We start from the raw sequence: 55,970 nt of genomic DNA, 5'->3' as shown, positions 1-55,970 counted from the left end.
GCCGGCGAGGCGACGACATGATCGAACGACAGGCCGATCGTACGCAGATACCGGCCCATCATAGCAGCGGCGCGCTTGCCCTTGCCGTTGAGCGGCCGGTCGAAATCGCGCGCGACCGGATCGTCCCACCCGGACTTGGCGTGGCGGAGCAGCGTTAGGGATTTCAAAGGGCCGTCTCCGTCAGGCGTCGATCACCTCTTGCCCCGATTCGATGACGGAAGGAAGACGCCGCGCACGCGCGATCGCCTCGTCCAGCGTGACGCGCGCGACCGGCACGCCCGGCGGGAAGGCGGACAACAGCCGCGACGGCATCGCCGACGAGAGCAGCACGAACAGCCCGCGATCATCGGCCCGGCGGATCAACCGCCCGAACGCCTGCGCCAGCCGCGCGCGCACGATCCGGTCGTCATAGGCCGAACCGCCGTTCGCGAGCCGCCGCGCCGCGTGAAGCACGCTCGGCTTGGGCCAGGGCACACCCTCCATCGCAACCAGGCGGAGCGAGCGGCCCGGCACATCGACTCCGTCGCGAAGCGCATCAGTGCCGAGCAGCGAGGCGGAGAGATCGTCGCGGAAGATATCGACCAGCGTGCCGGTATCGATCGGATCGACATGCTGCGCGTAGAGCGGCAGCCCTTCGCGCGCGAGCCGGTCGGCGATGCGGGCGTGAACCGCGCGCAGCCGCCGGATCGCGGTGAACAGCCCAAGCATGCCGCCCCCGCTCGCCAGCGCGAGCCGCGCATAGGCGTTGGCGAGCGCACCGAGATCGCCACGCTTCACGTCGGTGACGATCAACACCTGCGCATGATTGGCGTAGTCGAACGGGCTCGTTGCCGAGAACCGCGCGCCGGGGCGGATGAGGTGCTGCGCGCCGGTGCGTGCCTCGGCGACGCTCCAGCCTTCGTTCGGGTCCGCGCCACCGCCGCGCAGCGTTGCCGAGGTGACGAGCGCGCCGTGCGCCGGGCGCAGCACGATCTCGGCGAACGGCTTGCTGGGATCGAGCCAGTGCCGCAGTAGCCCGATATCATAATCGCGCCCCTCGATGCGGTTGACGATCAGCCAATCGACGAACTGTTCGGCGGCCGGCCCGCCGACGCGCGCGAGCAACGCCAGCCACGACGCGACCGTTTCGGCGCGCCAACCGAGCGAGGCGATCGCGCCTTCGATCCGCGCGCGCGCGGGCGCGTCCATCCAGTCGGGCGCGTCGGCCAGCACCGCCTCGAGCCGACGCCCGAGCGCGACCAGCGGCCGCACCAGCGCATCGAGCGCGTGCGCCGCCTGCCCGGCCGCTTCGACCAGCGCCGCATCGGGTTCGACGAGTTCGGTCTCGAGCCCATAGCCGGCGTCGCCATCGCTTTCGGCGCGCGCGTAGGTGAGCCCGCGCACCGCAGCGAGCAGATGCTCGATCGGCCCGAACGGCGCCCCTTCCGCGATCCGTTGCAGCCAGCCGTCGGCGGCGAGCGCCCCCGCCGCCTTGACCGCATCGGCAATGGCAAGCGCGCCCGCTTCGTCATAGCTCGCGACATCGGACAGCCGTGCGGCGAGTCCGCGCCGGCGGCCCCGCCCGCCCGATTCCGGGCCGAGCAGCCAGCGCCTGAGTTCGATCGTCTCCTGACCGGTCAGCGCGGTCGAGAACATCATGTCGGCGGCGTCGAACAAATGATGGCCTTCGTCGAACACATAGCGTGTCGGGCGGGTGGTCAGTTCGCGGCCGCGCACCGCGTTGACCATCACCAGCGCATGGTTGGCGATGACGATATCGGCCTCGACACTAGCGCGTGCGGCGCGTTCGATGAAGCATTTGCGATAATGCGGGCAGCCGGCATAGACACACTCGCCGCGCCGGTCGGTCAGCGCAGTGTGGCCGGCACGCCGGAACAAGGTGGTGAGCCAGCCGGGCAGATCGCCGCCGACCATATCGCCATCGGCGGTATAGGCCGCCCAGCGCGCGACGAGTTGCGCCAGCACCGCCGCGCGCCCCGCGAACCCGCCTTGCAGCGCATCCTCGAGGTTGAGCAGGCACAGATAGTTCTCGCGGCCCTTGCGGGTGACGACCTTGACCCGGCGCTCGGCCGGATCGGGGAACAGCCGCGCGGTCTCCTGCGCGAGCTGGCGTTGCAGCGCCTTGGTATAGGTCGAGACCCACACCGCGCCGCCTGCCCGCTCCGCCCACAGCGAGGCGGGCGCGAGGTAGCCGAGCGTCTTGCCGATCCCGGTGCCCGCCTCGGCGAGCACGAGATTGGGCGCGTCGCGCACCATGCGCGGCGCGAACGCCTCGGTCGCGGCCTGCGCGAATGCGCGCTGGCCGGGGCGTTCCTCGGCACCCGATCCGGTCAGGCTGGCGAGCCGCGCGGCGGTCTCCTCCGCGCCCAGGCTGATCGTGCGCGGCGCCGGGCGCGGCGCCGCTTCCGACCATTCGGGCAGCTTGGTAAACAGCCAACGTTCGGCGATGGCGGGACGATGCAGCCGGGCGGCGAGAATCGGCGCCCACGGCCAACGCAGCCGCCCGAGATTTTGTGTCGCGCTCCACGCGCCCTCGCGCTCGGGCCAATCGCCGTCGGTGATGTCGAGCAACGCCGATGCCGCGCGGCGCAGGAAGCTGGCGACGTCCGCATCGCTGGCGGGCGCATCGATCCCGGCGGCGCGGGCCAGCCCCTTGGGGGTCGGCACCATGAAGCGTGCGGGAAACAGCACGGCGAACAGTTCGAGCACATCGAGCCCCGACAGCTCGGCATAGCCGAGCCGTTGCGCCACCAGCGGCGCGTTGAGCAGGATGACCGGCGTATCCGCCGCGATGCGGATCGCCTCGCCCCGCCCGATCGGCCGGGTGCCATCGGCATCGGCGAACCAGATGCCGCCGTGGCTGGCGTGAAGGGCGGGATGCGGCAACACGCTATCGAAATAGCGCCTCGGAACAGATTGGCAACTCGTTCAGCGGGCCGCCGCATCGGCGCGGCGGCCCGCTGAACGTGGAATCAGCAGCCGTTGCGGCGGTTCTGCGCGGCGTCGTGCTTCTTGTCGAGGTGGCGCCCGAGCAATGCGCCGCCGACACCGCCGGCGACGGTGCCGAGCGTGCCGCCGCCGAGTGCATTGCCCGCGAGCGCGCCGCCCGCGCCGCCCGCGATCGTGCCGGTGGTGCCGCTGCTGCGCTTGCAATCCTGACGATAGGTGCGGCTGTGGTGCTTGCGATCGCCACGGTGGCTGTCGCGCTGCGCCACGGCCGGCGCGGTCGCGACGATGGCGAGCATGGCGAATCCGATGATGGTCTTCATGATATACTCCCGATACGTAACCCGTCTGCGGACCGGTCGCGTACAAAACGCATGGGAGCCGATTTGTTCAGCGCCCGGTTGCGATCCGCCGGCGTCAGCCGTGTGAATCCTCATCGACGGGCGGTGTCTCGATATCTTCGAACACCTCAAGCGCGACGTTCACGAACTGCTTCGCCTCGAGCTGGATCAGCGGGATGGGAGCGTGATCCGAATCGATCCGCTCGACCCGCGCGCTGGTGATGCGGACGAGGAAACGGTCGCAACTGCTGAGCACCAGCATCGCGATCGCCTTGTTGTCGTCGAGCGCGATGTTCTCGACGATCCCCTCATAAGCGACATTGGCGCCCTGATGTTCGAGCGTGGTGACGACGTACGCGATGATGAAGCTGTTGGACGGTCGCGCGAGATCGACCCAGCGCTTGAGCCACCCGAAGGTCGCGGCTTCGCGCATGTCGCGCACCATTTTCCAGCCGCTGGCCAGATAGGCGAGCGCACCGGTGATCAACGCGGGCGTCGCCAGCGACACGAACCAGCACAGGAACGCCCAGTCGGACGGAACGCCCGCCGACCGCCCGTTGGTGAGGATGACGCGATACACGTTCGGATCGAAGCTCAGCCGCACACACGGCGCGATGAACCGGCACGCCCCGGATTGCAGCGCGAACAGACCCGACAGGATGATGTGGCCGGCGAGCGCGCCGAACACGATGACGAGCAGCGAAAAGGTCGATCCCGGCTTCTCGGGCGCCTGCGAGATCAGTTCGGATCGCTCACCCGCGCGCAAGCCCGCCCATACCGCCAGACCGGGCGCGAGCAGAAGCAGCGCCAGGAACAGCGTGTAGCTGAAACTCACTTCGTCCCGGACGCGCCCTGATCGCCGCGCATGGCCATGCTGCGAACGACGTATTTGCCGTCCTTGAAGCTCGACGATTCCTTCGCCGCCTTCCAACTGCCGAAGCGGTTGTGAACGCTCTTGGCGGTCTTGATCGACTGGCTGGTGTTGACGCGCATGCTGACCTCCGATCCGACAATAGGTACGCGCGCGGCGGCTTGCAATCGGCGCGCCGCCCGCGCGCGCGCGCGGTTAGCGGCGGCGGAACTTATAGACGAACTGGTCGGTATGGCCCCGGATCGCGGGATCGAACACCTTGAGCGTATGATCGTCGGCCGGGTTGGCGAGCGCCCTGGATTCGCCGACGAAGACGAAGCCGGCGTTCACCACCTGCCGCTTGACGACGGCAGGGTCGATGCGGTGGAGCGTCTCGGTATCGGCGAGGCCCGAGCCGGCGGGCGCGGCATGGTCGATCACAACATAGGTGCCGCCCGGCTTGAGCGCCTTGAACACCGCCGCGTTGAACGCGCTCAGCGCCGATTCGCCGCCGCCCTTGTTGGCGATGTCGTGATAATTCTCGACCGTCCAGACGAGATCGACCGGCTTGGGCACGGTGATGATCGCGGGATCGACCGCCGCCGTCACATTGGCGAGGCCGCGCGCCTGCAGCGCCGCGACGCCCTTGGCGCCGTAGGCCGCCGCGGCATTGGGCCACAGCGCATAGACATGGCCGCCCGGCCCGACGATGCCGGTGAAGATCCGCGTCCAATAGCCGCCGCCCGGCAACAGATCGACGACCTGCTGGCCCGGCTTCACGCCCGCGAACGCGAGCACCTCCGCCGGCTTGCGGCGCGCATCGTCGCCCTGCTGGTCAGCGCGCGCGGGGTCGGCGAGCGCCTTTTCGATGGCGGGCGTCACCGCCGGCGCGGCGATGATCGCGCCGGGAACGACGAGCGCGGCGACGGCGACAGCGGCAAGGTAACGCATCGGCTGGTCCTCTTGTGGATTTGCGCGTACTTTACGCCTGCCGCGCGACTCCGCAATGACGGCTTCGCCGAAATTCGCGCCGCCCGGCCGTCCGCTCAGATGCGAGAGCTTCAGCCGGATACGGGCCCGGCCGATGCCACGTAGATCGGATTGCCGATGAGGATAAGGCGGCCTTGCGCGTCGCGGACTTGGGCGCTGATCCAGTGCGGGCGGCCGTCGGCGCGCCACGGCGCGAACGTCGGAGAACGCCCGCCGCCAAACGCCGCGCGATATGCGGTATCGGCCGCGCCATCGATCACGAGTTGCACCGCGCCGTCGGCCACGCCCTTGAGATCGACCGCGAAGCGGATCGAGCCGCCGCGCGGCAGGTGCAGCGTCTCGCCCATCACCGCGTGCCGCTTCCCGGACACCGCCGACAGATCGAGGAGGCGATCGCGCGTGCCGTCGACGTCGACGAACACGCGGCCGGAGCGGATGCCCGCCAGCAGGCCGTGTACCGACAGTTCGGGCATATAGACGACGGTGGTGGGGCTGCCCACCGCGCCGGCTTCGCGCGCCGGCCGGTCCGCCTCATGGCTGTCGCTGCCGCCGACCGCGGTGACATGGCGCCTCGCGTTGAGCAGTTTCGCCCAATAGCTGAGGCCCTGCAACGTGCCGTCGGCCGACCCGGTCTCGCGCATCGTGCCACCGTTGACGACCTCGACCGAATCGACCGCGCCGTCCGGCAGGCCATCGACCCGCCAGCCGCAGCCCATGCAGATCGCGCCGGAAGGCGCGCCGGGATGATTGATCGAGACGATGCCGCCCTCGCGATGCACCGCGTCGATCCATTTCCGCGCCTGCTCCCAGTTCGGCCCGGTCATGCGGAAATCGAGGAAGTCGGTGGGTCCGAAGACGTTGCCATGCCCCCAGAAGGTGGTGATCTCGCGGCCCGGCACCAGCAGCATCCGGTCGAAAGCGCCCTGCAGCTCGCGCAACTGGTTGAACTGCGCGGTGGTGTTATGATCGCTGAGCGCGATGAAATCGAGCCCGCGCGCGGCCGCCGCCTCGACCGTGCGATAGACCGGGCACGGAATGCTCGCACCCGATTGCGCCTTGCATTTCCCGTCGCTCTCGCCGCTGTGCATGTGCAGATCGCCACGATACCAGCCCGGCTTCGCCGCGATCGGCGCATCGGCGAATTCGGTCACGCTCGGCGCGCGCTCGATGAAGATCTTCGCCGTATAGGGCGCGTGCGCGTTCGCGCTGATGTTGGGCGCACCGAGGATCAGGTTCCAGCGCCCCGCCGGCAGCGGCCCGGGCAGATACCCCGGCGTCGCATCCTCGGTGCTGAGCGTCATATGATCGCGCGTTCCGCCGCTCCAGCCGCGGAACCGCTCGGGATCGCGCAGACCCAGATCGATGACCGAGCGCTGCTCCTTGCCGCCGTAGCTGAAATATATGGTGAGCCGCGTCACCCCCGCCGGAAGATCGAAGGATACGTCGGTATAACGCTCGTAATCGGCGCGGGTCAGGTCGCCCTGGAGCACGCGCCAGGGCGTGCCCGCGTCCGCGCGGGGCGGGGGCGCCCCCGCCTGGCCATCGCGCGCGAGCGCGGGGACGGCCAGGGCGAGAAGCGTGGCGAAGAGGGCGGACGCGGGACGCATCTTCATCAGAACCGGTACATCACGGCCATGCGGAAGTTCCGCCCGATCAGCGGCCGGGCGATGAAGGTGTTGGCACCCGCATCGCCGTTCTGGACCTCGCCCGCGCGTGGATTGCCCTCGGTGAGGCCGAGCGAGTTGTTGACGTTGTCGATATAACCATAGAGCGACAGCCTGCTCGAAACGTCGAAGCGCGTGCTGATGTTGACCGTGGCATAAGCCGGCAGCTTCACCGAGTTGGCGGTGTCGACGTAGCGGCCGCCTTCATATTCCCACGAGGCCTGCAGGCGGAAGCGCCCGTCCAGCAGGTTGACGCCCGGCACGAGGCGGAGGCTGACGGTCGGCACGCGGATCAGGCGGTTGCCGTCATAATCGAACGACTTGCCGGCCGCATCGACGTAGGTGAGGCCCTTGTACTTGGGATCTTGCAGCGTGGCCGTGCCCGATAGATCGAACCAGCGTACCGGGCGCACCGTGCCCTCGAGCTCGACGCCGAACGTCTGCGTGTCGGCGAACAGCGCCTCGGTCACCGACGCGCCGGTGTTCAGATCGAACCGGTAGTTGGTGAAGGAGACATTGTTGTATTTGGTCCAGAAGCCGGTCGCATAAAGCTGCACCAGCGGGCTCGAATATTTCAGCCCGATCTCGCCGAGATCCATCGTCTGGGTGATCGGCTTGGCGGAGGCGCTGGTGATGTAGTTCCCCAGGCTCGGCATGCGATTGGCGGCGGTGAAGCGCGCGAACATACCGGCGCCGCGCGTGAACTGATAGTCGACGCCCACGGTCCAGGTGGCATGGCTGAACGTATCGTCGTAATTGGCGTAGACACCGCTGCCGGTGATGATCGACGACGTCGCGGGCGTGCCGAGGTTGACCGTCTTCTTGAGCCCGACCGTGCCGCGCGCGGTCATCGTTTCCCACCGCACGCCGCCATCGAGCCGCAGCTTCGGCGTGATCTGCCATTCGTCGGCGAGATAGAGCGCGTTGGTGGTCTGCTCGCCGCGCGCGTCTTCCCACTCATAGCCATATTTGTAGATGCCGTGATCGGTGAAGGTCTTGACGACATTCCCCGCCGCATCGACCGCGACGAGATCGAGCAGGCGGGCATTGTCCCGCACATCGAGCAGCGCGGTCGACGAATAGCGGCTGAAATCCTCGTCGATATGCGCGAAATAATAGCCGAAGGTGATGTCGTGCGTGGTCGAACCCATGTTGAAGCGGTGGGAGACGCGCGTGTCGCTCATGAACTCCTTCACCGGCAGCGTCAGGCCACGCAGACCGCCGATGATGACGAGACCGTTGCCGTTCTGGTTGGCGGTATCGAAGGTCTGGCCCGGTGTGGTCGTATAGCGCAACTGGAGCGCGCTTGCGCCAGGCGCCTGGGCGAGCAGACCGGCTTGCGAGGCGAGCAGGCTCGATGCGCTGAGCAGCGAGTTGGGATATACGCCGTTCCGCTGCGTCTTGCTGTCGTTGTAGCGCGAGGTGTTGGAGATCTTCCAGTCGTCCCACGGCTCGAACTCGAACTTGCCGGTGATCTGGGTGCGCTTCACCTGCGTGCCGACGCTGTTGTCGAAATCATAGATGCTGCCGTCGCCCTCGATCATCTTGATGCGTTCGGTCTCGGGGCCTGCGACGGTGCCGTAATTGCCGCTGAAGCCGGGCACCGCGCGAATCTTGCCGTCGGCATAGGTGCGCATCGGGATGCCGGTGTAGAAACCGACGATGTCGTCGAGCCGCTTCACGTCGAGGCTGAACTTGGCGCGCTCCCATTCGCGAGACACCGTGGCGCGGATCTGGCCGCCGCGGTTGGCGGTGAAGCCGGGATCACGCACGCCGCCTTCGGACCGGTAGAAGCCGCCCACCGCGAGCTTCCACTCGCCGATCGGCGCGCCCGCCCAGAAATCCATCCGATACTGGCTGTCCGCGCCGAGCGTGAGCTTGGCGAGACCCTCGGCATGGTCGCCGACCTGGCGCGGGATGAAATTGACCGCGCCCGCCGGCGCGTTCGAATAGAACAGCGAGGCCGGCCCGCCGCGCACGACTTCGATCCGCTCGATCGTTTCGTCGAGGCGGAACACCTGGTCGGCGTTGAGATAGCCGAGCGCCGGATCGTGCTGGACGGGGATGCCGTCCTCCAGCAACTGGATCGAGCCGAAGCCATCGACGGGCACGCCGCGCGCGCGGACGTTGCCGCTCGCTTCGCCGCCCGACGATTCCACCCAAAAGCCGGGCACGGACTTGAGCGCCTCGGTAACGCTGGTCGGCGCTTGCAGGCGCAGCGCCTCCTCGCTGATCCGCGTGACCGAATAGCTCATCTGCGCCTTCGTCCGGTCCTCGGTGCCGGCGCGGCCGGTGACGATGATGTCGTCGGGCTGGCCACCCTGCGCGGGGTATGCGTCGGTGCCGGCCGCTTCGGCCCGCGACGGGACTGGCGCGTCCTGCCCCCATGCAGGCGCGGTGCCCGCGCACAGGATCGCAAGCAGTGATGAGGTCGTCAGCAACAGCTTCATGATATTCCCCCTTGGTTCGTTCAGGCGTCTTCGGCCCGGCGCACGAGGTTCGTGACCGGTCGTTCCGGCGCGCGGGTTGCGCGTCGGTTAAAGCGTTCGATTGTGCTTTCGTGGCGCAGACGGGATCGCGGGCGCTTTCCACTACCGCAGCGCGGAAAAAATTTGGTCGGAGCTCCCGCCTCGCCGGATTTCCGACGTAAGCTACTGACAGTGTGACATTAAAAATATGAGCCGCGCGACAACCCCGCGAGCCGCACTGTCAAGCTTCTGTAACAGCAGCCGCCTAGGCGAAGGGTCGTTCCGGCATTTTCGATAGAGGCGGCGACGATATGGCTTGGCTGCGCGACATCGACATCTGGTTTGCCGACCATGTGTATCCCTATCACGCTCAAACCCGTCGCTACGCGATCAGCTTGGTGCGTCAGCCCGACGAAGCCGAGGAGCTTGTGCAGGAAGCCTATGCGCGGCTGTTCGCGCTCAGCGACTGGGCCGCGATCGCCAATCCGCATGCGTTCACGATGCGGATCGTGCGCAATCTCGCGATCGAGCGGTTCCGGCGTGCCGAGGTGGTCCGGCTCGACCAGAGCGCGATCCTGCACACGCTCGAGATCGCCGACCAGCACCCCACGCCCGACGTGGTGGCGATGGACCGCTCCGAGCTCGACCGCGTCGTGAGCGCGATGCGGGAGATGCCGCCGCGCATGCGCGAAGCCTTGCATCTTCGGCGAATTGAAGGCTTACCCCCGCCCGAAGTAGCGGAAAGAATGGGTATCTGCGTCTCCACGGTGGAAACGCATCTGAACAAGGCGCTGCGGCTGCTGATGCGGACACTCAACCGGCAAGATGCCCGGGCGAAGACGGAACGGGAATTTGGATGGGAGACGCGCGAAAGACGGGAGCGGAGCTGAACGAGCGAGCCATCGACTGGCTGGTGGCGCTCGATTGCGGCACCGCCGACGAACAGGCGTTCGACGCCTGGCGCGCGGCGGACCCCCGGCACGCCGCCGCCTTCGCTCAAGTCGCCGCGACGTGGCGGCGCACCGCCGACCCGCGCCTCGGCCCGCTGCTCGACCAAAGCGTTGAAGACCCGCGCGAACCGGAACCCGTCGTGCAACGCACATGGTCGCGCCGCGCCGCCGTGGGTGGCGTGTTCGCGGCGGTGCTGGGCCTGGGTGCCGGGGGCACGATGCTCGCATGGCCGGCCCGCGCCCATGCCGAGACGGCGGTGGGCGAGCGCCGCTCGATCCGACTGCCCGATGGCAGCCATGCGATGCTCAACACCGACACGCGCATCGCTTGGCGCTTCGGTGACGAACGGACCGTGTGGGTGGAGCGGGGTGAGGTCGCCCTGCTCGTCGGGCCGTCGCGGCAACCCTTCCGTGTCCACAGCGACCCGATCGACGGGCGCTTGAGCACGGGCAGTTACAGCCTGCGGATCGAGCCGACCGGTGGGCGGTTGCTGGTCCTGTCGGGGCAGGCGACGATCGGTGCCGAGACGGTTCGGGCGGGGAACGGTCTCTTCATCAACAATGGCGGCACCGAGATCGCCACGCTATCGCCCGATGCGATCACCAGCGCGACGGCATGGCAGGCGGGCAAGATCGTGTTCGATGGCATGCCGCTCGGTCGGGCGATCACCGAGTTCAACCGCTACCTGCCCGACAAGATCGTGCTTCAGCAGCCCGATCTCGCCACCACGCGGCTGGGCGGCGAATTCCGCACCGACGACCCCGCCAATTTCCTGATCGCGCTGCGCGACGGGTTCGACATCGACAATCGCCGGCAAGGCGACCGGATCTTGCTGTTCCGCAAGCACGATTGACCGGCGACGCTGCGCGACGCGCGACGGTGTGACACGAATCTGTCGCGTACCGCCGCCAGTGACGGCGTATGGGCGTGATTCGCGGTTTTCTCCCCATCATCGGACCACCGGGCCGGCGCGCCCTTTGTCTCGCCGGGGGGGTGATGTGCGGCTTCGCTCCGCCCCTCGCCGCGCCTGCGCGCGCGGCATCGGCCGAACGGTCGGTGCGCTTCGACATTCCCGCGCAGAATCTCGCCGCGACGCTCGACCAGATCGCCCGCCAGTCGGGCGTGCAGATCCTCTATCCTTACACGCTCGCCGCGGCGCGGCGCGGCGGCGCGCTCCATGCGCGGATGACCGTGCGCGCGGCGCTCGACCGGATGTTGCGCGGCAGCGGGCTGACGGTGGTGCGCGTCACCGATCGTCTAGTGATCCTGCACGCGGCGGCAGCGGCGCCATCTCCGCTGAGGCCGTCGAGCGGTCCACGGGGCGCGATGCCAACACCCCCGCCGCTGGTAACGGCGCCGCCGCGCCCCCTTGAAGATATCGTCGTGACCGGACGCGCGAGCGAGGCACCGCTTGACGAGACCGAACTAAGCTACGCGGTCACGCGGCTGGACGCAGCGGCGCTCGCCCGGAAGGGGCCGCAATCGACCGCCGACCTGTTCAAGCAGGTGCCGGGCTTCTGGGTCGAGGCGACCGGCGGCGAAGCGAGCAACAACGTCCGCTCGCGCGGCATCCCGACCGATGGCTATTCGTCGGTCGCGCTGCTCGAGGACGGCCTGCCCGTGCAATATGACGGCGGCCTCGGCTATCTGAACACCGACCAGATCTACCGGGTCGACTCGACGATCGACCGCGCGGAAGCGGTACGCGGCGGCCCCTCGGCGATCTTCATGGCCAACGCACCCGGCGGTAGCCTCAATTTCATCACTCGCACCGGGCTGCGCCACCCCGGCTACACGCTCTCTGTGACAGGCGGCGGCTCCGGATATCAGCGGGTCGACGGCTTCGCCGGCGCGCGTATCGCGCCGAATCTCGGCGTTTCGCTTGGCGGCTTCTATCGCCGCGACGACGGCCTGCGCGATCCGGGGTATCGCGCCGATCAAGGCGGGCAGCTTCGCGCGGGAATCGATTATGACGATGGCCACATCCGACTCGCATTCAACGTCAAGCGGCTCGACGACCGGGTAATCCTCTATCTCCCCGTGCCGCTCCGCTTCGAAGGCAGGGGCGATGTTCGCGCCATTCCCGGCTTCGACCCGCTCCGGGACACGCTGGCCGGGCCGGATACCGAGCACGTCCTCTTCAAGACCGCGAACGGCCCCCGCGACTTCGACCTCTCGAAAGGGACGCGAAGCCGGATCACCTTCTACACGCTGAGCGGTCGGCTGGGGTTGGGCGATCGGGGCGCGCTCGAGCTGAACGCGCGCCTGCGCACCGGCGACACGCTGCGCAACGGGCTGTTCCCGATCGGCCGACCCGTGGCCGGGGGCGACTATCTCGCAAGCGTGCTGCCGCAACTGACGGCGGCATATCCGGCTACCGCCACCGCCGCGCTCCGCTATGCCGACACTGGCGCGCCGTTCCAGCGTGACGGCAACGGCAATGGTCTGGTCGTCGGCGGCAACCTGCTGTCGGTACGGATGCCGATGACCGAGTTCATCGGCGACGCGCGGCTGACCCGCAGCATGGACCGCTTCGGCCACCACGATATCGCGCTCGGCCTGACCTATGCCGACACGCGGCTGGACTTCGCTCGCACGATGGGCACGGTGCTGCTCGACGTGCGCGGCCAGGCGCGCAGGCTCGATGTCGTGGCGCTGGATGCGGCGGGTCGGCGGATCGGCGCGCTCACCGACGGCGGCTTCGTGCGCTATGGCTCGTTGTTCGACAATGTCAGCATCCGCGCGTCGAACATCGCGATATATGCGGCGGACGAGTGGAAGATCGCGCCGCGCTGGCGCATCGATCTGGGCGGACGATGGGAGCGCATCCGGATCGGCGGCGGCGCGGAGGGTAGCATGCCGGTGGATCTCGGCGACCCAGCCACCCTCGCCGACAACGCCGTGCTCACCGGCAATGGCGTCATCGCGCCGATCCGCCGCGCATTCTCGGGCGTCAACGGCACGATCGGACTCAATTTCCGGCCAAGCCGGAGTACCGGCCTGTTCATGCGCCTCACCCGGATCGCGCGATTGCCGGGCGCAACCGATTTCAACAGCTCACCGAATCGCACCGACGACGCGGTCGTGCCGATCACCATGGCGGAAGCGGGCATCATCCTGTCGCGTCCGCACTGGCGCCTGTCCGCCGTCGGTTATGGCACACGGTTCGCGCGCTTGCCGTTCACCGATTTCCGCTTCGATACCGCTTCGAACGCGTATGTCGAACGCACGTCGATCGCGGACACATCGACGATCGGCCTCGAACTGGCCGGGCATGCCGATCTGGCCGGGCCGCTGGCGCTGGACGCGCAAGCGACGCTGCAAGATCCGCGCTACCGCAACTTCAGCTATGTCGAGTTGGTCGGCGCTCAGCCGGTCACCCACGATGCCACCGGCAATCAGTTGATCCGCGTGCCCAGGCTGTCACTGCGGCTGACGCCGAGCCTTACCCTCCTTGCCGACAGGCTGCGCGTCGACACCGAGTTCACGCACTATTCCGCACGCTTTTCGGACATCGCCAACACCCAACGCCTGCCGCCCTATTCACTCGTGAACGTCAACGTGAACGCGAAGATCACCGACCATCTCGCATTCGCGTTTCACATCACCAACCTCACCAACGCGCTCGGGCTGACCGAGGGCAATCCGAGAGCCGGCGCGTTCGACGCAGGCGGCAGCGGCATCAGCTATTTCCTGGCACGCCCGGAGTTCGGCCGAACGGTGCGGGCGACGTTGCGCGCTTCCTGGTAAGCCGTTCGCGGACCACTCCGCCGCCGCCCGCCAGGTCGAGTCGCCCGCCGCGCCGCTACGCCCGTGTGATCCGCGAGTCCGTAGTACCCCTAATGTCCGCCATTGCTGCAGCGCGGTAGCTCGACGGTGCAACAAGCTACGGGACGGATCACTTTGGACAGGCGAACGGCAACCGCCTTTGCGATGCTGGCTGCGCTGCTGGCCGCCGGCTGCACGCTGGCGCCCCGGCCAGCCCATCCGGACCTGCCCACGCCGACCCGCTATCCGAGCGTCGCGGCTTCGCCGCCGGGGGCGAGTAGCGCGCGGATCGGCTGGCGCACCTTCTTCGCCGATCCCGAACTCACCGCGCTGATCGAGCGCGCGCTGGCCAACAACCGCGATCTGCGCGCGGCGGCGGCGCGAATCGAGCAAGCACGCGCAGTCGTGCGGATCCGCGGCGCCGATCTCACGCCGCAGATCAGTGGCTCGCTCGATATGGCGAAGATCGGCGTACCCGACGATTTGGCGATGCTGTTGCGCGACGATACGCTCACCACATATGCGGGTCTGCTCCAGACGCGGTGGGAGATCGACCTGTTCAGCCGGCTGCGCAGCCTGCGTGCGGCGGCGCTGGAACAGTATCTCGCGAGCGCCGAGGCGCGGCGCGGGCTGGCCACCAGCCTGATCGCGCAGGTCGCCGCCGGCTACCTCGCCGATCGCGAATATGCGGAGCGGCTGGCGCTGGCGCGCGATACGCTCGCCAACCGTGAACGCGCGCTCCACCTGCTCGAACGTCGCTATCAGGTCGGGTCGGGGTCCAAGGTCGATGTCACGCAGGCAGAGACGCTGCGCACGCAGGCGGCTGGCGAGATTCAGGGTCTGGAACTCGCCCGCGCGCAAAATCTCAACGCGCTGGCGCTTCTGCTGGGCGCGCCCATCGACGCCTCCAGCCTCTCCCACGGCCTCGCGCAAGTCGGGCTCGACCAGCCGATCCCCGCCGGCCTGCCCTCCGATCTGCTCGTCAACCGGCCGGATATCGCTGCGGCGGAACATCAGCTTCGCGGCGCGGAGGCGAACATCGGCGCAGCGCGCGCGGCCTTTTTTCCAAACATCAGCCTGACCGCGATCGCGGGCAGCAGCAGCGACGATCTTGACGGGCTGTTCGCCAAGGGCACCGGGCTCTGGCTGTTCCGCCCCACCCTAGCGCTGCCGATCTTCACCGCCGGAAAGCTACGCGCCAACCTGCGCGGCAGCGAGGCGGCGCGAGACGAACTGCTCGCGGCGTATGAGAAGTCGATCCAGTCGGGCTTCCGCGATGTGGCGGACGCACTGGCGCAGCGACGCTGGCTCGCCGACCAGCTCGCCACCACCGAGGCTCTGGTCGCGACGCTCGTCGAACGCGCCCGGCTGTCGCAGCTCCGCTACGATGCGGGCCGGGCCGCCTATCTCGAAGTGCTCGACGCCGAGCGCGACCGCTTCTCTGCCGAACAGAGACGTGTGCAACTCCAGCGCGCGTGGCTGGCGAGCGGCGTCGCGCTGTACGCCGCGCTCGGCGGCGGCTTCCCCGAAACCGAGCCTCAAGGGCGAATTCCATGAACAAGCAAATGAGGACATGGGCGATCCGGCTCGCCATCGCGGCGGTGATCGTCGCCGCGCTGTTGATCGCGCGCATCTATCTGACGCGCGATCGGCTCGGCGAGGGTATCGCGGCAGGCAACGGCCGGATCGAAGCAACCGAAGTCGATATCTCGGCCAAGGCGCCCGGACGCATCCGCACGATCCTCGCCGAGGAGGGGCAGGAGGTGAAGGCTGGCCAGATCCTCGCCACGGTCGATGTCGATTCGCTGGAGGCGCAACGCGCCCAGGCACAGGCGCAGACGCTCGCGGCGCAGACCGCCGTGCAATCGGCGCAGGCGCAGGTCGCGCAGGCGCTGGGCCAGCGTGGCGCGGCGCTCGCCCAGCTTTTCGCGCGCGAGACCGATCTCGACACCGCCCGGCAGCATCTGCGCCGTTCGACCACGCTCGCCGCCGAAGGCGCGACGCCGCAGCAGGAGCAGGACGATGATCGTGCGCGCCTGCGGAGCGCCAGTGCCGGCACCGACGCGGCGCGCGCGCAGCTCGCGGCGATCGATGCCGCGGTCGCGACGGCGCGCGCGCAGGTGAACGGCGCCCGGGCCAATGCCGAAGCGGCACGAGCGACGATTCGCCGGATCGACGCCGACATCGGCGACGCGGTGCTGCGCGCGCCGCGTTCGGGCCGGATTCAATATCGCATCGCCGAACCCGGCGAGGTGGTCGGCGCGGGCGGCAAGGTGCTCAACATGATCGACCTGAGCGATGTCTATTTGACCTTCTTCCTGCCGGAGCAGGCGGTGGGTAAGGTCGGGCTGGGTGACGAGGCGCGGATCGTGCTCGATTCGGCGCCGGGCCGCGTGATTCCGGCGCGCATCTCCTTCGTCGCCGACGTCGCGCAGTTCACGCCCAAGACGGTCGAAACCAGGGACGAGCGCCAGAAGCTGATGTTTCGCGTGCGCGCCTCGATCGCGCCTGAGCTGCTCGCGCGGTTCCACAATCTCGTGAAATCGGGGATGCCGGGGATGGCCTATGTGCGGATCGACCCGGCCAAGCCCTGGCCCGCGAAGCTCGCGCTGACGCCCGCCAAATGAGCGGTTACGCCGCCCGTCTTTCCGGCGTGCGCCTGCGCTTCGGCGACACGGTGGCGCTCGATGGCGTCGATCTCGATCTGCCGGCCGGCAGCACGGTGGCGATGGTCGGGCCGGACGGGGTGGGCAAGTCGAGCCTGTTCGCGCTGGTCGCCGGGGCGCGCGCGATCCAGGAGGGAACGGTAGAGGTGCTCGGCGGCGACATGGCCGACGCCGGGCATCGGCAGCGTGTCTGCCCGCGCATCGCCTATATGCCGCAGGGGCTCGGCAAGAATCTGTACCCCACCCTCTCGGTTTTCGAGAACATCGACTTTTTCGCGCGGCTGTTCGGTCAGGGCCGCGCGGAGCGCGAGCGCCGGATCGACCAGTTGCTCGACGCGACCGGACTCGCGCCGTTCCGCACCCGCCCCGCCGGCAAGCTGTCCGGGGGCATGAAGCAGAAGCTCGGGCTATGTTGCGCGCTGATCCACGATCCCGACCTGCTGTTGCTCGATGAACCGACCACGGGCGTCGATCCGCTGTCGCGGGTTCAGTTCTGGGAGCTGATCGACCGCATCCGCGCGAGCCGGCCAGGGATGAGCGTGCTGATCGCTACCGCCTATATGGAGGAGGCCGCACGCTTCGATCAGCTCGTCGCGATGGACGCCGGCCGCGTGCTGGCGATCGGTACCGCCGCCGATCTGCGCGCGCGCACCGGCGCCGCCACGCTGGAGGAAGCGTTCATCGCGCTGCTTCCCGAGGCGCGGCGCCGCGAGCATCGCGCCGTGACGATCCCGCCGCGTGACCGCGCGCTGAATGGCACACCGGCGATCGAGGCGCGTGGCCTCACCAAGCGTTTCGGTGATTTCACGGCGGTCGATCACGTCGATTTCCGCATCGAACGCGGCGAAATCTTCGGATTCATCGGCTCGAACGGCTGCGGCAAGACGACGACGATGAAGATGCTGACAGGGCTCCTCCCCGCGAGCGAGGGCGAGGCGCTGCTGCTCGGCCGCGCTGTCGATCCGCGCGATATCGAGACGCGCAAACGGGTCGGGTACATGTCACAGAGCTTCTCGCTCTATGCCGAGTTGACGGTGCGGCAGAATCTCGAACTGCACGCGCAGTTGTTCCACGTGACCAAGGCGCACATCCCCGCGCGCGTCGCCGAGATGGCGGAGCGTTTCGGTCTCGCCGAACTCATGGAGACGTATCCGGACAGCCTGCCGCTCGGTCAGCGCCAGCGGCTCAGCCTGGCCGTGGCGATGATCCACGCGCCCGAGATACTGATCCTCGACGAGCCGACCTCTGGCGTCGATCCAATCGCGCGCGACGCCTTCTGGCAGATGATGGCCGATCTCGCGCGCAAGGACGCCGTGACCATCTTCATCTCCACCCATTTCATGAACGAAGCGGAGCGATGCGATCGCATCGCGCTGATGCACATGGGCAAGGTGCTGGCGGCCGATACGCCGGCGGAGGTGGTGCGGGCGAGCGGCGCGAGCGATCTCGAAGCGGCCTTTATCGGCCACCTCCGCCGCATCGGCGGCGTGGATGCGGACGGCGCCACCCTCGCCCCCACGCCGACGGTGCCGATCGCGGCGGCCAACCGCCCCGAGGCGCGACCGCGCCCGTTCAGCCTGCGCCACATGCTGAGCTACAGCCGGCGCGAGGCGCTGGAACTGCGCCGCGATCCGATCCGGGCGACGCTGGCGCTGCTCGGCAGCATCTTCCTCATGTTCATCATGGGCTATGGGATCAGCCTCGATGTCGAGAACCTCAGCTTCGCCGTGCTCGATCGCGACGGAACGATGACCAGCCAGAATTACGCGCTCAATCTCGCGGGGTCGCGCTATTTCGTCGAACATGCGCCGGTGCACGGCTATGCCGAACTCGACCGGCGGATGCGCGACGGCGAGTTGAGCGTCGTCCTGGAGCTGCCCGAGCATTTCGCGCGCGACATCCGCCGCGGCACCCCGGTCTCGGTCGGCATCTGGGTCGATGGCTCGATGCCGAGCCGGGCGGAAACCGTGCTCTCCTACGTCCAGGCGATGCATGTGTCGTGGCTGTCCGACTTCGCGATGCGCGAACTCGGCGTGCGCCCCGCGCTGGGGCTCGCTACGATCGAGACGCGCTACCGCTACAATCCGGACGTCGCCAGCCTGGTCGCGATCGTCCCCGCCGTGATCCCGATCCTGCTGTTGTTGATTCCGGCGATGCTGACGGCGCTGAGCGTGGTGCGCGAAAAGGAACTGGGGTCGATCGTCAACCTCTACGTCACCCCCGTCACCCGCACGGAGTTCCTGCTTGGAAAGCAGCTTCCTTATGTGGTGCTCGCGATGCTCAACTTCGCGCTGCTCACCGTCCTCGCGGTGACGGTGTTCGGCGTCCCGATCAAGGGCAGCCTGTTCGCGCTGACGGTCGGCGCGCTGCTGTTCGTCCTCTGCTCCACCGCGATCGGGCTGATCTGCTCGACCTTCCTACGCAGCCAGATCGCGGCGATCTTCGGGACCGCGATCATCACCATCGTGCCGGCGGTACAATTCTCCGGCATGCTGACCCCGGTCGCCTCGCTCGAAGGATCGGGGCGCTTCGTCGGCGAAATCTACCCCGCCACCCATATCCTCACCATCAGCCGCGGCATCTTCTGCAAGGCGCTGGGGATCAGCGATCTGCCGAGCGCCTTTCTCGCGCTCGCCATCACCGCGCCGATCCTGATGGCCGCCGGCATCGCGCTGGTCCGCAAGCAGGAGCATTGAGGGGTGAACCCGGCGAAGACGATCGCGAATATCTGGCGGCTCGGCATCAAGGAGATGCGGAGCCTGTGGCGCGACCGGATGATGGTCGGGCTGATCCTGTGGGCCTTCACCGGATCGGTGTATGTGGCCGCGACGGGCATCCCCGAGACGCTCAACAAGGCGCCGATCGCCATTGTCGATGAGGACGGCTCGCAGCTCTCGCAGCGAATCCGAAGCGCCTTCTACCCGCCCTACTTCAATGCGCCGGCGGTCATCTCGCAGCGCCAGGTCGATGCCGCGATGGACCAGGGCTTCTACACGTTCGTGCTCGACATCCCGCCCGATTACCAGCGCGACCTGCTTGCGGGACGGGCACCCACGATCCAGCTCAATGTCGATGCGACGCGAATGGCGCAGGCCTTCTCCGGCAACGCCTATGTCCAGCAGATCGTCAATACCGAGGTCGCGACCTTCGCCACGCGCAACGGCCGCGCGAACCCGCTCCCGGTCGATGTGGCGGTGCGTTCGCGGTTCAATCCCAACCTGACCGCGCTGTGGTTCGGCGCGGTGATGCAGGTCATCAATCACGTCACGCTGCTCTCGATCATCCTGACCGGCGCCGCGCTGATCCGCGAGCGCGAGCACGGCACGGTGGAGCATCTGCTGGTGATGCCGATCACGCCCTTCGAGATCATGGCCGCGAAAGTGTGGTCGATGGCGCTGGTGGTGCTGATCGCGACCTGGTTCTCGCTCATGCTGATCGTTCAGGGCGCGATGCACGTGCCGATCGCGGGATCGATCGCGCTGTTCCTGGTCGGCGCGGCGGCGCACCTGTTCGCGACCACCTCGATGGGAATCTTCCTCGGCACTTTCGCGCGCTCGATGCCTCAGTTCGGCCTGCTGGTGATCCTCACGATCGTGCCGCTGGAGCTGCTGTCGGGCGGCAGCACCCCGCGCGAGAGCATGCCGCAATTCGTGCAGGACGTGATGCTCGCGGCGCCCACCACGCATTTCGTCCGGCTCGCGCAAAGCATCCTCTACCGGGGTGCCGACATCGGCGTGGTGTGGCCGCAGTTGCTCGCGATCCTCGCGATCGGCGCGACCTTCTACACGATCGCGCTGGCCCAGTTCCGCAAAGCCATCAACACCATGGCCTGACCGTCGCGTGCAAACGGCACGCCGGGCGCGGGATGGCCCCGCATCCGGCGCACACCATCACCCCGGTTCTCAGACGTCGAGATTGGCGACGTTGAGCGCATTCTCCTGGATGAACTCGCGGCGCGGCTCGACGACATCGCCCATCAGCCGCGTGAAGATCTCGTCGGCGATATCGACCTGCTCGACCTCGACGCGCAGCATCGAGCGATTCTGCGGGTCGAGCGTGGTCTCCCACAATTGCTCCGGGTTCATCTCGCCGAGACCCTTGTAGCGCTGGATCGAAAGCCCCTTGCGGCCCGCCGCCAGAATCGCTTCGAGCAGTTGCGAGGGTCGGGCGACCATCGCCTCTCCCTTGCCGACCGCGACCGGCGCGGCCTCCGCGTCGCCGTCAGACGACGGTTCGGCTTCCGCCGCAACGGCGGCGGCGCGCGAGGGCACCAGCCGCGCGGTGCGCGCATACTCGCTCGCCTGTTCGGACGCGAGCGCATGCAGCTTGCGCGCCTCCGCCGACACCAGGAACGCCGCTTCGAGGACGTGGTGATCGGTCACGCCGCGCCACCAGCGCTTGAAGTGGATGCCGCCCTCCTCGCTGACCTCCGCCGACCAGCGCGCTTCGGGATCGCCTGCGTCGAGCGCCGCGACGACGTCCTCGACCCGCGCGGCGCGAGTCGCGACGTCGAGCGTCGGATCGAGCGCGCCGACCAGCGCGAGCGCCTCGACAATGGTTGGATCGTAGCGGCGCGGCACATAGCGCATCAGCGTCCGCATCCGCCGCGCATGATCGACCAGCGCGCGCAGATCGGCGCCGGAGCGCGACCCGCCCGCGCCCTCCAGAACGCTCGCCGCGACGCCGTTCTCGACCAGATAGTCGTCGAGCGCGGGATCGTCCTTGAGATAGACTTCCGATCGCCCGCGCGTCGCTTTGTAGAGCGGCGGCTGCGCGATGTAGAGGTGTCCGGCTTCGATGATCTTCGACATGTGCCGGTAGAAGAAGGTCAGCAGCAGGGTGCGGATATGCGCGCCATCGACGTCCGCGTCCGTCATGATGACGATCTTGTGATAGCGCAGCTTCTCGATGTTGAACTCGTCGAGGATGCCTGTACCCATCGCCTGGATCAGCGTACCGATCTCGCGGCTCGAAATCATCCGGTCGAAGCGCGCACGCTCGACGTTGAGGATCTTGCCCCGCAGCGGCAGGATCGCCTGGAAATGGCGGTCGCGGCCTTGCTTCGCCGAGCCGCCCGCCGAATCGCCCTCGACGAGGAACAGTTCGGACTTGGCGGGATCACGCTCCTGGCAGTCGGCGAGCTTGCCGGGCAGTGAGGCGATGTCCATCACGCCCTTGCGCCGAGTGAGCTCGCGCGCCTTTTTCGCGGCTTCGCGCGCCGCGGCGGCATCGATGATCTTGGCGACGATCGCCTTGCCGTGCGCGGGATTCTCTTCGAGCCACTCGGCGAGCTTGTCGGCCATCAGCGATTCGAGCGGCTGGCGCACCTCGGACGAGACCAGCTTATCCTTGGTCTGCGACGAGAATTTCGGGTCGGGCAGCTTGACCGAGACGATCGCGGTGAGCCCCTCGCGCATATCGTCGCCGGTGAGCGTCACCTTCTCCTTCTTCAGCAGCCCGCTCTTATCGGCATAGGAATTGAGCGTGCGCGTCAGCGCCGCGCGGAATGCCGCGAGATGGGTGCCGCCGTCGCGCTGCGGGATGTTGTTGGTGAAGCAGAGGACGTTTTCGTAATAGCTGTCGTTCCATTCGAGCGCGACGTCGATCGTCACGTCGTCGCGCGTGCCGGCGATCGCGACCGGCTCGGGCATCAGCGCCTGCTTGTTGCGATCGAGATACTTCACGAACGCGGCGATGCCGCCCTCGTAGAACAATTCGACCGTCTTGATGTCCTCGTGCCGCGCGTCGGTGAGGAACAGCCGCACGCCGGAATTGAGGAACGCCAGTTCGCGGTAGCGATGTTCGAGCTTGTCGAAATCGAACTCGGTGATCTTGAAGGTGGCGGGCGACGGGAAGAAGGTGACGCGCGTGCCCTTCTTGCCGTTGGCATCGCCGACGACCTTGAGCGGCGCCACCGCATCGCCGAACGCGAAACGCATGTAATGTTCCTGCCCGTCGCGCCAGATCGTCAAATCGAGCCACTCGGACAGCGCATTGACCACCGAAACGCCGACGCCGTGCAGACCGCCCGAGACCTTATAAGCATTGTCGTCCGAGGTGTTCTCGAACTTACCGCCGGCGTGGAGCTGGGTCATGATGACCTCGGCGGCCGACACGCCTTCCTCGCTATGGATGCCGGTCGGGATGCCGCGACCGTTATCCTCCACCGAGACCGAGCCATCGGCGTTCAAGGTGATGTCGATCCGGTCGCAATGCCCGGCGAGCGCCTCGTCGATCGCGTTGTCGGACACTTCGAACACCATGTGGTGCAGACCCGAGCCATCGTCGGTGTCGCCGATATACATGCCGGGTCGCTTGCGAACCGCGTCGAGGCCCTTGAGAACCTTGATCGAGTCAGCGCCATATTCGTTGGGATTGGATGGCTGGCCGGGGGCGGCGGAAGTCGGTGTCGTCATGGCGAGCATATAGGGATTCGCGCCCGCAAACGGAAGCGAAATGGCGAATCGCCGCTGGCGGGTCAGCCGATGAGGCGGGCGACCTCGTTGAAGTCCGACGCAACCGCGCGGACGCCCAGCGCGCGGAGCCGTTCGGCATGGTCGGGCGAACAATGGCTGCCACCGCAGAAACCGATCACGAACGCACCAGACGCGACCGCGCCGGTCGCGCCGACGATCGAATCCTCGAGAATCGCGGTGCGCGTGATGTCCACGCCGATCGCCGCCGCGGCATGATAATAGAGATCAGGAGCGGGCTTGCCACGCGCGACATGCTCCTTGCCCGAGTAGAGGTGGTCGCCGAACGCCTCGCGCAGGCCGATATGATCGAGGTGGCGCGCGATCCACGCGGTCGAACTCGACGAGGCGATCGCCTTGGGAAGCTCTTCGGGAAGCGCTTGGACGAACGCCACCGCGCCTGCCACGGCGTCGATACCCGCCGCCATCACGCGCGCATCCTCAATGCGGCGCGCGGCGTGATAGTCTTCGCCCAGCGTCGCGCCGATATGCGTCTCGATCGCATCGATGAAGCTGCGGCCGGACAGACCCATGAAGCGCGCCATCGCTTCTTGGCGCGAAATCGTGTGGCCGATACTGTTGAGATAGTCGGCGAGATGCGCGTTGCCGATCGATTCGCTCTCGATCAGCACGCCATCGAAGTCGAAAATGATGCCGTCGAATTTCATGCGCGTGCTCCAAACAGCGCGCTGCCGACGCGGACATGCGTCGCCCCAAGCGTGACCGCGGTTTCGAAGTCGGCCGACATGCCCATGCTCAGCCCGGCAAGTCCATGATCACGTGCGAGCTTGGCGAGCAGCGCGAAATAGGGCGCAGGCTCGACGTCCGCCGGCGGCACTGCCATCAGGCCGGCGACTGGCAGGCCGGCGGCACGTGCCTCGGCGAGCAATGCGGGTAGATCCGCGACCGCGCAGCCGCCCTTTTGCGGCTCATCGCCCATATTGACCTGCAGGAAGCAGTCGGGACGCCTGTCCTGCCGGTCCATCGCCTTGGCGAGCGCCGCGATCAGCGATGGCCGATCGACCGAATGGATCGCATCGAACAAGGCGACCGCGTCGTCGGCCTTGTTCGACTGGAGCTGGCCGACCAGGTGGAGCCTGATGTCGGGCCAGCGTTCGCGAAGCGGGGGCCATTTCGCCTCGGCCTCCTGCACGCGATTTTCGCCGAACACACGCTGCCCGGCGGCGAGCAGCGGCTCTATCGCCTCGGCGGGGTACGTCTTGGAAACCGCGATAAGCGTGACATCCCCCGGCTCTCTGCGCGCGAGGCGCGCGTTGTGTTCGATCGCCGCTTGGATGGCGGCAAGGGCGGCAACGGGGGCGGAGACGGGATCGTCGGATGACATCGGCGGCGCTATAGGCTGTGAAATGCGTGCCCGCCACCCCGTCCCCACGCTCTGGCTGATGACCGACGAGCGGCTCGGCGATGGCATGTGGGACGCGGTCGGGCGGCTGCCGCGCGGGGCGGGAATCGTGTTCCGGCACTATGCCACCCCCCTGCCCGAGCGGCGCGCGCTGTTCTCAAGCCTGTCGCGAATCGCACGACGGCGCGGGCTGGTGCTGCTGCGCGCCGGCGACGAGCGGTTGGCGGGGCACGAACGCGGCGTACATAATGGCCGCGCAGCGAACCTTTCGACGCGGTCCGCGCACACGCGCCGCGAGGCGCTGGCCGCATGCCACATGGGCGCGGCGGCGATCTTCGTTTCGCCCGTTTTCGCGACCCGCTCACACCCCGGCGCGCCGGCGCTCGGGCCGCTACGCGCGGCTGCCATTGGACGCGGGCTGGGCGTGCCGGTGATCGCGCTTGGCGGCATGAACGCCCGCCGGTTCGCCCGCCTGCGGGCGCTCGGCTTTCATGGCTGGGCGGCGATCGATGCGTGGAGCCTATCTCCGCACACCGGCGCCTCCGCGTGCAATATCGGTTCACGCGGAACCGCGGAGGCGCCGAGAGAAGAAGGGTACGGCGCTACGTGCGCTTCCGTCGCCAACAATTGAATAATAGCGGTCTTGGAACGGCTCCGCTTAGAAGCGGAAGGCGGTGCCGATATAGACGGCCTGGCTATCATGCCGATCGACGTTCAGATCGACCAGCCGATCGCTACGCTCGGCCTTGTAGCGCACGCCCGCCGTCACATCGAGATTGCGCGTCAGCCGGTACGAACCGCCGACATCGACCGAATAGACCGGCGCTTCCTCGATCAGCTTCGGTCCACCCGGCAGCGCGCGGTCGGCGCCCGCCTTGACCTGACCGCTAAACCGCTTGCCCGAATAGCTCACGCCCACATCGGCGGATTCGCGGCTGCCCGGCATCCCGGCGAGATCGACCTTGGCCATATCGCCCGACAAAGCGAATCGGCGCCAGCCGACCGCGACACCGAGATTATACGCGATCGGCGCCAATGCCACGGTGTTCGCCGCGCCATCGCCCGCGCGATCCGCCGTCACCGCACCGCGCACCGAACGCGCCTGCACCGCCACGGTTACCGCGCGGCTGCCGGCACGCCGAGAATCGGCGGGCGTGAAGCGGAAGCCCGAAGGATCGAGACCGCCGCGCGCGAAGATCGCCGCCAGCCGCGGGTCTGCGGAGGCAGGCGTGAATCCACCGATGCCATGCAATACCGGCACAGCCGCGCGCGCAACGCGCGCCTTGGCATCGTCCGATGCACCGATCGCCGGCGCCGCGACGAGACCGGCGGCGACAAGCACCCCCAACCCAATCCCAGACAGCAGCCGAGTCGAAATCACCGGAAAACCCCGTCGTCCCTGCACCAGACACGGCCCCGCGCCATGCCTGTTCTTATCAGTTAGAACGCGCCTATCACGATTCCATCCCCGGCTGCCACTATCTTGACTCAATTTATCCGCCATGTGGCGCTCGGGACACAGCCGGAGACCGGTGCGCGGCTTGCGGCTGGCTCGGCATAATCTATAGAGACACTCTCCTTCATGACCACGCTCAGGAAACCGCCCATGTCCCGCCCGTTGCGCACTGCGATCGTGGTCTCGCTGCTTCTGTCGAGCGCCGCCTGCGCCCACAAGGGCAGCCACCCGAAATCGGCGGCGCTCGCACCGTCCAAGGTCACCACGATCGGCGTAAACGCCTATCTATGGCGCGCGAGTCTCGACACGTTAAGCTTCATGCCGCTGCTTCAGACCGATTCCAACGGCGGCGTGATCGTCACCGACTGGTACGTCAATCCGGCGGCGCCGACCGAGCGGATGAAGGTAACCGTCACGATTCTCGATCAGGATTTGCGTGCCGATGGTCTGCATGTCGCGGCGCTCCGCGAGGTCAACCAGAACGGGCAGTGGGTCGCGTCACCGGTGCAGGCCGCGACCGTCCAGAAGCTCGAAGACATCATCCTCACGCGCGCGCGCGATTTGCGCCGCGCTGCCATGGTGAATTAAGCGCGCGGTTTTCGCGCAGGAGTAACAACGAACAATGTCTCGCTTCAACAGCCTGAAGTCGGATGCGGCATGGCAGGCGGTGTGGGACGAGCGCCGCACGTTCGCCGCCGACGACGCGACGACGAAGCCGCGTACCTATGTGCTCGAGATGTTCCCCTATCCTTCGGGGAAGATCCATATGGGTCACGTGCGCAACTATACGATGGGCGACGTGCTCGCGCGGTTCCGCCGGATGACCGGCCACGAAGTTCTGCATCCGATGGGATGGGACGCGTTCGGTATGCCTGCCGAGAACGCGGCGATGGAAAAGCGCGTCCATCCTGGCGGCTGGACGCGCGATAACATCGCCACGATGAAGGCGCAGTTGAAGCGGCTCGGTTTCGCGCTCGATTGGACGCGTGAGTTCGCCACCTGCGATCCCGAATATTATGGCCAGGAACAAGCGTTGTTCCTCGACCTGTTTTCGCATGGGCTGGTGTATCGGAAGGAATCTTCGGTCAACTGGGATCCGGTCGATATGACCGTGCTCGCCAACGAGCAGGTTATCGACGGGCGTGGGTGGCGGTCCGGCGCGTTGGTCGAGCGGCGCAAGCTCAGCCAATGGTTCCTGAAGATCACCCAATTCGCCGACGAGCTCCTGGAGGGCCTGAACGGGCTCGATCACTGGCCTGACAAGGTCAAGCTGATGCAGGAGAACTGGATCGGCAAGAGCCGAGGGCTACGTTTCACGTGGAACATGAGCGACGGCGAGACGGTCGAGGTGTTCACCACCCGGCCCGACACAATCTTCGGCGCGAGCTTCATCGCGGTCGCTGCCGATCACCCGATCGCGCAAAAGCTGGGCGCGGAGAATGGTGAAGTCGCGGCGTTCATCGAGCGATGCAAGCAGGGCGGCACCACCGCTGCGGAGTTGGAGACCCAAGAGAAGCTCGGCTATTTCACCGGGCTGACCGCGACCCATCCGTTTGATTCCGCTTGGCAGGTTCCGGTCTACATCGCCAATTTCGTGCTGATGGAATATGGGACCGGCGCGGTGTTCGGCGTTCCCGCGCACGACCAGCGCGATCTCGACTTCGCGCGCAAATATGACCTTCCCGTCCGGCGCGTCGTGGCGGAGGGCGCGAACACCGATCCTATTCTCACGGGCGATGAGGCCTATACCGGCCCTGGTACCTTGGTGAATTCGCATTTCCTAGACGGCATGAGCATCGCGGATGCCAAGCGGACCGTCATCGCGCGGGCCGAGCAAGGCGGCTGGGGTATGGGTTCGACCGTGTTTCGCCTTCGCGACTGGGGCGTCAGCCGTCAGCGGTATTGGGGCACGCCCATCCCGATCATTCACTGCGACGCGTGCGGCGCGGTGCCGGTGCCGCGCGATCAATTGCCCGTCGTCCTCCCTGAGGACGTCAGCTTCGACATTCCCGGTAATCCCCTCGACCGTCACCCGACATGGAAGCATGTCCCCTGCCCCACCTGTGGCGGCGAAGCGCGGCGCGAGACGGACACGCTCGACACGTTTGTCGACTCATCCTGGTACTTCATCCGCTTTGCTAGCCAGCCCGGCAACAAGCCATTCGATCGGGAGGCGGCCGAGAAGTGGCTTCCGGTCGCGCAATATATCGGAGGGGTCGAGCATGCGATCCTTCACCTGCTCTACGCTCGCTTCTGGACGCGTGCGCTGAAGCACATCGGCATGCTCGATATCGCCGAGCCGTTCGCCGGGCTGTTCACCCAAGGCATGGTGACGCACGCGAGCTATTATCAGCGCCCGCACGAGCATGAACGACCGATCTATTTCGAACCCGCCGCGATCTCGCGCCGGGCCGATGGTACGGCCTATGTTACCGACACCGGCGAGGACGTGATCGTCGGACGCGTCGAGAAGATGTCGAAGTCGAAGAAAAATACCGTCGATCCGACCGAGATCGTCGATCAATATGGTGCCGATGCGGTGCGCTGGTTCGTACTGTCGGATTCGCCGCCCGAGCGCGATCTCGAGTGGAGCGAGGCGGGCATCGAGGGTTCGTGGCGTTTCGTCCAGCGCGTGTGGAGGCTGTTCGACGGACTCGGCGAAGCGGCGGCCATAGATGGCCGTGACATCGCGCTCGACCGCAAGCTCCATCAGACGATCGCCGGCATCGCCGCCGACATCGAAGCGCTCGCCTTCAACAAGGCGGTCGCCAAGCTGTACGAGCTCGTCAATGCGATCGAGCGCGCCGCACCATCCGCTTCGCGCAACGCGGCAATTCGTACGCTGGTTCTGCTGGTGGCACCGATGGCGCCGCATCTGGCTGAGGAAGCCTGGGCGGCGCATGGCGGCGAAGGTTTGATCGCCGATGCCGCCTGGCCGGTCGTCGATCCTGCGCTGCTCGTCGAGGACGAAGTGACGATCGCGGTGCAGGTCAATGGCAAGCTCCGCGACACGCTCACGGTCGCCAAGGGCGCGGACAAGGCGGCCTTGGAAGCGATGGCACGCGGATCGGACAAGGTGATCGCCTTCTTGGATGGCAAGGAACCGAAAAAGGTTATCGTCGTGCCAGACCGTCTCGTGAACCTCGTCGCATGAAGCGTCTCGGCGCCCTTCTGCTTGCGCTCGCGCTGCCCGGCTGCGGGCTGCACCCGCTCTATTCGGGTGGCAGCGATGGTGCAGTCGCGACGATGCTGACCCGCGTCGAAGTCGCCCCAATCGACGGGAAGGCAGGCTGGCTGATGGGCAATGCGCTACGCGACAAGCTTGCCGCGCGAGGTGAAGCGCCATTGTATCGACTAGAGGTGCGGCTCGACGACAAGATCATCGGCCTCGGCGTGCGGAGCGATGACAGCGTCTCGCGCGAGCGCCGCACCTTGCGAGCGCGATACCAGCTCGTCGAACTCGCGCGGGGGACGGTAGTGCTCGACGCGTCGGCCGGATCGGACGCGGGCATCGACGTCGTCAGCTCGGACTATGCGACCATCGCGGCCGAGAACACCGCGCTCGAAAACCTGTCGGAGATCGTCGCCGACCAGATCGTGTCGCGCGTCGCGCTGTACGCGGAACACGCGCCCGCCTCCGAGCCGTGAAGGCCAACGCGAATCAAATCCGCATCGCGATCGACGCGGCCAGCCCCGACGTCCGCCTGTACCTGTTCCACGGCCCAGATGAAGCGGGCGCGCGCGAACTCGCTGCGCGGGTCGGCCGCGCACTCGGACCTGAGGCCGAACGGATCGACCTTGAGCCTGCGCAAATTCGCAGCAATCCTGGCCTGCTCGCGGATGAAGCTGCAGCGCTGTCGCTATTTGGCGGCGCGCGGCACATCCGCGTATCCGGGGCTGGCGAGGAGTCGCTCGAAGCGCTGACCTTGCTGCTCGACGCGGAACGCACCGGCAATCCGGTCGCCGTGATCGCCCCCACCCTCAAGGCAACCTCGAAGGTAGTGAAGCTCGCGCTGGCGCATCCGCGTGCGATGTGTCTCGCCTGTTATCTGCCCGAGGGCAGTGATGCCGACCGCCTTGCCATCGCGATCGCGCGGGAGCAGGGACTGCGTACTACAGGGGGGACCGCCGCGCGGCTCGCCGCCGCCAGCGGCGGAGACAGGGCGGTAATGACGCGTGAGCTGGAAAAGCTGGCACTCTATCTCGACGCTGCGCCCGAACGGCCGCGTGAGCTCGACGATGCGGCGCTTGACGCCGTGGGTGCCGATCTCGGCGATACCGAGATGTCGCGTGCGATCGACGCTGCGCTTGATGGCAGCCCGGACATGCTCGCCAATGAGCTCGCGCAGCTCGCGGAAGCGAGCGTCTCACCGATCCCGGTTCTGCGCCAGCTCACCCGACGCTTGGTCACCCTGGCAGAGATGCATGCCGAACTCGATGCTGGCGCCGACCCCAAGGCCATTATCGAACGCGTCTTCTTTCGCGAACGCGCCACCACCTCCCGCGCGCTGCGGCTGTGGGATTCGCGCCGGATCAACGACGCGATCAAACGCATTCGCGAGGCCGAACGTGCGGTGATGGCACCGCAAAACCCTGGTAACGTCGTTGCCGACGCCGCTATCGTCGTACTGGCGCGCATGGCGGCGCGCCAACGCTGATGTTCAAATCCGCTCGCCGCTCAGCCGCTGGCAGAGCATGTCGAGTTGGTCGAGCGTCGAAAAGCCGAGCGTGAGCGCCCCGCCCTTGGCGCCATACGAAATGCGCACCGAAAGCCCAAGCAAGTCGGCGAGCTGATGCTCGAGCGCACTGAGATCGGCATTCTTCTCGCCGCTGCCGTGCCCGCGCACCCGCGCGGTATCCGGCTTGACCGTCCGCGCGAGCTTTTCGGTATCGCGAACCGACAGGCCTTTGGCGACGACCTGGTCGGCCAGGGCCTCGACGTCCGGTGCGCCGATCAGCGCACGGGCATGTCCCATACTGATTGTGCCTTCGACGACACGATCCTGCACCGGCTTGGGCAGATCGAGCAAGCGCAACAGATTGGAGATGTGGCTGCGCGACTTGTGGACGATCTTGCCAAGTGCATCCTGCGTATGGCCGAAGTCGCTAAGCAGCCGCTGATAGGCCTCCGCCTCTTCGATCGCGTTGAGATCCTGCCGCTGAATATTCTCGATCAACGCTACCTCGAGCGTTTCGGTGTCGGTGAAATCGCGGACGATCACCGGCACCTCGTGCAAACGCGCGCGTTGCGCCGCACGCCAGCGACGCTCGCCCGCGACGATTTGATAGCCAGTGCCGTGCGGCCGGACCACGATCGGCTGGATCAATCCGCGTGCAGCGATCGACTCCGCCAGCTCTTCCAGTGCCTCCTCGCGAAAATGGCGACGCGGCTGGTCGGGATGCGGCGTGATCGAGCCGACCGGAAGCATCCGCACGCCCTGCGCGACCGGCTCGTTGGCGCCAACCGGCTGCTCGCGCGCCATATCCCCCATCAGTGCGCCGAGGCCGCGCCCTAGTCCGGACCGACCCTTCGGCCGCGCGATCGGGGTAGCGCCATCGCTCATGCCGCGACCTTGGTTGCGCGGTCAGGCGCTGACGTGTCAGGCAAGCGTGTGATAAGCTCGCGGGCGAGCGCGATATAGGCTTCCGAACCCGAGCAGCGGAAATCGTAGATCAATGCCGGCAGGCCATGGCTCGGCGCCTCGGACAGCCGCACGTTGCGCGGGATGACCGTTTCGAACACGACGCGGCCAAGCACGGCGCGCACATCCGCAGAGACCTGCTCCGTCAAGCGGTTGCGGCGATCATACATCGTTAGCGCGACACCGATGATAGACAGGCCAGGATTGAACCGCTCGCGGATCCGCTCGACGGTGTTGAGAAGCTGGCTCAACCCTTCCAGCGCGAAGAACTCGCATTGGAGCGGCACGAGCAACGAATTCGACGCGACCATCGCATTGAGCGTCAAAAGACCAAGCGACGGCGGACAGTCGATCAGCACAACATCCCATCGCTGATCCGAACGTCGGATCGCTCGGCTCAGCCGGTGCGTGCGCTCCTCATATTCAACCAGTTCGATCTCCGCACCCGAGAGATCGACCGTCGCGGGGACGAGATCAAGGCCGGGCACGCACGTGCCGATCACCGCGCTCGCCAGTGGCATTTCGCCGAGCAGCACGTCGTAGATAGAGCGTTCGCGATCGTTGCGGCCTACCCCAAGGCCCGTGGATGCGTTGCCCTGCGGATCGATATCGATCAGCAACACGCGCAGACCCGTCGCAGCGAGTGCCGTGCCTAGATTGATCGCGGTCGTCGTCTTGCCGACTCCGCCCTTCTGGTTGGCGACCGTTATGACTTGCATCGACGTGCCACTCCCCGCGCTACCACGATCAGCGATTCCTTATTGGTAAGGCTCTGTTCCACGTGAAACGCACCATGCCATGCGCGCCGCGCGATTGCCACCTCATCCCGCGCCGATTGCCCCTTGGGTAACAGCCACAGCGTCTCTTCGGTCGCCAGATCGGCCGCGCCGACGAGCAGGTGATCGAGCGTTGCCACCGCCCGAGCGGAGATGACGCGGACTGGCGCTGCCTTCAAGGCCTCGACTTTTCCAGCGAAGATGGAGGTCCGCGCCGCGATACCCAAAGCGTCTGCCGCCGCTTCAAGAAAGGCGACACGTCGCTTCCTGGGTTCGGCCAGTGTCACCGGCCTGTCGGTCAGCGCCGCCACCACCAAACCCGGAAATCCCGCCCCGCTACCGATATCGAGCCAAGCGCCCGGTGTATGTTCCGCGAACGGAACAAGCTGCGCGGAATCGACGACGTGCCGCGTCCAAATTTCGGCGAATGTCGATCGCGCGATCAGATTCTGCTGTTGGGACTCCGCGATCACGAGATCGACGAACCGCTCCATCCGTGCGACACCGGCGACTCCAAAGCGCGCGTTGATCCAGTCCCGTGCTTGGTCTTCGGTCATGCGGCACGCCGTCGGGCATGAAGCAGGATCGCGGCGAGCGCTGCGGGCGTGATACCCCGCAGCCGGCCCGCCTGCCCCAACGTCGCTGGCCGCGCGGTGCTGAGCCGCTCGACCATTTCGGCCGACAGGCCCGGGATCGCCGCGAAATCGAGATCAGGCGAAAGCACGATGGCGTCGTTCCCTCGGACCATCGCGATCTCTGCCTCCTGACGCAGCAGATACGGCGCGTAGCGAACATCCTCAACGATTTCCGCCAGCAGTGCCGGGTCCGCATTGGCGACCAGATCGGGCGCCACATGCGCAACGGTAACGCCGGCGAGCCGCAGCCACTCGGAACCAGGCCGACGATGCGGGCCCGCTGCAATCACTGCGCCTCGTTCGATCAGTTCGGCCGGAGAGAGCGGCCGCTCGAATACCGCTTCGATCTCCTCGCGCGCTCTGCCCCGCTGATCGAGGCGCGCTCGTCGAACGTCCCCTAGGCAGCCCGCAGCATTTGCTATTGGGCCGAGCCGTGTTTCGGCATTGTCGGCGCGCAAGCGCAGCCGATATTCGGCCCGCGCGGTGAGCATGCGATAGGGCTCGGTCACGCCTTGGAGCACGAGATCATCGATCATCACGCCGAGGTAGCTGCTCGCGCGATCGAGGATTACCGCACGAGTGCCGAGTGCGTGCGACGCCGCATTCAGGCCCGCGATCAAGCCCTGTCCCGCTGCTTCCTCATAGCCCGTCGTGCCATTGATCTGTCCGCAACAAAACAGACCTGGGATCGCACGAAGTTGGAGAGTCGCATCAAGGGCGCGCGGATCAATATGATCATATTCGACCGCGTAACCCGGCGTCAGGATGCGGGTACGTTCGAGTCCGGGGATCGAGCGAACCAGAGCTTCCTGCACATCGACCGGCAGCGAGGTCGAGATCCCATTGGGATACACCACCGGATCGTCCAGGCCCTCGGGTTCGAGAAAGATCTGGTGCCCGTCACGATCGCCGAACCGATGGATCTTGTCTTCGATAGACGGGCAATAACGGGGCCCGGCTCCAGCAATCGCGCCGCCGAACAAGGGCGAGCGATCGAGACCGGCGCGGATGATCGCGTGCGTTGCCTCGGTCGTCCGGGTTATCGCGCAATGTACCTGCGGAAGCATCCGAGCCGGAGTCAGCGGAGACATCGTCCATGGCTCCGCATCGCTCGCCTGCTCTTCGAGCCGGCCCCAATCGATCGTGCGACCATCGAGTCGTGGCGGCGTTCCCGTCTTCAAGCGTGCCATCGGCAAGCCAGCGCCACGAAGCTGCTCGGCCAAGATGCTCGCGGACGCCTCGCCGACCCGGCCGCCGACCTCGCGTTCCTCGCCTCGAAAAATTCGGCCGCCCAGAAACGTCCCCGTAGCTAGGATTACTGATGGCCCAACTAGGGTACGCCCATCTGCGAGCTTGATACCGGCAACCTGTCCAGCCGCTAGGTTCAGCGCCGCCGCCTCTCCAGCAACGATCGTGAGGTTCGGTTGGGAAGACAGCATCGTCTGGATCGCCGCCGCGTAGCGTCGACGATCCGCCTGCACGCGCGGGCCTTGGACCGCCAACCCCTTGCTACGATTGAGCATGCGGTAATGAATGCCTGCCGCATCTGCCGCCCGCGCGATCAAGCCATCGAAGGCATCCACCTCGCGCACGAGGTGCCCCTTGCCCAGCCCTCCGATCGCAGGGTTGCATGACATGGCACCGATCTTCGCCGGATCGAAACTTACCAACGCCGTCCGCGCACCGCGTCGCGCGGCCGCAGCGGCAGCCTCGGTGCCGGCATGGCCGCCGCCGACTACGATGACATCGAACTGGTTCATAGGGTTTCGCTATGCTCGTCGGGAGACCAAGTCAAAGCGTTCCACGTGGAACAATCACTTCCCGATGCAGAACCGCCCGAACAGAGCATCTAGCACAGCCTCGACGTCGGCCCGTCCCGTTACGCTATCGAACGCCGCCCGCGCGCTCCTGATCGCCTCCGCACGGAGCAGAATATCGGTCTCTGCAACGCCATCCCGCAACACCGCCTCGGCGCTGGTAAGAAGCGCGCGCTGGCGCGCGTTGATCGCCATCTCGTCTGCACCGACCCACAACCTCCCAGCCCGTTCTTCCAGCAAAGACCATAAGGCCGAGATTCCCTCACCGCTCGCCGCCGAGATCGCGAGGTCCGGCCCGGGCGGAAGCGATGCCCGCCTCGGAATATCACACCGCGCATGCAGCCACATCGCGCTTGGATATGGTGGCGCTACGTCGTCGAGCCACAGCACGATATCGCCCGCGGCGATCGCATCGATCGCGCGACCGATCCCGATCCGCTCGATCTCATCAGCCCCGTCATCCCGCAGGCCCGCGGTATCGACGAGGAGATAGGCAACGCCCGAGCGCATCACCGACACCTCAATGCGATCGCGCGTCGTGCCAGCGGTCGGAGAGACGATCGCCGCATCGCGACCGGCGAGCCGGTTGATGAGCGTCGATTTACCGCTATTCGGCGGCCCCGCGATCACGACGCGTACACCGTCCCGCAGGCGTTCGACCGACGGTGCCGCAACCACCGCGCCGATCTCATCTGCCAGCGCTGCTAATACGCTCGCCGACTCGGCAGTCACTGCCTCGGGAACGTCGTCTTCGTCCGAGAAATCGAGCGCCGCCTCGATGGATGCCGCCACCTCGACGAGGCGATCGTTCCACCGCTCGATCTGTTGACGAAGCCCGCCTTCCGACAAGCGCAACGCGGCGCGACGCTGATGCTCGGTTTCGGCGGAGAGGAGATCGCCCAACCCCTCCGCCTCGGTCAGATCGATACGGCCATGTTCCAGAGCGCGCCGCGTGAACTCACCTGGTTCGGCCTGACGCAACCCCGCGATCGTCCCCAGCGCCGCTTCAAGCGCGCGCTGGGTCGCGCGGCCGCCGTGGATGTGAAGTTCCACGATATCCTCCCCCGTCGCGCTGTCGGGGCCAGGAAACACGAGCACCAGCCCGCGATCGAGCAACGTGCCGGTCGCCGGATCGCGGAGCGCGCGCAACCCCGCGACACGTGGCGCGGGCAATGTACCGCTCAGCAGCCGTGCCGCCGCCAACGCCTGCGGCCCGCTGATGCGAAGGATCGAGATCGCCGCCGGTGCCGCGCCGCTCGAAACCGCGAAGATCGTGTCCACGGCTATTTCGACGTCGATGTCTCGAACATCTTACGCCAGAAATTCATACCAGCGTCTCCAACGGGCACCCAGCTCCGCATCATGTTTTCAACCATCTCATGCGAGATATTACCCTCCATCGAGTTGGTCAGCATCTCGATATATTTCTCATGCACCGGCGTGAAATCGGGCAGGCCCATCACGCGCCGCGCCTCCTCCGGAGTACATTCGACCTCGACATTGATCTTCATCCGCGCGTCCTCCGCTTGAGCGCCTCGATCGAACGCTCCATAATCGTGACATGTATGCGCGCGACTTCGCCCTGATCGCAACGCCCATCGGCATGGTGCGGCTCCACGGTGGTAACGATTGGCTCGATGCCATCACTATTGAGCGTGACGTGCAGCCCGAGGTTGCGGGAACCGGTGCGCTTGCGGAGGGCGCTGCTCAGATTTCCGCATATTTCGCGCGTCGGCTGACCGTGTTCGATCTGCCACTGAGCCCGCTGGCCACCCCGCGCGGAACGGCGATGCGCGAAGCGATGGTGGCTATCGGCTTCGGGGAGACACGGAGCTATGGCACGCTGGCGCGTTCGATCGGGTCTGGCGCGCGGGCGATCGGTCAGGCCTGCGCGCGCAATCCGCTGCCGATTGTGGTGCCGTGCCACCGCGTGACCAACGCCGACGGATCGCTCGGCGCCTATTCCGCAGGCCAAGGGACGGCGACGAAACGGTGGTTGCTCGATCATGAGCAAGGACGGCTGATTTAGCAGCGACGCGGGCAACGCCCGCGTCGTGGGTCGAGGCTGAGGCCTCGCCGGCCCGGCCGGAGCAAATCCTGCCGCAGCATGCAGCAGACCGCTCTCGGCTACTGATTCATGCTGTCGAAGAAATCCTCGTTGGTCTTCGAGTTCTTCATCTTGTCGAGCAGGAATTCCATCGCGTCGATCGTGCCCATCTGCATGAGGATACGGCGCAGCACCCACATCTTGGAGAGCTTGCTCTGATCGACCAGCAGTTCCTCCTTGCGCGTGCCGGATTTGCCGACATCAAGCGCCGGGAAGATACGCTTGTCGGCGACCTTGCGATCAAGGACGATTTCGGAGTTGCCTGTGCCCTTGAACTCCTCGAAGATCACTTCGTCCATGCGGCTGCCGGTATCGATCAGCGCGGTCGCGATAATCGAGAGCGACCCGCCCTCCTCGATGTTGCGCGCCGCGCCGAAGAAGCGCTTCGGACGCTGGAGCGCGTTGGCGTCGACGCCGCCGGTCAACACCTTGCCCGACGAAGGAACGACGGTGTTGTAGGCACGACCGAGGCGGGTGATCGAGTCCAGCAGGATCACCACGTCCTTCTTATGCTCGACGAGGCGCTTGGCCTTTTCGATCACCATCTCGGCGACCTGGACGTGGCGCGTGGCGGGTTCGTCGAAGGTCGAGGAGACGACCTCGCCTTTCACCGAACGCTGCATGTCGGTGACTTCCTCGGGCCGCTCGTCGATCAGCAGCACGATCAGGAACACCTCGGGATGGTTGTCGGTGATCGCCTTGGCGATGTTCTGAAGCATCACGGTCTTGCCGACGCGCGGGGGCGCGACGATCAGCGTACGCTGACCCTTACCCTGCGGCGAGACGATGTCGATCACCCGCGCCGACTTGTCCTTCATCGTCGGATCGCTCGGATCGAGCGTGAGCTTCTGCTCTGGATATAGCGGTGTAAGGTTGTCGAAATTGACCCGGTGACGCACCGCATCCGGATCATCGAAGTTGACCGAAATGAGCTTGGTCAGCGCGAAATAGCGTTCGCCGTCCTTGGGGCCGCGGATCTCGGCTTCGACGGTGTCGCCGGTGCGCAGACCGAACTTCCGCACCTGATTGGGCGAAATGTAGATGTCGTCCGGGCCGGCGAGGTAATTCGCCTCGGGGCTACGCAGGAAACCGAAGCCATCGGGCAGCACCTCGATCGTGCCGAGCCCCATGATCTGATCGCCATTTTCGGCCTGCACCTTGAGGATCGCGAACATCAGATCCTGCTTGCGCAGCGTCGACGCGCTCTCAATGCCGAGCGCTTCCGCCATCTCGACGAGTTCGGCGGGCTTCTTGTTCTTGAGGTCTTTGAGATGCATTGACGGCGTCCGAAGCGAGATGTGCTGGGAAAATGAGCGTCAGTCAGCGGGATACGCGACGAGGCTGAGGCAGGATGCCACACAACGGTCGCCAGGACGGCGCCGCGCGTTAACATTGATCGGACAGCTAAGTGCGGCGCGCACCCAAGTCAAGTCAGAAGGGGCGGACGATCACCAGAATGACGATCAGCGTCACGAGCACCGCCGGCACCTCGTTGACCATCCGCAGCGTCCGACCGGTCAGCGTCGCCTGTCCCTTCGCGAGCTTCTTCGCGTAAGACACCGCCCAGCCGTGATAGGCCGTCAGGACGATCACCAGCGCCAGCTTGGCGTGCAGCCATGCCAGCCCCGGCACGCCGCTGAACAGGCCCGCATTCGCCGCCAGCAGCAGCCCGAAGGCCCATACCAGCACCATCGCCGGGGTCAGGATGATCGCGCGGATCTTGCTTTCGCGGTCGGCCCAGCGCGCCGCCTCCTCGGGGTTACCGAGCGCTTCCTGATGATAGACCAGATAGCGCGGCAGCATGAACAGCCCGGCCATCCAGAACACCACGAAAATGACATGCGCCGCCTTGACCCAAAGATAGGCGTTGCCGAGGAAGTTCATCGCGCTCTCCGCACCAGCGCCAGCAGACGCTCGACATTTCCGATGGGCGTGTCCTGCAGGATGCCATGCCCGAGGTTGAAGATATGGGGGCGATCCGCGAACGCCTCAAGCACGTTCGCCACCGCCGCCTCCAATGCCGCACCGCCGGCGATCAGCGCGAGCGGATCGAGATTGCCCTGCACCGGCAGACCGACCGGCAGGTTCAGCGCCGCCCAATGCGGATCGACCGTCTCGTCGAGCCCGAGCGCATCGACGGCGGTCTCGCGCGCATAGGCCGGCAGTTTGCCGCCGGCGCCTTTAGGGAAGCCGATCACGGGTATCTGCGGGTGGCGCGCGTGGAGCGCGGCGACGATCGCGGCGTTGGGCGCGATCACCCAGCGTTCGAACTGCGCGGGGCTGAGCGATCCAGCCCAGCTATCGAACAGTTGCACCGTCTCGACGCCCGCCCCGATCTGGTGCGAAAGATAGTCGATCGTCATCCTCACGATCGCATCGATGATCTCGCCGAAGCGCACCGGATCGGCATAAGCGAAGCGGCGCGTCTCGCTCTGGTCACGGCTCCCGTGCCCCGCGACCATATAGGTGGCTACTGTCCAGGGGCTGCCCGCGAATCCTAGAAACGTCGTCTCCGGCGGCAAGGCGGCGGCGACGTTGCGGACCGTGGCATAGACCGGATCGAGAAAGGCAGGTTTCGGTGTCAGCGCTGCCAGCGTGTGACCAAGCAACGGCGGTGCCAATGCCGGCCCCTCCCCCGCTCCAAAACTGAGCGACTGGCCGAGCGCCGCCGGCACCATCAGGATATCGGAAAAAAGGATCGCGCCGTCGAATCCGAAGCGGCGGATCGGCTGCAACGTCACCTCGGCCGCCGCCTCCGGATCGGTCGCAAGCGCGAGGAAGCCACCCTTCTCCGCCCGCAGCGCACGATATTCCGGCAGATAGCGCCCCGCCTGCCGCATCAGCCATACCGGTGCGATGGCCTGTTTTTCCCCGCGCAGGGTCGCGAGCAAGGGTTTCACCGGGTCATCTCGATCGCAAACACGGCGTACCTCTTACAATAAAGAAGAATCTAAAGGGATGTTGAAGCTGTTGGCGCGTGGAAGCCGGGGCTTATGCGGTCGTCCCCGAAATGCCAACAGCTTGACGGGCGAGACTCCGCCGAACGCCTCGGATTCGATTCCGTCGCACCCGCTTTCCACAGGCTGTGGATAAAATCGGCGGATGTGCGCCGAACTGTGGGAAAGTGGCGAATTTTCCACCGTTCGATCGGCCTTTGCTGGCGTGCGAAGTTACGGTAGCGACGATCCCGATGTTATCCACACTTCTGTCCCGTTGAGGCCCCGCCGATGCGGCTCCACCTCCATCTCCTTTCGGATTCAACCGGCGAGACGCTGGAGAACATCGCCAAGGCCGCGCTCGCGCAATATGACGACGTCGAGACGATCCGGCACTTCTGGCCAATGGTGCGAACCGAGGGCCACCTGGAACGCATCCTTCAGGAGATTTCGCAGAATCCGGGGCTGGTGTTGTTCACGCTGGTCAACAGCGAGACGCGTCGCAATCTCGAGATGCGCTGCCGCGCGCTCGGCCTGCCCGCGGTCGCGCCGCTCGACGCGGTGACCGGAGCGCTCTCTAGCTTGCTCGGCCAGCAGGCGAAGGCGCGGCCCGGTCGCCAGCACATGCTGGACGCCGCCTATTTCGCGCGTGTCGACGCGATCCAATTCACCATCGCGCACGATGATGGCCTGGGTTCGGAGGACTGGGAGGAGGCCGATATCGTCCTCGCCGGTGTGTCTCGGTCCTCGAAAACGCCGACCTCGATCTATCTCGCCAACCGCGGTTATAAGACCGCCAATATCCCGATCGTGGTGGAAAGCCCACCGCCGCCAGTGCTCTTTGCGCTCAAGCGACCGCTGGTGGTGGGGCTGACGACCAGCGCCGACCGGTTGATTCAGGTCCGCCGCAACCGTCTCTTGTCGCTCAACCAGGCGCCGGAGACGGCCTATGTCGATCATGAAGCAGTCTCGCGGGAGGTCGCGTGGGCGCGGCGGATGTTCGCCGACAATGGCTGGCCGGTGATCGACGTGACGCGCCGATCGATCGAGGAAACCGCCGCCGCGATCATCGCGCTGGTCGCGGAACGGGGGGAAGCATGACGTTGATATTGGCCTCGAACAGCGCGTCGCGCCGCGCGATGCTATCGGCGGCATTGGTGCCGTTCGAGGCCGTCGCAGCGGGGGTGGATGAAGAAAGCGCCAAAGCGGCGCTGCGGGCGGAGGGCCTCGCCGCGCGCGACCTCGCCGACGCGCTTGCCGAACTGAAGGCGTTGCGCGTGTCGCAGCGCGCGCCCGGCGCCCTGGTGCTCGGCTCGGATTCGATCGTCGAACTCGAGGACGGCACGATGCTCGACAAGCCGGTATCGCGTGAAAATGCCGCCGACCATCTCCGCCGGTTGTCGGGCAAGCGCCACGATCTCGTCAGCGCGGCGGTGATCGCCGAAGCGGGGCGCCCAGTATGGCGGGTTGTCGATCGCGCGAAGATGCACGTTCGCACGCTTTCCGATGCCTTCATCGAGCGCTATCTCGACGCGGAATGGCCAGCGATATCGGGCTGTGTCGGCTGCTACCGGATCGAGGGAGCGGGCGCGCAATTGTTCTCCCGGATCGAGGGCAGCCAGTTCACCGTGCTGGGGCTGCCGCTGCTGCAAGTGCTCGACTATCTGCGTGTCCGGGGAGTGATGACGGCATGACGATGTATGCGGAGGTGATCGGCGACCCGATCGCGCATTCGAAATCGCCGCTGATCCACGGCTTCTGGATCGACGCGCTCGGTCTCGATGCGCGCTATGCGCGGCGTCATGTCCTGCCTGACGATCTCGCCGGCTATTTCGCGGAGCGGCAGACGGATGCCGATTGGCGTGGGTGCAACATCACGATTCCGCACAAGCAGACCGCGCTCGATCATGTCGAGGATCCTGGCGGCGTCCGGGAGTCGATCGGCGCGATCAACACCGTGCTGCGTCAGCCCGACGGCGCGATGATCGGCACGAACACCGATGCCGCCGGCTTCTACGCGCCGATTTCCGATCGCGATCTGGCCGGCAAGCCGGCGGTGGTGGTGGGCGCCGGCGGTGCGGCGCGCGCGGTGCTGTTCGCGCTGGCGCGTGCCGGCATCGGGCCGGTGACCTTGCTCAACCGAAATGTGCTGAAGGCGGCCGCGTTGCTGTCGGCGTTCGGCTTGAAGGGCAAGGCGTTGCCGCTGGGCAGCGCGATCCCGCCCGCGGCGCTCATCGTCAATACCAGCGCGCTCGGCATGGTCGGCCAGCCCGCTCTCGAGATCGATCTGTCTCCCCTCCCCGACGACGCGCTGGTGTATGATGTCGTCTACGCACCGGTCGAAACCGAGTTGCTCGCCCAAGCCGACGCGCGCGGACTCGAGACGGTGGATGGGCTGGAGATGCTCGTCGGGCAGGCGGCGGTCGCGTTCGAACTGTTCTTCGGCGCGGCCCCCCCGCGCGACCGCGACGAGGAACTGCGCGCGCTGTTGCTGGCGTGATCAAACTGGGCCTGACCGGCTCGATCGGCATGGGTAAATCCACCGTCGCCGCGATGTTCGCGCGCAGCGGCGTGCCTGTGTTCGATGCCGACGCGGTAGTTCACCGCCTGCAAGGCCCCGGCGGCCGATTGGTCGGCGCGATCGAGGCGGCGTTCCCCGGCACGACGGGGCCGAGCGGGGTCGATCGTGCGCGGCTCGGCAAGGCGGTGCTCGCCGACACGCCTGCGCTCAAGCGGCTCGAGGCGATCGTCCATCCCGCCGTCGCGGAAGAGCGGGCGGCGTTCCTGCACGATCACGCGGATGCGCCGATCGTGCTGCTCGACATCCCGTTGCTGTTCGAAACCGGGGGCGAAGCCGGGGTCGATCGTATCGCCGTCGTCGATGCGCCGAGTTCCGTACAGCGCGCCCGCGTTCTGGCGCGGCCCGGCATGACGGACGGAAAGTTCGAGGCGATCGTGGCGCATCAGGTGCCAAATGCCGAAAAGGTCGCGCGCGCCGATTTCGTCATCCCGACCGGGGGCGGCATCGCCGAAACCGAGGCCGCCGTCGCTACGGTGATCGCTTGCCTGCGGGACGGCAAAGGCGGATAACATCACGATGCGCGAGATCGTGTTCGACACCGAAACCACCGGATTCAGCTTCGCCGATGGCGACCGCCTCGTCGAGATCGGCTGTATCGAAATGTTCAACCGCGTGGAGACCGGACGCTCCTTCCACGCATATTTCCACCCCGAACGCACGATGCCGGCCGAAGCGCAACGTGTCCACGGGTTGAGCGACGCCTTCCTCGCCGACAAGCCGCTGTTCGCGCATGGGGTCGATGCCCTGCTCGAATTTCTGGGCGATGCACCCCTCGTCGCGCACAATGCGACGTTCGACTTCGGCTTCCTCAACGGCGAGCTCGGCCGTTGCGGACGCCCGCTGATCGGCATGCACCGTATGGTCGATACGATCGTCATCGCGCGTACCCGGCACCCCGGCGCGAAGCACAGCCTCGACGCGCTTTGCTCGCGCTATGGCATCGATCGCAGCGCACGTACCTTCCACGGCGCATTGCTCGACGCGCAACTGCTCGCGCAAGTCTATGTCGAGTTGACCGGTGGCCGGCAGATCGGCCTTGGCCTGGTCACCGAGGAGCGCGTCGAGGAACGCCCGATTCTGGTCGATACCGCCCCCAGGATCGCTCGCCCGGCGCGCGTCTTTGCCGCGAGCGAGGCGGAACTTGCGCGCCACGCAGCCTTTCTAAACTCCGTCTCCAACCCTTTATGGGGCGCGGAGGCTATTGGTTGACGATAGCGGACGGACGGTTCAGCCTGTCCGGCCGCGTTGAAAAAGGAGAATGCGCATGGATATCCGAGTCTCCGGCCATCAGGTCGAGACAGGCGAGGCGATCAAGGTCCATGTCGACGAACGCCTTCAGGCTATCGCCACGAAATACTTCGCGCGTGCGATTTCCGCGCAAGTGACCTTCGGCCGCGGCCCGCACGAGGCGTTCACCTGCGATATCGTCGCGCACGTCATGCAGGGGCTGGTGCTCAAGGCGAACAATAGCGGTATGGAAGCCCATGTCGCGTTCGATGGCGCCGCCGACAAGATCGAGAAGCAGCTCCGCCGCTACATGCGCCGCCTCAAGGATCGTAGCGCCGTGCCCGCCGGCGGGGCGACGATCGCCGATGATGGCACCGTTACCGACAACGCCGGCTACACCGTCTTCCAGGAAACCGCCGAGGAAGAGATCGAGCAGGATTTCCCGCCGATCATCGCGGAAACGCGCGTCGACGTGCCCGACGCCACCGTTTCGGATGCGGTGATGATGCTCGATCTGCGCAACACCACCGCCTTGTTGTTCCGCAATGTCGGCTCGGGCGCCTACAACATGGTCTATCGCCGTGGTGACGGCACGATCGGCTGGGTCGAGCCGCATCGGGCCACCAACGGAGTGGCCTGACGCTTCCGCCGGCGCGCAATCCGGTCTATGCGCGCCGGCGGAGAAGCGCCGGTGAACGGCCGAGGAAACTGATGACCGAGTTTAGCGATCTGCTCTTGCCCGGCGCGGTGGTGGCGAATCTCGCCGCCAGCGCCAAGAAGCCCCTGTTTCAGCAGATCGGCGCGATTGCGGCGTCCGCCTATGGCCTGAATCCCGCCGATGTCGCGAATGCCCTGGTCGCGCGTGAGAAGCTCGGCAGTACCGGCTTCGGCGGCGGCGTTGCCACGCCGCACGGGCGGATCGACGGGCTGGCGCATGTCGTCGGCGTGTTCGCGCGGCTTGCGCAACCGATCGATTTCAAGGCGGTCGACGATCTGCCGGTCGATATCGTTTTCACCTTGCTGTCGCCACCGGACGCCGGCGCGGCGCACCTCAAGGCGCTGGCGCTGGTGTCGCGGAGCCTGCGCGACCGCGCCTTTGTGGCGAAATTGCGCGGCGCAGGGTCGCCCGATGCGCTTTATGCGCTGTTCAGCACCGGCGAGGCGCGTGACGCCGCCTGATCCCGCCACCGCCGGGGAAGCAGCGCATTTCCGTGCGTTGGAGAACCTGTATGCGGCGGCGCCGATCAACCGGCTGTTCGAATCCCGGCTCGAGATTCCCGAGCCGGGCATCGCGCGCATCCACTTCGATATCGACGAGCGCTATTTCCATGCCGGGGGCGCGGCGCACGGCACGAGCTACTTCAAGATGCTCGACGATGCCGCTTTCTATGCGGCCAACAGCCTTGTCTCGGACCGCTTCCTCCTCACGACCGCATTCAACCTGTTGCTCACCAAGCCGCTGCGAAGCGGCCCGGTGGTCGCCGAAGGGCGCTGGATCAGCGGACAGCGTCGCGTGTTCGTCGCCGAAGCGCGGCTAATCGATGAATCGGGCGAAGAGGCCGCGCGCGGCACCGGCACGTTCATGCGCTCGCGCATCGCGCTGGCGGGTTTGCCCGGATATCGGGTCGCGTGAACGATCGGCTGCCGATCGATCTGCTCGTGTCGGCTTTGCTGCGGCGCGCCAACGATGCCGGCGGCATGGCGATGGTGTTGGCGAAAGGCGATTCCCAGGCAGGCAGCATCCTGCTGATCCTGAACGACAAGGGCAGGTTCTCCGGGATGCTAGAACAAGGCCGCGATTTGGACGGCCGGATAGCGCTGGTGTCCGCAGGACCGCCTGATACGGCGTTGCCCGACGAGGTGACATCCTATTGGCAACGCCGACGTGCGCGTGACCCGGACCTATGGGTAATCGATCTCGACATCCCGTCTGCGCAACGATTCGCCGCAGAAACGATCGCGCAACATTGACGATCGGGACCATTGCCGGGATAGGGCGAGCATCAGTTTTGGCGTTGTGTCAGCACGGGTGCGATCCGGGTTGATTACGCAGTCGGGGGATGTCCGGGAAGATTGCGTCGTTTGAGGCGATCTTTTGCGCGCACCACCGCATATTTGTCGGTTTAATGTCGCTTCTTCACCGTGCCGCAACCATCGCGGCGATTTTTGCCAGCATCACCGGACTCGCCGGGGCCAGCACACCTGGCTTCGCTCTCCAAATCAACCAGCCTATCAACGCACAGCCGACCTCGATGGTTCCGGCAGTCGCGGTTACCCAGACCCCTTCCGATAGCCAGACGCCCGCGGTCGATCCTGCCGATCCCGCCCCGTCTTCGGAAAAGCCCACCACTTCCTACGCCTCGCTTGCCGACGCAGTCGCGGCCCAGTCCGACGATGATGCGCGCAGCGACGATCTTCAGTGCCTTGCCGGCGCGATCTATTTCGAGTCCAAGGGCGAGCCGCTGAGCGGACAGCTCGCCGTCGCCGAAGTCATCATCAACCGCAGCAAGTCCGGCCGTTTTCCGGGCTCGATCTGCTCGGTCGTCACCCAGCCCGGCCAGTTCTCGTTCGTGCGCGGCGGCCACGTTCCCGAAATCAACGCGAACCGCAATTATCGCACCGCGCTCGCGGTCGCCCGTGTCGCGCTCGCCGACGCTTGGGACAGCCCCGCTTCGAAGGCGCTGTTCTTCCACGCGCGCCGCGTCAACGCGAACTTCAATCGCACGCAGGTCGCCTCGATCGGTAACCACATCTTCTATCGTTGAGGCGGTGAACCGGTCCCTGCCGGTTTGACGCGTTCGTGAAATGTTCTAGGATCGGGAGATGCTCGCCATTCCCGATCCCGTCACCGCCCACGATTCGCTATGCGCCGCTGAGGTGGCGCGTGGCACGGTTCGGATGCTGCTTCGCCACGATCTGATCGCCATTGGCGAGGTTCCGCTCGAAGGGGGGCGGCGCGCCGATTTGATGGCGCTCGACGCACGGGGAAACGTCGTTATCGTCGAGATCAAGGTTTCGCGCGCGGACCTGCTCGGGGATTCGAAGTGGACCGATTATCTCGGCTGTTGCGACCGCTATTTCTGGGCGGTGCCAGCGGGATTCGACATCTCACCGCTGAACGGCGCGGCGTTCCTTCCTGGGCGTACCGGAATCATCGTCGCGGATCGCTATGATGCCGTCATCACGCGTGAGGCGTACACCCATCCGCTTCCGGCACCCGCACGCAAACGGATAACCCTCGCCTTCGCCCGCCGCGCCGCGCGCCGGCTGACCACGGCGCTCGACCCCGAGGCCGACGGCGCGTTTTGAGCCATGCTTCGTTCAGGAGCGAGGAAGCCATCCACAAGAGTGGCGAACTACAGCCGCGGCCCGGATACGGCGCGTTTGGCGGCTTTGGGTGTCTCGTCGATCAACTTGGCTATGGCTGGGGAACGCGTGTCCTGATGCGCATAGTCCCGCGCAGACATGCCGGCGATCACATCGGCCTGATCGGGATCGGCCTTCTCCGCCAGCAAGGTGCGAACCGTCGCGAGATCACGATGCTGCACCGCACGGATCAGTGGAGTCTCGCCGCTATTATTGGCGAGATTGACGTTGGCGCCGGCTTTTTTGAGAATCTCGAGGATGTCGGTGCGACCGTTGCCGGCTGCGATCAGCATTGCCGTTTCGCCCTTGTTGTCGCGCAGATTGGGATCGGCCTGATTGGCGAGCAGGTAGTTGAGATACGCAATGTCGCCGCGCTTGGTGACGATGTGGATCGCGCCCTCGCCGGTGTTGAAATCGCGCGTGTTGACGATCGTCGAACCCGGTTTGGACAACGTCGCGATGACTTCGTCGTTCTTCGACTCGCGGATCGCCTGGAGGAATTTATATCCCGCCGACTGGCCGAGTTGCGCCGCGGCGGGGGTCAGCGGGAGCGCGAGCGCCACGGCGAACAGCGACAGTCCGGCAATACGTGCTTTCATGGATGGATTCGACCTCTTGCCTGCATGGTCAGACTTGCGCCTTTGCCGCTATCAGATCAATGCTGCGCGCACCATGAATGAGATTGTCCGCGTACCGGTCGCGTCGCTGGTCGCCCTGCTGGTGGCGGCTGCCCCGGTTGCCTGTTCCAAACCGGTCGATACCGCCCCACCGCCGCTGGCCGGCGCGAAGATCGGCGGAGCCTTTCGCCTGACCGATCAGGATGGCAGGAGCGTCACCGACACGAGCTTCGCCGGCAAATACCGTGTGATGTATTTCGGCTATACATTCTGCCCCGATGTCTGCCCGACCGATATGCAGACGCTCGGGCAAGGCTTGCGCGCGTTCGAGGCGAAGGATGCCGCGCGCGGTGCCAAGGTGGTGCCGGTGTTCGTCACGGTCGATCCCGAACGTGATACGCCGGCGGTGCTCAGGCCGTTCGTTGCTGCGTTCCACGCGCGCATGGTGGGGCTGACCGGCTCGCCGGCCGCCATCGCGGCGATCGCCAAGGAGTATGCGGTCTTCTACGAAAAGCAGCCACCCGCGCCCGGCGGCGGCTATATGGTACAACATTCGCGTGTCGCATATCTGATGGACCCGAATGACAAGCCGCTGGCGCTGATCCCGGTCGACAAGACCCCCGGCGACGTCGCCGCCGAGCTCGGACGGTGGGTGCGATGAGCACGCGGTTTTGGGAAGACACGCCGCTCGAAAAGCTCGACCGGGCGCAATGGGAGGCGCTGTGCGATGGCTGCGGCAAGTGCTGCCTGCACAAGCTCGAGGATGAAGAGACCGGCGAGATGTTCCCGACCAACGTGTCGTGCCGTCTGCTCGACCGCGCGACCGCGCAATGTTCGGATTACCGCCATCGCCACGCCTATGTGAGCGAATGCGTTCGGCTCAATCGCGACAATGTCTACACGATCGACTGGCTGCCCTCGACCTGTGCGTACGGCCTTCGCGCGGCTGGCAAGCCGTTGCCGGAGTGGCATTATCTGGTCAGCGGGGATCGCGACGCGGTTCACCGCGCAGGTGAATCCGTGCGCGGTTGGACGATCTCCGAGGATGATGCCGGCGATTTCGAAAATCACGTGATCGATCGGGAGTTGTGAGCGAACCGTTCGAGGTCGTCCGGCATCCGCGCGCGCGCCGTCCTCGGTTGTCGGTCGATCCGGCGAGCGGGCGCGTCCGGCTCACGCTGCCGCCACGTGCGCCGGTCAAGGCGGCGCTCGCGTGGGCGGCCGGGCAGCAGGCGTGGATCGATGCGCAACGCGCGCGATTACCAATGCCGCGCCCGTTCGCGCCAGGCGCGCTGGTGCCGTTCGGCGATGAGACGCTGACGATCGATTGGGACGCTGCCCGCCCCCGTGCGGTGACCCGCATCGGCGACCGGCTGGTCTGTGGCGGCCCGACCGAGAGTCTGTCGCGGCGCGTCGAGCTATGGTTACGGCGCGAGGCGCTTCGGGTGCTGTCGCTCGAAACCGCGGAGTGCGCGGCGCGCGCCGGCGTGTCGGTCAGCAGGGTGACGGTCGGCGATCCGCGCGGCCGTTGGGGAAGCTGCGCATCGAGCGGGGCGATCCGCTATAGCTGGCGGCTGATCCTCGCGCCGGCGTTCGTGCGCCGCTCGACGGTCGCGCACGAGGTTGCGCACCGGCTCCATATGAATCACAGCCCGGCGTTTCACGCGCTCGCGGCGAATCTTGATGAGCGTGACCCCGCCGAATCGCGCGCATGGCTGCGCGCCCATGGCGCGGGCCTTCACTGGTTCGGGCGCGAGTCCGAATAGCGATCCGGCCGCGCTGGCGGCGGTGCGGCGGCTGGACGATCGCCGCGCGGTCGATTTGGCGCAGGCGTGTCGCGGCCCAGGACATGATCCATCCATTGCTGGTCAAGCTTCTCGGGCCGGCCCTGCTGGTCGCCATCGGGCGCGATGATGCCGTCGTCGATCGGGTTGCCATCGGGATCGACACGTTGCCGATCGTTCTGCCGCGGTTGGGCACCCCCACCCTGCACCGGATTGCCGTCGTCATCGACGAAGACGCCATTGTCCGGCGCGCCGAAATAGCTTTCCTCGTCGGGTTCCATCGACATGTCGGGCAAAGTCACCTGCGTCTCGAACTGCTCGACCGGGCGGTTCGCCACCGCGACCGCCATGAAATCATGGAAGGCGCGTGCCGGCGCGGTGCCGCCGTGCAGCCCGGCGATCGGCTTGGCGTCGTCGCGGCCCATCCACACGCCCGTCGTGAGGCCGCTCGAGAAGCCGAGGAACCAGCCGTCCTTGCTCGACGTGGTCGTCCCGGTCTTGCCCGCGACCGGGCGGCCGATCTGCGCGGCCTTGCCCGTGCCGGTGTTGACCGTGGTCTGGAGCAGATCGGTCATCTCGGCGGCGACATAGGGCGCGACGAGAACGTGGCTGGTGTCGATCTGCTGCGTGTAGATCGTCTCCCCCGCCGCCGTCACCTTGGTGATGCCGTAGGGCGTCACCGCGACACCCTTGTTGCCGACACTCGCGAACGCACGCGTTAGGTCGAGCAGCCGTACTTCCGACGTACCGAGCACCATCGAGGGATGCGTGTTGACCGGCGTGGTGATGCCGAAACGCCGCGCCATGTCGGCGACGGTGCTGAAGCCGACCTGCTGACCGAGCTTGGCCGCGACCGTGTTGATCGAATAGGCGAAGGCGGTGCGGAGCGTCGTCGCGCCGATGTTGCGGCGTGAGTCGTTGCGCGGACTCCATCCGTCGATCGTCACCGGCTCATCGACGATCGAATCCTCGGGCTTGTGCCCGGCTTCCAGGGCGGCGAGATAGACGAACAGCTTGAACGCCGATCCCGGCTGACGCACCGCCTGTGTTGCGCGGTTGTAGATCGACGAGACGTAATCCTTGCCGCCGACCATCGCGCGCACCGCGCCATCGCGGTCGATCGCGACCAGCGCGCCTTGCGCACCCGCGGGCGCATTCTTGCGCACCGCCGCATCGGCGGCGCGCTGCATGCCGAGATCGAGCGTCGTCCAGACTTCGAGCGGCCGGCTCGGCTCGTCGATCAACGTCGCGAGCTGCGGCAGCGCCCAGTCGGTGAAGTAGCGCACGCTGTTCTGTTTGGGTTCCGGCGCGAACGTCACGTTCTGCACGTCGGCGTCGGCGGCTTGCTGCGGGGTGATCGCGCCGGTTTCCTCCATCAGCGAGAGGACGACACCGGCGCGGTCTTTCGCGGCGGCTTCGTCGGCGGTCGGCGAATAGACAGAGGGGGCCTTGACCAGGCCGGCAATGATCGCGGCCTCGGCCAGCGTCAAATGCTCGGCGCCGTGGCCGAAGAATTTGCGGCTTGCCGCATCGATGCCGTAGGCGCCGCCACCGAAATAGACCTTGTTGAGATACAGTTCGAGGATCTCGTCCTTGCTGAACTTGCGCTCCAGCGCGAGAGCGAGGAACCCCTCGCGCATCTTGCGGCCAAGATCATATTTGTTGGAAAGGAAGATCGTACGCGCGACCTGCTGCGTGATCGTCGATGCGCCTTGCTGACGCCGCCCGGTGCCGCGATTGGCGATGCCCAAGCGGATCGCGCGTGCCATGCCGATCGGATCGACGCCGAGGTGCGACCGGAACCGGCGATCCTCGACCGAGATCATCGCTTCGCGCATCACCGCCGGAATCTGGTCGTAGCTCAGCCAGTCGCCGTAGCTCGGCCCGAGCGACACGATCACGGTGCCGTCGGCGGCATGGACGCGGATCATCTGGCCATTGGGCGAGGATTTGAGCTGCTCGAAGCTCGGCAATTGCGCGCGCGTCACGTAGACCGTGATCGCCAGCGCGGCGAGCGCCAGTGCGGCGATGCCGAACCCGATCTGGATCAGCAGGATAAGACGACGACGCCAGAGCGGCTTGTCGGACACCCGCGCGCCTTGCGTGCGGGAACGGGCTTTGGAAGATCTGGCCATGCGATGGCCCAAGCGAATACGCGCTTAACGGGGGCCGAACAAGCTGGTGTGTTCAGCGCCCGCGCGGTGAAATGCTTCGGACGTACGACATGAAAAAGGGCGACCGCGCGAACGGCCGCCCTCTCGTGATCGGGAAGATTTTCGGCTCAGCCGTCGTAATCGGCGCCGAGATTCTGGTTGCGCGGGGGCGCGGCGGCCGTGAGGCGAAGCGCCTCGGCCGAAGCCGCGAGCGAACCGACCTCATCCGGAGCGTCCTCATCATCGACCTGGACCTTCTGGAGACCCGACACGACCGACTCCTCGAGATGATCGGGACGGACGGTTTCCTCGGCGATCTCGCGCAAGGCGACGACGGGGTTCTTGTCGCGGTCACGATCGAGCGTCAGCTCGGCGCCGCCCGAAATCTGCCGTGCGCGCTGCGCGGCGAGCAGCACCAGATCGAACCGGTTCGGAATCTTGTCGACGCAATCTTCGACGGTGACGCGCGCCATGAATGGCTTCCTTCGTGGATAATGCTGAAAGGATAAGCCAAGCGCTGTAGTCCCGCCCTGCCGAAGAGTCAAGAAAACGCCCCGCCAGGCATGGAAACCTCCGCGTGCGCTCGCGTTGACCCAATGTGAAGCCCGATACCCTGCTTGCGCGCCGGCCCGCCGCGCGCCACGACGCCGACATGGATCGTCCCGCGCCACAGCCCGTCTTCACCGTCGATGGCAACCGGTTGCGGATGCTCGTCAACGGCCCGGAACGGCTCGAGACGCTCGTCGCGCTGATCGACGAGGCGCGGGCGACGCTGCGGATGCTCTATTACATCTATGTCGATGATCGCGCCGGCGAAGCCGTCCGCGCCGCGCTGATCCGCGCGGCCGAGCGCGGCGTGCGGGTTTCGCTGATCGTCGATGGTCTCGGCAGCGAACATGCCGAGCAGCGCCATTTCTTCGACCCGATGCGCGATGCGGGCGTGACCGTCTGCCGGTTCGTGCCACGCTGGGGGCGGCGGTATCTGCTGCGCAACCATCAGAAGCTCGCGCTTGCCGACGGTGAACGGGCGGATACGGCGCGCGCGATCATCGGCGGGTTCAACGTCGAGGACGGGTATTTCGGCACGCCGGCGGAACAAGCGTGGCGCGATCTCGGCCTGCTGGTGGAGGGCGATGCCGCGCATCGCATCACCGGCTATTTCGACACGCTGTCAGCCTGGGCGAAGCAGCCCAAGCCACCACTGCGCTCGCTTAGGCGCGCGCTGTCGAACTGGAGCGAGCCGCAAGGCACGGTGCGCTGGCTGTTCGGCGGGCCGACGCGGCGGCTGTCGCCTTGGGCGCGCGCGGTCAAGCGCGACATGGAGGGCGCACGCGAGATCGGGTTGATCGCCGCCTATTTCGCGCCAAATCCCGGCATGCTCAGGCGGCTCGACAGGGTAGGGATGCGCGGACGCGTGCGGATCGTGCTCGCCTCGAAGAACGACCACGGCGCCGCGATCTGGGCGTCGCGCTTCACCTATGCCGGGCTGTTGCGCAAGCGCGTCGAGATCTACGAATACCAGCCGACCAAATTGCACACCAAGCTCTTCCTGATCGACGACGTGGTGTATATCGGTTCGGCCAATTACGATGTGCGCAGCCTGTTCCTCAACCTGGAGATGATGCTGCGGATCGATGACGCGGCGTTCGCCGCGCATGTCCGCGCGTATTTCGATGGCGAAGTCGCCGATTCCGAGGCGATCACGCCTGAACTTTACGCGTCGCGCAGCGGGTGGTGGACGCGCACGAAGCAGGCGGCGGCGTTCTTCGTGATGACCGTGCTCGATTATAACGTCACGCGGCGGCTCAATTTCGGGCCGGAGCGGCGATAGCGGGTCGGCCCATCGACGGCGCGGCGACCGGTTTTGGTTTCGTCGCCTCCTTCAATCGGTTAGGGTCGGGCATGGCGAAGTCGATCACGAAGAAAGCGCGATCGGCGCTGCGCGATTTGTTGCGACGGGAAGCGGCGGGCGGCATCGTGCTGATGGTGGCGGCGGCACTCGCGCTGATAATCGCCAATTCCCCGCTCGGCGCCGGTTACTTCGATCTGCTTCACGTGCGCACTGGCCCGGTGCTCGCGCCCATGATCGGGCCGATGACGGTGCATCTGTGGATCAACGACGCGCTAATGGCGCTGTTTTTCCTCTACGTCGGGCTGGAGATCAAACGCGAGCTGATCGACGGGCAATTGTGCAGCCCAGCGCGACGGCGGCTGCCGGTGATCGCGGCGGTGGCGGGGATGGTGATGCCCGCTTTGGTCTTCCTCGCGGTGACAGGCGGCGACACGGCGCTGCGCCCCGGCTGGGCTATTCCGGCCGCGACCGATATCGCCTTCGCGATCGGGGTGATGGCGTTGCTCGGCAAGCGCGTGCCACCCTCGCTCAAGCTGTTCCTGACCACCGTCGCGATCGTTGATGACATGGGCGCGGTCGCGATCATCGCGGTCGCCTATACTGGGGAAATCGACTGGATCGCGCTCGCGGGCGCGGCGGGCATGCTGCTGGTGATGGCGGCGCTCAATCGGCGAGGGGTCAAGCGTCTCACGCCCTATCTGATCGCGTTCGCGCTGCTCTGGTGGCTGGTGCTGCTGTCGGGCGCGCACGCGACGGTGGCCGGGGTGCTTGCGGCGGCGCTGATCCCGATCACGCGCTCGCCGGGCGCGCCCGACGCCGCGGATTCACCGCTGCATCGGCTCGAACATGCGCTCTCGCCCTGGGTCGCGTTCGCGATCGTGCCGCTGTTCGCGTTCGCGAACGCCGGGATTGCGCTAGGCGGGTTGCCGGCGGGCGTGTTGCGCGCGCCGTTGGTGATCGCGGTGACGCTCGGGCTGTTCTTCGGCAAGCAAGCCGGCATCTTCGGCGGGGTCGCGCTCGCCCAGCGGCTTGGCATCGCCGAGCGGCCCAAGGGCGCGAGCTGGCGGCAGCTTTACGGCGTCGCGCTGCTTGCCGGGATCGGGTTCACGATGAGCCTGTTCATCGGTGGACTCGCCTTCCCCGGCGCGGCCGCGCTGCAGGACGAGGTGAAGGTGGGCGTGCTACTCGGCTCGCTGCTGTCGGCGGTGGGGGGCTACGCGGTCCTGCGGTCGTCGAGCATTGCGACGCCGAGCACGGTTAATCCGCCCAAAGCGAGAAGCGCGCCGACCCAGCCGGTCGACGTCCAGCCGTAACCCGCCGCGATCGCGATGCCGCCGAGCCACGGCCCGAGCGCGTTGGCGGTGTTGAACGCCGAATGGTTGAGCGCGGCGGCGAGCGCCTGCGCCTTGCCCGCCACGTCCATCAGCCGCGTCTGCAACACCGTGCCGAGCGCGCCGGTGAAGCCGATCGCGAAGACATCGACGCAGATCGACCAGAAGTGCGTCGCGGCGAGCGGATAGAGCGCGAGGCTCACGATGCTGCCGACGAGCAACACCGCGCCGGTCGGCATCAGCGCCTTGTCGGCGAAGCGCGGCGCGACGATGTTGCCCAAGGTCAGCCCGACGCCGAAAACCATCAGCACGACCGGCAGCATCGCCGCGGAGACGCGCGTCACCTCGAACAGCGTCGAGGCGAGGTAGGTGTACACGCAGAACATCCCGCCAAAGCCGATCGCGCCGATCGCGAGCGTCAGCCACACGCGCTTGTTGGCGAGCGCGCCGAGTTCGGTGAGCGGACTCACCCCCGGCTCAGGTTTGTCGCGGGGTGCGAACAGCGCGACCAGCGTCACCGTGAGCAACGCCAGCACCGCGACCACGCCGAACCCCCAGCGCCAGCCCACCGCCTGCCCGAGCCAATTGGCGAGCGGGACGCCGAGAATCGTCGCGACGGTGAGCCCGAGCATTACGCGCCCAACCGCCTGCGAGCGTTGGTTGGTCGGCACCAGCGATGCCGCGACCAGCGCCGCGATGCCGAAATAGGCACCGTGCGGCAGGCCGCTGAGAAAGCGAAACAGCAGCATCCAGTGATAGGTCGGCGCGAGCGCGCTCAGCCCGTTGAACAGCGCGAACGCAGTCATCAACAGGATCAGCAAGGTCCGCCGCGACAGCTTGGCTGCCGCCACCGCGAGCAATGGTGCGCCGACCACCACACCGAGCGCATAGGCGCTGATGACATGCCCTGCCGTCGGCTCGTCGATGCCGAGCCCCTTGGCGAAATAGGGGACGAGGCTCATCGTGGCGAATTCGGTGGTGCCGATCGCGAACCCGCCCATTGCGAGGGCGAAATGGACCAGCGCGACTGGCGCGGCGGGGCGCTCGGCGACGATCGGGGCGAAATGGGCGGGGGCATTCATACTGCCTCACGTGGCTATGCTGCGGTGCAGCGTCAACCGCAGGGGTTGCAAGCGCGCGGCCCGGTGCCGCAATCGTCACCGCGGTGGTAGCACGCGGTGGTGGCATCGGCTCCGCTCCTGTGCGACGG

The 55,970-nt window shown here is 66.5% G+C and carries 55 protein-coding genes (2 of these 55 cut by a window edge); 30 read left to right on the top strand and 25 right to left on the bottom strand.

What is annotated here, in order from left to right; translation table 11 throughout:
- The 8 genes from BLS81_RS14320 to BLS81_RS14290 all read right to left on the bottom strand — a co-directional run.
- Positions 1 to 167 carry the beginning of a SixA phosphatase family protein gene (locus BLS81_RS14320; RefSeq protein ID WP_093224875.1) on the bottom strand. It extends 373 nt beyond the left edge of the window, so only the first 167 of its 540 coding nucleotides appear in the window; the start codon lies at positions 165 to 167; its stop codon lies off the left edge, out of view.
- Between the two features lie 13 nt (positions 168 to 180).
- The gene (locus BLS81_RS14315) at positions 181 to 2,889 is read right to left on the bottom strand and encodes an ATP-dependent DNA helicase (protein ID WP_093224874.1); all 2,709 of its coding nucleotides are present in this window, start codon (positions 2,887 to 2,889) and stop codon (positions 181 to 183) included.
- 83 nt (positions 2,890 to 2,972) lie between these two features.
- Positions 2,973 to 3,269 carry a glycine zipper 2TM domain-containing protein gene (locus BLS81_RS14310; protein ID WP_093224872.1) on the bottom strand — a complete coding sequence of 99 codons (297 nt, stop codon included), beginning with the start codon at positions 3,267 to 3,269 and terminating at the stop codon, positions 2,973 to 2,975.
- A gap of 94 nt (positions 3,270 to 3,363) precedes the next feature.
- Positions 3,364 to 4,122, bottom strand: a complete 759-nt coding sequence (locus tag BLS81_RS14305) for a hypothetical protein (RefSeq protein ID WP_093224871.1) — start codon at positions 4,120 to 4,122, stop codon at positions 3,364 to 3,366.
- Positions 4,119 to 4,280 (bottom strand): hypothetical protein, encoded by a 162-nt coding sequence (locus BLS81_RS20810; protein WP_176787184.1) that lies wholly within the window; start codon positions 4,278 to 4,280, stop codon positions 4,119 to 4,121. The genes BLS81_RS14305 and BLS81_RS20810 overlap by 4 nt, the downstream gene beginning before the upstream one ends.
- A gap of 73 nt (positions 4,281 to 4,353) precedes the next feature.
- Positions 4,354 to 5,088 carry a class I SAM-dependent methyltransferase gene (locus BLS81_RS14300; RefSeq protein ID WP_093224869.1) on the bottom strand — a complete coding sequence of 245 codons (735 nt, stop codon included), beginning with the start codon at positions 5,086 to 5,088 and terminating at the stop codon, positions 4,354 to 4,356.
- 110 nt (positions 5,089 to 5,198) lie between these two features.
- A complete protein-coding gene (locus tag BLS81_RS14295) occupies positions 5,199 to 6,740 on the bottom strand; it encodes a CehA/McbA family metallohydrolase (RefSeq protein WP_093224868.1) in 1,542 nt (513 codons plus the stop codon).
- On the bottom strand, positions 6,740 to 9,241 hold the full coding sequence (locus BLS81_RS14290; RefSeq protein ID WP_093224866.1) for a TonB-dependent receptor: 2,502 nt from the start codon (positions 9,239 to 9,241) through the stop codon (positions 6,740 to 6,742). Before BLS81_RS14290 ends, BLS81_RS14295 begins: the two co-directional genes overlap by 1 nt.
- 329 nt (positions 9,242 to 9,570) lie before the next feature.
- Between BLS81_RS14290 and BLS81_RS14285 the strand changes: the two genes are divergently transcribed.
- From BLS81_RS14285 to BLS81_RS14255, 7 genes are all read left to right on the top strand, one after another.
- Positions 9,571 to 10,149: an RNA polymerase sigma factor gene (locus tag BLS81_RS14285; RefSeq protein ID WP_093224864.1), complete on the top strand. Its 579-nt coding sequence runs from the start codon at positions 9,571 to 9,573 to the stop codon at positions 10,147 to 10,149.
- Complete coding sequence (locus BLS81_RS14280; RefSeq protein ID WP_093224862.1) at positions 10,116 to 11,063, top strand: FecR family protein; 948 nt, start codon at positions 10,116 to 10,118, stop codon at positions 11,061 to 11,063. The genes BLS81_RS14285 and BLS81_RS14280 overlap by 34 nt, the downstream gene beginning before the upstream one ends.
- 143 nt (positions 11,064 to 11,206) lie before the next feature.
- The gene (locus tag BLS81_RS14275; RefSeq protein ID WP_176787183.1) at positions 11,207 to 13,960 is read left to right on the top strand and encodes a TonB-dependent receptor; all 2,754 of its coding nucleotides are present in this window, start codon (positions 11,207 to 11,209) and stop codon (positions 13,958 to 13,960) included.
- Positions 13,961 to 14,143: 183 nt separating this feature from the next.
- Positions 14,144 to 15,535 carry an efflux transporter outer membrane subunit gene (locus BLS81_RS14270; protein ID WP_093224858.1) on the top strand — a complete coding sequence of 464 codons (1,392 nt, stop codon included), beginning with the start codon at positions 14,144 to 14,146 and terminating at the stop codon, positions 15,533 to 15,535.
- The gene (locus BLS81_RS14265) at positions 15,532 to 16,605 is read left to right on the top strand and encodes an HlyD family secretion protein (protein ID WP_093224856.1); all 1,074 of its coding nucleotides are present in this window, start codon (positions 15,532 to 15,534) and stop codon (positions 16,603 to 16,605) included. The genes BLS81_RS14270 and BLS81_RS14265 overlap by 4 nt, the downstream gene beginning before the upstream one ends.
- Positions 16,602 to 19,340 (top strand): ribosome-associated ATPase/putative transporter RbbA, encoded by a 2,739-nt coding sequence (rbbA, locus tag BLS81_RS14260; RefSeq protein WP_093224855.1) that lies wholly within the window; start codon positions 16,602 to 16,604, stop codon positions 19,338 to 19,340. Before BLS81_RS14265 ends, rbbA begins: the two co-directional genes overlap by 4 nt.
- A gap of 54 nt (positions 19,341 to 19,394) precedes the next feature.
- On the top strand, positions 19,395 to 20,477 hold the full coding sequence (locus tag BLS81_RS14255) for an ABC transporter permease (protein ID WP_093225081.1): 1,083 nt from the start codon (positions 19,395 to 19,397) through the stop codon (positions 20,475 to 20,477).
- A gap of 69 nt (positions 20,478 to 20,546) precedes the next feature.
- Here BLS81_RS14255 and gyrB read toward each other — a convergent pair whose 3' ends face one another.
- The 3 genes from gyrB to BLS81_RS14240 form a co-directional block, all read right to left on the bottom strand.
- Positions 20,547 to 23,060: a DNA topoisomerase (ATP-hydrolyzing) subunit B gene (gene gyrB / locus BLS81_RS14250; RefSeq protein WP_093225079.1), complete on the bottom strand. Its 2,514-nt coding sequence runs from the start codon at positions 23,058 to 23,060 to the stop codon at positions 20,547 to 20,549.
- 62 nt (positions 23,061 to 23,122) lie between these two features.
- Positions 23,123 to 23,785 carry an HAD family hydrolase gene (locus tag BLS81_RS14245; RefSeq protein ID WP_093224853.1) on the bottom strand — a complete coding sequence of 221 codons (663 nt, stop codon included), beginning with the start codon at positions 23,783 to 23,785 and terminating at the stop codon, positions 23,123 to 23,125.
- Positions 23,782 to 24,462 (bottom strand): YggS family pyridoxal phosphate-dependent enzyme, encoded by a 681-nt coding sequence (locus BLS81_RS14240; protein ID WP_093224852.1) that lies wholly within the window; start codon positions 24,460 to 24,462, stop codon positions 23,782 to 23,784. Before BLS81_RS14240 ends, BLS81_RS14245 begins: the two co-directional genes overlap by 4 nt.
- A 22-nt stretch (positions 24,463 to 24,484) precedes the next feature.
- Between BLS81_RS14240 and BLS81_RS14235 the strand changes: the two genes are divergently transcribed.
- Positions 24,485 to 25,111 (top strand): thiamine phosphate synthase, encoded by a 627-nt coding sequence (locus BLS81_RS14235; RefSeq protein WP_093224850.1) that lies wholly within the window; start codon positions 24,485 to 24,487, stop codon positions 25,109 to 25,111.
- Positions 25,112 to 25,138: 27 nt separating this feature from the next.
- Here the strand turns inward: BLS81_RS14235 and BLS81_RS14230 are convergent, their stop codons facing one another.
- On the bottom strand, positions 25,139 to 25,828 hold the full coding sequence (locus tag BLS81_RS14230) for a hypothetical protein (protein WP_256326248.1): 690 nt from the start codon (positions 25,826 to 25,828) through the stop codon (positions 25,139 to 25,141).
- Between the two features lie 258 nt (positions 25,829 to 26,086).
- On the opposite strand from BLS81_RS14230, the gene BLS81_RS14225 reads away from it, so the two are divergent.
- The 4 genes from BLS81_RS14225 to holA are packed head-to-tail and all read left to right on the top strand — an operon-like array spanning position 26,087 to position 30,594.
- The gene (locus BLS81_RS14225) at positions 26,087 to 26,524 is read left to right on the top strand and encodes a DUF3576 domain-containing protein (protein WP_093224849.1); all 438 of its coding nucleotides are present in this window, start codon (positions 26,087 to 26,089) and stop codon (positions 26,522 to 26,524) included.
- Positions 26,525 to 26,558: 34 nt separating this feature from the next.
- Complete coding sequence (leuS, locus tag BLS81_RS14220) at positions 26,559 to 29,090, top strand: leucine--tRNA ligase (protein ID WP_093224847.1); 2,532 nt, start codon at positions 26,559 to 26,561, stop codon at positions 29,088 to 29,090.
- Positions 29,087 to 29,584: an LPS assembly lipoprotein LptE gene (gene lptE / locus BLS81_RS14215; protein ID WP_093224846.1), complete on the top strand. Its 498-nt coding sequence runs from the start codon at positions 29,087 to 29,089 to the stop codon at positions 29,582 to 29,584. The genes leuS and lptE overlap by 4 nt, the downstream gene beginning before the upstream one ends.
- Positions 29,581 to 30,594, top strand: coding sequence for a DNA polymerase III subunit delta (gene holA / locus BLS81_RS14210; protein ID WP_093224844.1), 1,014 nt, complete (start codon positions 29,581 to 29,583; stop codon positions 30,592 to 30,594). The genes lptE and holA overlap by 4 nt, the downstream gene beginning before the upstream one ends.
- Before the next feature lie 3 nt (positions 30,595 to 30,597).
- Here the strand turns inward: holA and BLS81_RS14205 are convergent, their stop codons facing one another.
- From BLS81_RS14205 to BLS81_RS14180, 6 genes are read right to left on the bottom strand one after another with little or no spacing between them, the layout of a single operon-like run.
- A complete protein-coding gene (locus BLS81_RS14205) occupies positions 30,598 to 31,500 on the bottom strand; it encodes a ParB/RepB/Spo0J family partition protein (RefSeq protein WP_176787182.1) in 903 nt (300 codons plus the stop codon).
- Positions 31,497 to 32,297, bottom strand: a complete 801-nt coding sequence (locus tag BLS81_RS14200; protein ID WP_093224841.1) for a ParA family protein — start codon at positions 32,295 to 32,297, stop codon at positions 31,497 to 31,499. Before BLS81_RS14200 ends, BLS81_RS14205 begins: the two co-directional genes overlap by 4 nt.
- Positions 32,285 to 32,911, bottom strand: coding sequence for a 16S rRNA (guanine(527)-N(7))-methyltransferase RsmG (gene rsmG, locus BLS81_RS14195; RefSeq protein ID WP_093224839.1), 627 nt, complete (start codon positions 32,909 to 32,911; stop codon positions 32,285 to 32,287). Before rsmG ends, BLS81_RS14200 begins: the two co-directional genes overlap by 13 nt.
- The gene (mnmG, locus tag BLS81_RS14190) at positions 32,908 to 34,749 is read right to left on the bottom strand and encodes a tRNA uridine-5-carboxymethylaminomethyl(34) synthesis enzyme MnmG (protein ID WP_093224838.1); all 1,842 of its coding nucleotides are present in this window, start codon (positions 34,747 to 34,749) and stop codon (positions 32,908 to 32,910) included. The genes rsmG and mnmG overlap by 4 nt, the downstream gene beginning before the upstream one ends.
- A gap of 54 nt (positions 34,750 to 34,803) precedes the next feature.
- On the bottom strand, positions 34,804 to 36,087 hold the full coding sequence (gene mnmE / locus BLS81_RS14185) for a tRNA uridine-5-carboxymethylaminomethyl(34) synthesis GTPase MnmE (protein ID WP_093224836.1): 1,284 nt from the start codon (positions 36,085 to 36,087) through the stop codon (positions 34,804 to 34,806).
- Between the two features lie 2 nt (positions 36,088 to 36,089).
- Positions 36,090 to 36,317, bottom strand: a complete 228-nt coding sequence (locus BLS81_RS14180) for a DUF6489 family protein (protein ID WP_093224835.1) — start codon at positions 36,315 to 36,317, stop codon at positions 36,090 to 36,092.
- A gap of 50 nt (positions 36,318 to 36,367) precedes the next feature.
- On the opposite strand from BLS81_RS14180, the gene BLS81_RS14175 reads away from it, so the two are divergent.
- Positions 36,368 to 36,835 (top strand): methylated-DNA--[protein]-cysteine S-methyltransferase, encoded by a 468-nt coding sequence (locus BLS81_RS14175; RefSeq protein WP_093224833.1) that lies wholly within the window; start codon positions 36,368 to 36,370, stop codon positions 36,833 to 36,835.
- Positions 36,836 to 36,933: 98 nt separating this feature from the next.
- Here BLS81_RS14175 and rho read toward each other — a convergent pair whose 3' ends face one another.
- The 3 genes from rho to hemE all read right to left on the bottom strand — a co-directional run bounded on the left by rho (position 36,934) and on the right by hemE (position 39,813).
- The gene (gene rho / locus BLS81_RS14170; RefSeq protein WP_093224832.1) at positions 36,934 to 38,190 is read right to left on the bottom strand and encodes a transcription termination factor Rho; all 1,257 of its coding nucleotides are present in this window, start codon (positions 38,188 to 38,190) and stop codon (positions 36,934 to 36,936) included.
- Between the two features lie 154 nt (positions 38,191 to 38,344).
- Positions 38,345 to 38,797, bottom strand: a complete 453-nt coding sequence (locus BLS81_RS14165) for a CopD family protein (RefSeq protein WP_093224830.1) — start codon at positions 38,795 to 38,797, stop codon at positions 38,345 to 38,347.
- On the bottom strand, positions 38,794 to 39,813 hold the full coding sequence (gene hemE, locus BLS81_RS14160; protein ID WP_093224829.1) for a uroporphyrinogen decarboxylase: 1,020 nt from the start codon (positions 39,811 to 39,813) through the stop codon (positions 38,794 to 38,796). Before hemE ends, BLS81_RS14165 begins: the two co-directional genes overlap by 4 nt.
- 327 nt (positions 39,814 to 40,140) lie before the next feature.
- Here hemE and BLS81_RS14155 point away from each other — a divergent pair, with 327 nt between their 5' ends.
- The 11 genes from BLS81_RS14155 (at position 40,141) to BLS81_RS14105 (ending at position 46,966) form a co-directional block, all read left to right on the top strand.
- Positions 40,141 to 40,950: a pyruvate, water dikinase regulatory protein gene (locus BLS81_RS14155; RefSeq protein WP_093224827.1), complete on the top strand. Its 810-nt coding sequence runs from the start codon at positions 40,141 to 40,143 to the stop codon at positions 40,948 to 40,950.
- Complete coding sequence (locus BLS81_RS14150) at positions 40,947 to 41,543, top strand: Maf family protein (protein ID WP_093224825.1); 597 nt, start codon at positions 40,947 to 40,949, stop codon at positions 41,541 to 41,543. Before BLS81_RS14155 ends, BLS81_RS14150 begins: the two co-directional genes overlap by 4 nt.
- On the top strand, positions 41,540 to 42,349 hold the full coding sequence (locus BLS81_RS14145) for a shikimate dehydrogenase family protein (RefSeq protein ID WP_093224824.1): 810 nt from the start codon (positions 41,540 to 41,542) through the stop codon (positions 42,347 to 42,349). Before BLS81_RS14150 ends, BLS81_RS14145 begins: the two co-directional genes overlap by 4 nt.
- Positions 42,346 to 42,939, top strand: a complete 594-nt coding sequence (gene coaE, locus BLS81_RS14140) for a dephospho-CoA kinase (RefSeq protein WP_093224823.1) — start codon at positions 42,346 to 42,348, stop codon at positions 42,937 to 42,939. Before BLS81_RS14145 ends, coaE begins: the two co-directional genes overlap by 4 nt.
- Positions 42,940 to 42,946: 7 nt before the next feature.
- Positions 42,947 to 43,639 carry a DNA polymerase III subunit epsilon gene (dnaQ, locus tag BLS81_RS14135; protein ID WP_093224821.1) on the top strand — a complete coding sequence of 231 codons (693 nt, stop codon included), beginning with the start codon at positions 42,947 to 42,949 and terminating at the stop codon, positions 43,637 to 43,639.
- Between the two features lie 55 nt (positions 43,640 to 43,694).
- Positions 43,695 to 44,297: a ribosome hibernation-promoting factor, HPF/YfiA family gene (hpf, locus tag BLS81_RS14130; RefSeq protein WP_093224820.1), complete on the top strand. Its 603-nt coding sequence runs from the start codon at positions 43,695 to 43,697 to the stop codon at positions 44,295 to 44,297.
- Between the two features lie 71 nt (positions 44,298 to 44,368).
- Positions 44,369 to 44,836, top strand: coding sequence for a PTS sugar transporter subunit IIA (locus BLS81_RS14125; protein WP_093224819.1), 468 nt, complete (start codon positions 44,369 to 44,371; stop codon positions 44,834 to 44,836).
- Positions 44,796 to 45,290 carry a PaaI family thioesterase gene (locus BLS81_RS14120; RefSeq protein WP_093224818.1) on the top strand — a complete coding sequence of 165 codons (495 nt, stop codon included), beginning with the start codon at positions 44,796 to 44,798 and terminating at the stop codon, positions 45,288 to 45,290. The genes BLS81_RS14125 and BLS81_RS14120 overlap by 41 nt, the downstream gene beginning before the upstream one ends.
- The gene (locus tag BLS81_RS14115) at positions 45,287 to 45,628 is read left to right on the top strand and encodes a DUF1491 family protein (protein ID WP_093224816.1); all 342 of its coding nucleotides are present in this window, start codon (positions 45,287 to 45,289) and stop codon (positions 45,626 to 45,628) included. The genes BLS81_RS14120 and BLS81_RS14115 overlap by 4 nt, the downstream gene beginning before the upstream one ends.
- A 155-nt stretch (positions 45,629 to 45,783) precedes the next feature.
- On the top strand, positions 45,784 to 46,422 hold the full coding sequence (locus tag BLS81_RS14110; RefSeq protein WP_093224815.1) for a cell wall hydrolase: 639 nt from the start codon (positions 45,784 to 45,786) through the stop codon (positions 46,420 to 46,422).
- A gap of 58 nt (positions 46,423 to 46,480) precedes the next feature.
- On the top strand, positions 46,481 to 46,966 hold the full coding sequence (locus tag BLS81_RS14105) for an MmcB family DNA repair protein (protein WP_093224813.1): 486 nt from the start codon (positions 46,481 to 46,483) through the stop codon (positions 46,964 to 46,966).
- 47 nt (positions 46,967 to 47,013) lie between these two features.
- Here the strand turns inward: BLS81_RS14105 and BLS81_RS14100 are convergent, their stop codons facing one another.
- Positions 47,014 to 47,622: an ankyrin repeat domain-containing protein gene (locus BLS81_RS14100; RefSeq protein WP_093224812.1), complete on the bottom strand. Its 609-nt coding sequence runs from the start codon at positions 47,620 to 47,622 to the stop codon at positions 47,014 to 47,016.
- Positions 47,623 to 47,695: 73 nt separating this feature from the next.
- On the opposite strand from BLS81_RS14100, the gene BLS81_RS14095 reads away from it, so the two are divergent.
- The 3 genes from BLS81_RS14095 to BLS81_RS14085 are packed head-to-tail and all read left to right on the top strand — an operon-like array spanning position 47,696 to position 49,406.
- Positions 47,696 to 48,301: an SCO family protein gene (locus tag BLS81_RS14095; protein ID WP_093225076.1), complete on the top strand. Its 606-nt coding sequence runs from the start codon at positions 47,696 to 47,698 to the stop codon at positions 48,299 to 48,301.
- Positions 48,298 to 48,732, top strand: coding sequence for a YcgN family cysteine cluster protein (locus BLS81_RS14090; protein WP_093224810.1), 435 nt, complete (start codon positions 48,298 to 48,300; stop codon positions 48,730 to 48,732). Before BLS81_RS14095 ends, BLS81_RS14090 begins: the two co-directional genes overlap by 4 nt.
- On the top strand, positions 48,729 to 49,406 hold the full coding sequence (locus BLS81_RS14085) for a M48 family metallopeptidase (protein ID WP_093224808.1): 678 nt from the start codon (positions 48,729 to 48,731) through the stop codon (positions 49,404 to 49,406). Before BLS81_RS14090 ends, BLS81_RS14085 begins: the two co-directional genes overlap by 4 nt.
- Here BLS81_RS14085 and BLS81_RS14080 read toward each other — a convergent pair.
- On the bottom strand, positions 49,379 to 51,559 hold the full coding sequence (locus BLS81_RS14080) for a transglycosylase domain-containing protein (protein ID WP_093224807.1): 2,181 nt from the start codon (positions 51,557 to 51,559) through the stop codon (positions 49,379 to 49,381). The genes BLS81_RS14085 and BLS81_RS14080 overlap by 28 nt on opposite strands.
- 146 nt (positions 51,560 to 51,705) lie before the next feature.
- Positions 51,706 to 52,050 carry a DNA-directed RNA polymerase subunit omega gene (rpoZ, locus tag BLS81_RS14075; RefSeq protein ID WP_093224805.1) on the bottom strand — a complete coding sequence of 115 codons (345 nt, stop codon included), beginning with the start codon at positions 52,048 to 52,050 and terminating at the stop codon, positions 51,706 to 51,708.
- Between the two features lie 179 nt (positions 52,051 to 52,229).
- Between rpoZ and BLS81_RS14070 the strand changes: the two genes are divergently transcribed.
- Complete coding sequence (locus tag BLS81_RS14070; protein WP_093225075.1) at positions 52,230 to 53,408, top strand: phospholipase D-like domain-containing protein; 1,179 nt, start codon at positions 52,230 to 52,232, stop codon at positions 53,406 to 53,408.
- 71 nt (positions 53,409 to 53,479) lie between these two features.
- The gene (nhaA, locus tag BLS81_RS14065; protein ID WP_093224803.1) at positions 53,480 to 54,742 is read left to right on the top strand and encodes a Na+/H+ antiporter NhaA; all 1,263 of its coding nucleotides are present in this window, start codon (positions 53,480 to 53,482) and stop codon (positions 54,740 to 54,742) included.
- Here the strand turns inward: nhaA and BLS81_RS14060 are convergent.
- Entirely contained in the window at positions 54,643 to 55,842 is a 1,200-nt protein-coding gene (locus BLS81_RS14060) for an MFS transporter (protein WP_093224801.1), read from the bottom strand. The two genes, nhaA and BLS81_RS14060, sit on opposite strands and share 100 nt — an antisense overlap.
- Positions 55,843 to 55,941: 99 nt before the next feature.
- Here BLS81_RS14060 and BLS81_RS14055 point away from each other — a divergent pair, with 99 nt between their 5' ends.
- Positions 55,942 to 55,970: the 5' portion of a DMT family transporter gene (locus BLS81_RS14055; protein WP_218123133.1), read on the top strand. 898 nt of this gene lie beyond the right edge of the window; 29 of the gene's 927 nt are visible here — the first part of the coding sequence; the start codon lies at positions 55,942 to 55,944; its stop codon lies off the right edge, out of view.

Origin of the sequence: Sphingomonas sp. NFR15, from assembly GCF_900103265.1 — a bacterium.
In the GTDB taxonomy this organism is placed as follows: Bacteria; Pseudomonadota; Alphaproteobacteria; order Sphingomonadales; family Sphingomonadaceae; genus Sphingomonas; species Sphingomonas pollutisoli.
This window is presented reverse-complemented; position numbering and strand designations above follow the sequence as displayed.

Excerpts from the sequence above, each read along its gene's own strand:
- BLS81_RS14290 (WP_093224866.1), bottom strand. The coding sequence starts at position 9,241 with ATGAAGCTGTTGCTGACGACCTCATCACTGCTTGCGATCCTGTGCGCG.
- BLS81_RS14175 (WP_093224833.1), top strand. The coding sequence starts at position 36,368 with ATGTATGCGCGCGACTTCGCCCTGATCGCAACGCCCATCGGCATGGTG.
- rpoZ (WP_093224805.1), bottom strand. The coding sequence starts at position 52,050 with ATGGCGCGCGTCACCGTCGAAGATTGCGTCGACAAGATTCCGAACCGG.
- BLS81_RS14155 (WP_093224827.1), top strand. The coding sequence starts at position 40,141 with ATGCGGCTCCACCTCCATCTCCTTTCGGATTCAACCGGCGAGACGCTG.
- BLS81_RS14150 (WP_093224825.1), top strand. The coding sequence starts at position 40,947 with ATGACGTTGATATTGGCCTCGAACAGCGCGTCGCGCCGCGCGATGCTA.
- lptE (WP_093224846.1), top strand. The coding sequence starts at position 29,087 with ATGAAGCGTCTCGGCGCCCTTCTGCTTGCGCTCGCGCTGCCCGGCTGC.
- BLS81_RS14200 (WP_093224841.1), bottom strand. The coding sequence starts at position 32,297 with ATGCAAGTCATAACGGTCGCCAACCAGAAGGGCGGAGTCGGCAAGACG.
- BLS81_RS14225 (WP_093224849.1), top strand. The coding sequence starts at position 26,087 with ATGTCCCGCCCGTTGCGCACTGCGATCGTGGTCTCGCTGCTTCTGTCG.
- rho (WP_093224832.1), bottom strand. The coding sequence starts at position 38,190 with ATGCATCTCAAAGACCTCAAGAACAAGAAGCCCGCCGAACTCGTCGAG.
- BLS81_RS14105 (WP_093224813.1), top strand. The coding sequence starts at position 46,481 with ATGCTCGCCATTCCCGATCCCGTCACCGCCCACGATTCGCTATGCGCC.
- BLS81_RS14125 (WP_093224819.1), top strand. The coding sequence starts at position 44,369 with ATGACCGAGTTTAGCGATCTGCTCTTGCCCGGCGCGGTGGTGGCGAAT.
- BLS81_RS14095 (WP_093225076.1), top strand. The coding sequence starts at position 47,696 with ATGAATGAGATTGTCCGCGTACCGGTCGCGTCGCTGGTCGCCCTGCTG.
- BLS81_RS14100 (WP_093224812.1), bottom strand. The coding sequence starts at position 47,622 with ATGAAAGCACGTATTGCCGGACTGTCGCTGTTCGCCGTGGCGCTCGCG.
- BLS81_RS14255 (WP_093225081.1), top strand. The coding sequence starts at position 19,395 with ATGCGGAGCCTGTGGCGCGACCGGATGATGGTCGGGCTGATCCTGTGG.
- BLS81_RS14265 (WP_093224856.1), top strand. The coding sequence starts at position 15,532 with ATGAACAAGCAAATGAGGACATGGGCGATCCGGCTCGCCATCGCGGCG.
- BLS81_RS14060 (WP_093224801.1), bottom strand. The coding sequence starts at position 55,842 with ATGAATGCCCCCGCCCATTTCGCCCCGATCGTCGCCGAGCGCCCCGCC.
- BLS81_RS14240 (WP_093224852.1), bottom strand. The coding sequence starts at position 24,462 with ATGTCATCCGACGATCCCGTCTCCGCCCCCGTTGCCGCCCTTGCCGCC.
- BLS81_RS14070 (WP_093225075.1), top strand. The coding sequence starts at position 52,230 with ATGGATCGTCCCGCGCCACAGCCCGTCTTCACCGTCGATGGCAACCGG.
- rsmG (WP_093224839.1), bottom strand. The coding sequence starts at position 32,911 with ATGACCGAAGACCAAGCACGGGACTGGATCAACGCGCGCTTTGGAGTC.
- BLS81_RS14080 (WP_093224807.1), bottom strand. The coding sequence starts at position 51,559 with ATGGCCAGATCTTCCAAAGCCCGTTCCCGCACGCAAGGCGCGCGGGTG.
- dnaQ (WP_093224821.1), top strand. The coding sequence starts at position 42,947 with ATGCGCGAGATCGTGTTCGACACCGAAACCACCGGATTCAGCTTCGCC.
- BLS81_RS14300 (WP_093224869.1), bottom strand. The coding sequence starts at position 5,088 with ATGCGTTACCTTGCCGCTGTCGCCGTCGCCGCGCTCGTCGTTCCCGGC.
- BLS81_RS14280 (WP_093224862.1), top strand. The coding sequence starts at position 10,116 with ATGGGAGACGCGCGAAAGACGGGAGCGGAGCTGAACGAGCGAGCCATC.
- leuS (WP_093224847.1), top strand. The coding sequence starts at position 26,559 with ATGTCTCGCTTCAACAGCCTGAAGTCGGATGCGGCATGGCAGGCGGTG.
- BLS81_RS14275 (WP_176787183.1), top strand. The coding sequence starts at position 11,207 with ATGTGCGGCTTCGCTCCGCCCCTCGCCGCGCCTGCGCGCGCGGCATCG.
- BLS81_RS14295 (WP_093224868.1), bottom strand. The coding sequence starts at position 6,740 with ATGAAGATGCGTCCCGCGTCCGCCCTCTTCGCCACGCTTCTCGCCCTG.
- BLS81_RS14180 (WP_093224835.1), bottom strand. The coding sequence starts at position 36,317 with ATGAAGATCAATGTCGAGGTCGAATGTACTCCGGAGGAGGCGCGGCGC.
- BLS81_RS14145 (WP_093224824.1), top strand. The coding sequence starts at position 41,540 with ATGACGATGTATGCGGAGGTGATCGGCGACCCGATCGCGCATTCGAAA.
- gyrB (WP_093225079.1), bottom strand. The coding sequence starts at position 23,060 with ATGACGACACCGACTTCCGCCGCCCCCGGCCAGCCATCCAATCCCAAC.
- BLS81_RS20810 (WP_176787184.1), bottom strand. The coding sequence starts at position 4,280 with ATGCGCGTCAACACCAGCCAGTCGATCAAGACCGCCAAGAGCGTTCAC.
- mnmG (WP_093224838.1), bottom strand. The coding sequence starts at position 34,749 with ATGAACCAGTTCGATGTCATCGTAGTCGGCGGCGGCCATGCCGGCACC.
- BLS81_RS14110 (WP_093224815.1), top strand. The coding sequence starts at position 45,784 with ATGTCGCTTCTTCACCGTGCCGCAACCATCGCGGCGATTTTTGCCAGC.
- BLS81_RS14245 (WP_093224853.1), bottom strand. The coding sequence starts at position 23,785 with ATGAAATTCGACGGCATCATTTTCGACTTCGATGGCGTGCTGATCGAG.
- BLS81_RS14205 (WP_176787182.1), bottom strand. The coding sequence starts at position 31,500 with ATGAGCGATGGCGCTACCCCGATCGCGCGGCCGAAGGGTCGGTCCGGA.
- BLS81_RS14090 (WP_093224810.1), top strand. The coding sequence starts at position 48,298 with ATGAGCACGCGGTTTTGGGAAGACACGCCGCTCGAAAAGCTCGACCGG.
- BLS81_RS14285 (WP_093224864.1), top strand. The coding sequence starts at position 9,571 with ATGGCTTGGCTGCGCGACATCGACATCTGGTTTGCCGACCATGTGTAT.
- BLS81_RS14270 (WP_093224858.1), top strand. The coding sequence starts at position 14,144 with ATGCTGGCTGCGCTGCTGGCCGCCGGCTGCACGCTGGCGCCCCGGCCA.
- BLS81_RS14165 (WP_093224830.1), bottom strand. The coding sequence starts at position 38,797 with ATGAACTTCCTCGGCAACGCCTATCTTTGGGTCAAGGCGGCGCATGTC.
- hpf (WP_093224820.1), top strand. The coding sequence starts at position 43,695 with ATGGATATCCGAGTCTCCGGCCATCAGGTCGAGACAGGCGAGGCGATC.
- rbbA (WP_093224855.1), top strand. The coding sequence starts at position 16,602 with ATGAGCGGTTACGCCGCCCGTCTTTCCGGCGTGCGCCTGCGCTTCGGC.
- BLS81_RS14310 (WP_093224872.1), bottom strand. The coding sequence starts at position 3,269 with ATGAAGACCATCATCGGATTCGCCATGCTCGCCATCGTCGCGACCGCG.
- nhaA (WP_093224803.1), top strand. The coding sequence starts at position 53,480 with ATGGCGAAGTCGATCACGAAGAAAGCGCGATCGGCGCTGCGCGATTTG.
- BLS81_RS14120 (WP_093224818.1), top strand. The coding sequence starts at position 44,796 with ATGCGCTGTTCAGCACCGGCGAGGCGCGTGACGCCGCCTGATCCCGCC.
- BLS81_RS14235 (WP_093224850.1), top strand. The coding sequence starts at position 24,485 with ATGCGTGCCCGCCACCCCGTCCCCACGCTCTGGCTGATGACCGACGAG.